A 57,671-nucleotide genomic window follows, 5' to 3' on the forward strand; every position below is an offset into this window, starting at 1 on the left:
AAAGGTAAAGTGAAACAGCAATATGCAGATTTAACCGATGATGATCTACTATATGCAGAGGGAAAAGAAGATGAATTGTTGGGTAAATTGCAACAAAAGACCGGAAAAACCAAAGAAGAGGTAGAAAACTGGCTGGATAAATTGTAATATTTTATCAAGGCCATTTAATTGGCAATTATACGTGTAAAAATGTGCGATCAATTTATTTTGATCGCACATTTTGTTTTTATGTCAATGAAAAATTGGTTTATCTAATTTGATGGCAAGACGATAAACGGCATTCATCAATCCAACGTGACTGTAGGCTTGTGGAAAATTGCCCCATTGGCTGCCATTGTCCTCGGTAACATCCTCACTGAACAGGCCCAGGTGATTGCTGTAGGTCAGCAAACGTTCCAGGATCTCTTTCGCTTCCTCCACACGGCCGACACAGGCTAGCGCTTCCACGTACCAAAATGCACAGACTAAGAAAGTGGATTTGGGTCTGCCGAAGTCATCTTGATGCTTATATCGATAGAAAAGTCCATTTTCACCTTTTAATTCCTTTTCCAGCATTTCGAGATGATGAAGGGCGCGTTCCGATTTTGGGTCAAGGTAATCCATGACGATGAGCTGCAAGGTACTGGCGTCTAAATTCCGGCTATCAATAGCATTCTGATAGACTTTTCGCTCTTCGTCATAACAGGCCTCGATGTAAGCTTCTGCTTTTTTTAAGAGGACATTTGCGCGATCCTCCATATCTTGATAACCATTTTGGCGCGCAATCAACAGGGCTGCTTTACATCCGACCCATTGAAAAAGATTGGAATAGCAATGGTGGTTGGCAAAATTTCTAAACTCCCAGATACCGGCATCTTTTTCCTCAATAGTAGCCTCAATCTTTTCGAGAATGAAATTTACCCAGCCTAATACATTCTTGTTTTCATGGATTTTAAAACGCTGGTCGGTGAAAAGAGGTAACAAGGCAATCATTGCCTGGCCATATACATCATTTTGAATATGTTCAAAAGCTTGATTGCCGATCCGTACTGGACCGCTATCCTGATAGCCTTTTAGGTAAGGTAAAATGTGCTCTGTCAGTTCTGTGGTACCAAGGATACCATATAAAGGTTGAAGTCTTCCAGGGTTGCGATGCGTGATGCCAGCAATATAATTCGCAAAGCTCTCCATTTCTTCAAATTGACCGATGTGCGTCAAGGCTGTTAGGACATAATAACTATCACGTACCCAGCAATAACGGTAGTCCCAGTTTCTTCCCGAGCCTGGATATTCGGGAAGACTAGTGGTTGATGCGGCGATAATTGCTCCGGTATCCTCATATTGATGAAGTTTCAACACCAGAGCAGATCGGATAACTTCTGTTTGATAAATGTTGGGGATACTACACCTTTTAATCCATCGCTGCCAATAACTGAGCGTCTTATGGAGGAAATCCTCACAGGTGCTTACAATGGCCGATTCGAAAGCTGCATCATACGTCAGTATAAGGTATTTATTTTCACTGATAATGGTCCAGCTTTCCTCTTGGAAGAAATGTGAAATAGGCAGATCAGTAGTAAGTCGAATCCGTTCTCCGACCTGATCGTTGCTATAAAGAATATGGTTACTGCCGCGGGTAGGCTTAAGTGCCAAGCGGCCGTAGTCGGCAGTCGGCTGACATCTGATGTTGACGCTAGGAGCACCATGCAGTGGCTCAATCTTGCGTATCAGCATCAACGGTTTAAAATACCGCCCGAATTGTTCAAAACGAGGTGCAAAATCGGTAATACGATACGCATAAGATTCTGTATGGATTTCCGTGCAGAGTACATTGGAGTTTTTGATGTAATACTGCTTGGTTTCCACAACTGCTTCCTCTGAACTAATCTTGAACGTTCCACCTTGATTTTTATCGATCATACTGCCGAATACAAAGCTATCTTCAAAAGATGGCCAGCACAACCATGATATGTTTGTGTCAATGCCAACATGCGCTATGTAGGAACAATTTCCAATGATTCCAGATTGGTAGATATGTCTGTTTTCTGTTGTATTTTCGTTCATTATTTTACGATAAGTTGATTTAAAAACTGAAGAACATCTTCCTGTTCATCTAAATAATATTTTGCTGCAGATTTGTTGCTGCCTACCTTAATACTTATGGTCGATTGAGGTAGATACCTAAATAGATCTTCGTCCGTAATGTCGTCGCCAATAGCCAACATAAAATCTGCTTTTATATGTCCTGCGATTTCCAATGCCGCCTTACCTTTATTAACTTCTGTATTTTTGACCTCAATGACAGCATTTCCATCCAGTAGCTGTAATCCATAGTCGTTAAGCATTGGGTTTAAGGTCTCCTTTAGCTCTGTTGCTTTAAGTTCGCCTAAGCCCAGTTCTACTTTTCTATAATGCCAAGCTAACGAGTAGGGCTTGACCTCAATATAAGCACCCGGAGTTTGATCGGCCAGTTTTTCCATCAGCTTCTTTACTTCAGGCATCCAGTGGAGGGCTAATCCTTTTTTATACGACCAGTTGAAATTTGGGAAATTTGACCAAATGCCATGTTCGGCAACTAAATAGTAAGATCGACCGTCAAACCATGACGATAAGCTCTCTTGTGATCGGCCGCTTATGATGACCAATGTATTGAGTGGATCAGAAATGATATTATCCAAAAGGTTATACAACAGGGTCGTCGGAGTTGCTTTCTGGGCATGGTTCTGGAATTTGACCAAGGTACCGTCATAGTCCAGAAAAAAGAGTCTATTGCTACTTTTGCTATACCTTTCTGAAATACTATTCAACACCTTATCCGAGATTCGCCTTGCCCATTCGTCACGTTGTATGGCTTTGGTTTCAGCCAAACGATTGGTAAAGAGCTGCACCCAATGTTGCACATTAAACTTCTGTATAATCTGAATATTGGCATCGGTACGTTCCTGAATTTCTTCGGGCGGCATTTTAAGCGCTTGGTAAATACTGTCTGCCGTTTCTGTACGATTATAGGGGTTAATAATCAAGGCATCAACGAGTTCCTTGGAGGCGCCTGCAAACTCACTTAAAATCAATACCCCCTTTGATAAAGTCTTACTGGCGATGTATTCTTTACTTACAAGATTCATCCCATCTCGCGTAGATGTAATCATACAGATATCGGATGCAACATATAATCCAACCAGCTCTTCGAATGGAAGCGATTTATAAAAATATAGTACCGGCGTCCAGCTTAGATTGCCATAAATGGAATTGATTTCACTCACCTTCCGGTTAATCTCATCTTTCAGTTTTTTGTATTGCGATACCTTATCCCTGGAGGGCACGATAAGCATATATAGCACAACTTTTGTATGCCATTCGGGGTATTTTTCAAGGAAAGTGAGGAATGCACGTAATCGCTCTAATATCCCTTTGCTATAATCGAGCCTATCGACAGCTATAATAATCTTTTGATCGGGAAAATGGCTCCGGAATTGGCTTGCAATGGACTGGATTTTAGGCTGACTGCTGACTTCGACGAATTTATCAAAATCAATACCCATCGGAAAGGATTCTATAAATATATGACGGTCTTTGTACTTGAGCTGGTTATGTCCAGACGATACATGCAGTATTTTTTTGCAGGCATTTAGAAAGTTCTGACTATCGGCGAAAGTATGAAATCCGATAAGATCTGCTCCCAGTAAACCTTCAACCAATTCTTTACGTTGCGGAATGTTCATAAAGAGTTCTTCCGAAGGAAAGGGGATATGGTGAAAATAACCGATGTTGAGCTCCTGGTTTTCTAAACGCAACAGTTGAGGGAGTAGCATAAGCTGATAATCCTGCACCCAAATAAAATCGGATGGCGCATCGATAGAAAGCGCAGCCTCGCAAAATTTCCTATTTACTATGACATAGGTAGACCAATATTCGCGGTCAAAATGGATGTAGCTCGGCTGATAGTGGCAAATAGGCCAGAGGACCTCATTGGAATAACCTTCGTAGAAATTACGTATTTCATCTTTTGATAAGAAAACAGGAAGTAAGCTCATCGGTTTGAGAAGCTCGACAATCTTTTCTTTTTCCTCTTCATCTTTGGGAACAATTCCCGGCCAGCCAACCCAAAGTATTTCATCCGTATCAAAGGCGGAATTTAAACCGGTTGCCAGTCCGCCCGCACTAGGCTTGATGATTAATTTTTCTTTTTTTCGTTCTATTTGTATCGGCAGTCTATTTGAAATTATTATTTTCTTCTTTTTCTTCATAAGAATATTAGATCGATTTATTTGCAGTGTGGAAGAGTTATATTGAAATAACGATGGGCTTGTAATCCACTTATCTGAACAACCTCGGGAGAGAATAGTTTGAATAAATTCAAATTAGAAAGACAATAGGGAAGCTGTTGAAGAAAGAACAAGGTATTTTGCAAAAAAAAAGACCTCTATTTCTACAGGTCTTTTTTTGCTATTTCATTAGATTCCGATATACTGAAAATTACGATACACTGACCGCTACAGCTTTTTCGTTATCCAGCTTTTTCATGAATTGATCGAGAATATCACCTAATCTCCCTGAAATTTCGCCTAAAATACTTTCCCAATCTTTCACTGTACCATCACAATTGTCTGAAACAATTTTAATACTATGAAAGGTGAGATTTTTTTGAAAACAGAAATTCGCTAAGGCATAAGATTCCATATCAAATGCCAAAGGATTAAAATGTTTGATATCCTGATAAAAAGCAGTATTTACATTGATAAAACGATCCGATGTCAAAAGTGCATCTTCGTAGCGAAATTCATCACGAGATATGGATTCCAATACGCCTTGACCTTTAAAAAACAAGGTGTTTTCCAGGAAAAATCCATCCGTATAAGCATCCCCTTGTGCATAGTATGCCGGATAAAGGACATGGCCTATCGGATGCCTTGTACAACCTACCGTGCCAACATTGAGAAGAACAGGACTGATCCCTAATGCTTTGATGTCCTCGTAAAGCGTAGCTACGGACAGGAGCGCATTTACTTTACCTACACCAATTTCGTATACAAAAGTCGATTCACTTGTCGAATTAAAAGATAGCTCATTTTTATTTGCTACCAAGATAATCGTTTCAATATCTTTATTCAGGATCATTTAATTTTCTTCGATATATGGATACTCAAATTCCAATTCTTCGGCAGTAATTAGATTTAAGAAGTTAACACAAGCCTGTTTTGAGGTGGGAAAATCCATGAATGTGTAGTTTCCGCAGCTAATTGGATTTTGGAAAGGTACTTCGTATCCTTCTGTAAGAACAGTCTCTAATACTTCTTTCATCAATTCCGCCACATTCTGAGGAGTTTTCGCTGTTCCAGCCAATACAACATAAAATCCCGTGCAACAACCCATTGGCCCAACATAAATAACTTCATCACCTAAGATGGTTCTAATTTCTGTTGCAAAACAATGTTCTAAGGTATGCATGACCTCAGGTGATAGCATACGCTCCGGAGAATTCGGTCTGATCATGCGAATGTCGTAAGTTGTGTAACTCTCAACATTGCTGTTATTGGTTGTAGAAGCTTTAGCGTAGATCCCTTGTTTTAACTTGGTATGATCTACCGTAAAACTATTTACTTTTGCTTTTTCTTTTGTGTACATCTTGTTCTGTTCAAAGCTATAACGCTTGTGACGTTATAGGGGTTAAAAGTTGAATATCAAAAATTTCTACAAAGATACTAGATTATTGTAGAAAAGAACGACAAAACTACTATTTTAACACTTCATAATGTTCGACTGTTGGAAATGGATCGTAGTAATGGTGTAAAAGTTTCTCCCATTCCTTAAATAAGGCCGACTCCCTGAAACCAATGGTATGGTCTTCTAAAGTTTCCCATTCAACCAACAAAATGTACTGGTTATCTTTTTCAATACATTTACGTAAGGAATGCGTGATATAACCTTTACTCGCACTAATATACTGGCAAGCTGTTTTATAATCTCTTTCAAAATCGGACTGTTGCCCTTCAATAATTTGTAATACAGCTACTTCTAAAATCATAATTCGTTTTTTTAAATAAAGTTTAGTAAATATATCAAACTTAGATAATTTGTTTTTTATATACAATACAATAACAAGCTTATCCGAACAATTTATTTGGCAATCTTCTGATGCAGGCTTAGCTATTATTGTTTATGCCGGCGGTATCAGGCTTAGCTTTGTTGGTTTGCGAAGCGATGATCTGAACAACTAATGGAATACCGGGATTACGATTTTGGGCATTCCAAACCAAGGAGAGCGTTGTTCGCTGCGGCAAAGTATCCAATTCAAGGAAAGTAACATCAACATGGTAGCCGTTCTTTAAAGAGGAAGGAACAATGGCAACACCCAGTCCTTGCGCTACCATATTAAAAATGGTCAAAGCATTCACTGTCCGTAAAGTAACTTTGGGGATAAACTTATGGTCACTAAAAATACTCATCACGAGATCATAATAAGAATGGCTATAGTTTTTGGAAAATAAGATAAATGATTCATTTTTGAATGCGTCAAGACTTGCACGCGGCGACTTCAATAGGGGATGACCGTTGGGTAAAACGAGACTAAAATGCTCTGTATGTATAGGCAGGCTACATAACCCGGGTGGCGTTTCGGAAAGACGAACAAACCCTAAGTCCAGTTCTTTTTTCTCCAGCAGATCCAGCTGGGTTTCATTCGCTAGTTCGTGAAGTGTTAACTCGATATCAGGCTGCTGCTGTTTTAAATTAACAAGTAGTTCCGGCAGGATTGTTTGAACAGCTGATCCGATAAACCCCAGCTTTAAGGTGCTTATTTTACCGTTGGCAAAACTTTGAAGTTGAGTTTCAATCTGATCCAAGTGCCTAAATAGTTCTTCCACCTCCTGAAAGAGATACAGCCCCGCTTCAGTCATTTGAACATTTCGTTTATTACGCTCAAAAAGTGTTACGCCATAGGATTCCTCCAACTGTTTAATTTGTCTGCTCAAGCCTGGTTGCGCAATAAATAATTTTTCGGCAGCCCTTCTAAAATGCAGCTCTTCCGCCAATACCTTAAAATATAGTAAATGTCTTAGCTCTATTTGATAATTCATGGTTATCAATTGATGATAAAAATGGTATTTCTAATTATCAAATATAGCAACTACATTTGAGTAAAGCAGTTATGATAATGGAAAAATTTTTATATGGCAGTGGGCAGCTAACATGCTCCACTGCTTTAGCGATAGCAAAAGGAACAGTTACCGGGGAAATTTCCCCCGAAGTCAAGGATAAGATTGAGCAAAGCGCCAGTTATGTCAGGAAAATAGTAGAGCGCGGTGAGGTTGTCTATGGGATCAATACAGGTTTCGGTCCATTGTGTACCACACTTATTGATGCAAGTCAAACGCAGCTGTTACAGGAAAATATTCTAAAAAGCCATGCTGTCGGTATGGGAGAACCTATAGCCAACGATTTGGCCAAATTGATGCTTATTCTTAAAGTTCACGCACTTTCTAAGGGATTTTCAGGAGTCAAGTATGCGACGATTGAGCGGATTATTTGGCATATTGAAAATGATGTCATTCCTGTGGTTCCTAAACAAGGTTCTGTGGGCGCATCGGGTGATTTGGCTCCATTGTCACATTTATTTTTACCATTGATTGGCCTAGGAAAAGTCAACGTAGAAGGGGAGATTGTGGAGACAGCAGCCGTTTTGGAAAAACACGGTATGGCACCGGTTCAGTTGGGCGCAAAAGAGGGTCTGGCTTTAATCAATGGAACTCAATTTATGGCGGCACATGGTGTGATGGCTGTTGCCGAGTTAAATCGTGTACTTCAGAACGCTGATATTATTGCTACCTTAATGATTGAAGGCTTAAATGGTTCAATAAAACCATTTTTTACAGAATTACATCAATTACGCCCGCACCCAGGAAACCGCTATGTTGCTGCAAGCATTTTTAACATGCTTCATGGCTCGGCTATTTTGGAAAGCCACAAAGACTGTTCTCGTGTACAAGATCCCTATTCGCTGCGCTGTATCCCTCAGGTCCATGGAGCATCACGCAATGCTTGGTTTCATTTGAAGGATACCATAGAAATCGAAATAAACGCAGTGACCGACAATCCTGTGATCATTAATGATGAACTCACCATTAGTGGCGGTAGCTTTCACGGACAGTCAATCGCTTTGCCTTTGGATTATGCCACACTGGCCGCATCGGAAATTGGCAATATTTCGGACCGAAGGGTCTATTTGTCTTTAGAAGGTCAAACCAACGGTGTCCCAAAATTGTTAATGAAGTCAACCGGTCTCAATTCAGGATTTATGATCTTACAATATAGCACTGCCGCGATTGCAAGTGAGAATAAAGGACTTTGTTTTCCTGCAAGTGCAGATAGTATTCCTACCTCTTTAGGCCAGGAAGATCATGTCAGTATGGGATCTATTGCCGGCCGAAAATTACTGCAGGTCATTGACAATGTCGATAAAATACTAAGTATTGAACTGTTATGTGCGGCACAGGCCAAGGATTACCATCAGCCATTAAAATCGACTGCAGCATTGGAAGCTATCCATGCAAGAATTCGTCAGTCTATTCCGCATATTGAATCCGATCAACCTATGGAAGAGCTGCTGACTGAGGCACAAAGGCTCGTAAAATCAGGCGAACTGATCACATTGCATCGTCAATATGCTACAGGTGAGATGGAAGCGGATTTGAAACAAAGGTTTGAGATGTTTTAAACGAAGAATGATGGAAAAAGAGCTGAAATTAGTTGGACCTTTTAGGCAGGTATTAACGATGTCAAATATGCCCGAAAATGGGGCACTCCACGATAAACAATTGGCTATTATTAAAGAAGGTGGTATTTTAATAGCAGGTAATCATATATTGGAAGTAGGGGATTTTGAGCAACTACAACTGCAATGGGGAAAGGAGGCGGCACTTGTACTTGTAGAAGGAGATCAGGTCGCTCTGCCAGGCTTTATTGATTGCCATACACATATTGCTTTTGCCGGTAATCGAGCGAATGATTTCGCCCTTCGAAATGCGGGCTCAAGCTACCTGGAGATTGCAGCGGCAGGAGGTGGGATCTGGAGCACCGTTTCCCATACGCGGGATTGTAACGCCGAAGAATTGATTGATCTCACCATCCAGCGCGCAAATTTTCTATTAAGGCAAGGAATCACAACAATTGAAGTTAAAAGTGGTTACGGTCTCAATGTTAAAGAAGAACTTAAGATATTACGGGTCATTCAGGAATCGGATCGTCGTACGGCATCAGACCTTATTCCAACTTGTTTGGCGGCACATATGCTCCCACGGGACTTCGACGGATCGGCAAAAGAATATCTTCATCTGATCACAACAGATCTTTTTCCCCTATTGAAATCAGAAGGGTTGTCGAATCGGATTGACGCATTTATCGAAAAAACGGCTTTTCAGGGGGAAGACGTTGTGGCCTATTTACGAAAAGCAAAAGAAATGGGTTTTGATCTGACGATTCATGCCGATCAGTTTACCACTTCGGGAAGTCAGATTGCTGTAGAACTCGGTGCGCATTCTGCGGATCATCTTGAAGCATCAACTGCGGCTGAAATAGAACTCATCGCACACTCAGCTACTGTTGCTGTGGCGCTGCCTGCAGCCTCCATTGGCCTCGGATGTGGTTTTACACCTGCTAGAAAGTTGCTGGATGCAGGGGCATGTTTGGCAATAGGAAGTGACTGGAATCCAGGTTCCGCGCCCATGGGACAGTTACTGACGAGTGCGAGTATTTTGGCAACAGCAGAAAAGTTGACGAATGCTGAGCTGCTTGCAGCACTAACCTACCGTGCTGCAAAAGCCTTAAATCTGTCGGATCGCGGCGTATTGACCAAGGGCATGAAAGCAGACTTCAGTTTATTTAAAACAGATAATTATCAGGATATTACTTACTACCAAGGAAGCTTGCAGCCTACGGCAGTATGGAAAAATGGTCAGGAAGTATTCTCAATATAATAACATGGAAGATACATTTAAGCGCGAGGTTGCGGAAGGTATTCCGACCGTATTACCTCCAAAAGTAGAACGAGATCATACAATAAGTCATGCGCCCAGACGAAAGGATATTCTCACCAAGTCGGAGGAAAAGCTGGCCCTACGGAATGCATTGCGTTATTTCCCGAAACCATGGCATGCCGTTTTAGCGCCTGAGTTTTTAGAGGAGCTTCGTGCCTATGGCCGAATCTACATGTACCGTTTTAGACCCGAATATGCCATGTATGCTCGACCAATAGATGATTATCCAGCAGTGAGTAAGCAGGCGGCGGCTATTATGTTGATGATTCAGAACAACCTCGATCCAGCTGTAGCACAACATCCCCATGAACTGATTACCTATGGCGGGAATGGAGCTGTTTTCCAAAATTGGGCGCAATATCGCCTCACCATGCAGTATCTTTCGCAGATGACAGATGAACAAACGTTACATCTTTACAGTGGTCATCCAATGGGGCTTTTCCCTTCCGCACAGCATGCGCCTCGTGTTGTTGTAACCAATGGCATGATGATTCCAAACTATTCGAAACCGGATGACTGGGAACGTTTTAACGCCTTAGGTGTTACACAATATGGACAGATGACAGCAGGTTCCTATATGTATATTGGTCCGCAGGGTATTGTGCATGGCACCACAATTACTGTCATGAACGCTTTCCGGAAACATTTGGCAAAGGAAGATTCAATTCAAGGCAAGGTATTTTTGACTTCTGGGTTGGGAGGAATGAGTGGTGCACAGCCCAAAGCAGGTAATATTGCCGGCTGTATCACCGTATGTGCCGAAATAAATCCCGCTGCGGCAAGAAAACGCCATGAACAGGGTTGGGTAGACCGATTGGTAGAAAACATCGATGAACTCGTTGAACAGGTGCAGTTGGCGATGGATCAAAAGGAAACAATTTCCTTCGCCTATATCGGTAATATTGTCGAAGTGTGGGAAGCCTTTGATCGCGAAAATATTCACATCACGGTAGGATCTGATCAAACATCATTACATAATCCTTGGTCTGGAGGCTATTATCCGATGGGGTTAACCTTTGCAGAATCCAATGCGTTGTTAGCGACCGATCCTGACCGGTTTAAGCGATGTGTCCAAGAAAGCTTGATACGACATGTCGATGCCATCAATAAGCATGTAGCCAAAGGAACCTATTTCTTTGATTACGGTAACGCGTTTCTGTTGGAGAGCAGTCGTGCTGGTGCAGCGGTTTGGAATGATAAAAAGGATCAATTCTGCTACCCATCTTATGTACAAGATATTCTTGGCCCAATGTGTTTTGACTATGGTTTTGGACCCTTTCGCTGGGTTTGCACGTCTGGAAAGGCTTCGGATCTTCAAAAATCAGACGAAATAGCCATGACAGTTTTAGAAAAGCTTCGAAAAGAAGCCCCTATGGAGATTCAGCAGCAGATGCAAGATAATATTCAATGGATTAAAGAAGCTGGTAAAAATAGACTTGTAGTAGGCTCTCAGGCGCGTATTCTTTATGCAGATTCAAATGGACGTATTGCCATAGCAAAGGCTTTTAATGAAGCCGTAAAAAGTGGCTTATTTGAAGCACCTATTGTTTTGGGAAGAGACCATCATGATGTGAGCGGTACCGATTCACCTTATCGGGAGACCAGTAATATCTACGACGGCAGTCAATTTACAGCAGATATGGCTATTCATAACGTCATTGGCGACAGTTTCCGGGGGGCCACTTGGGTATCTATTCACAATGGCGGCGGAGTCGGTTGGGGTGAAGTCATCAACGGTGGCTTCGGTCTACTGCTAGATGGCTCAGCAGAAGCAGCTTTTAAATTGGAAACGATGCTGTATTTTGATGTGAATAATGGGATTGCCAGGCGCGCCTGGGCTAGAAATAAGGAAGCTAATCAGGCGCTAGATCGTGCAATGGAGAGAAATTCCACATTGCAGGTTACGCGCGCGCAACTTGTAGATGACGATATTATCGAACAATTATTTAATCTGGGCGAATGAACTTATTGTTGAATAATCCGGAAATATATAACAAAGGAGACCAAGCGGTCTGGAAGGGGCGTATCGATGGCCAGGATCGTGAATGGATGCGTTGGCATCAATTAATGGATTGTGTTGATCTTCTCGAGCAGCCCAATTTAAGGCAGTCCATTGCTTTTCTCGGATTCTGTAGCGATGAGGGTGTTGCACGCAATCAAGGTCGTGTAGGGGCCAAAGATGGACCGACAGCACTCCGGAATGTATTAACAAACCTTCCTGTCCATTTTTCTGATAAACTAAAACTTAAAGATTGTGGTGATATACTTTTAAAAGACAATGATTTAGAGTTGTCTCAGCAGGGGCTAGGGGCTGCTTTAAATTGTATTCTCGAACAAGAAGGATTTCCAGTCATCTTAGGTGGTGGCCATGAAGTAGCTTATGGCCATTATTTGGGTGTTAAAGAATTTTTAAAGAGTCGTAATCAAAGTCTTGGCATTATTAATTTGGATGCCCATTTAGACATCCGTCCATTGGAGGATGGCAAAGGAAATTCTGGAACGGGCTTCTTTCAAATCGAGCAGGATCAGTCTAAAGCTGATTTGCCATTTCATTACTTAGCAATTGGTATTCAGGAAATTAGTAACACCAAGGGATTGTTGGACTATGCCAAAGAGAAGGATGTGCAGATTATTGAAAGAGAGAGTTTGATCATTGAAAAGCTTGATTTAATTAGGGAAAAAATTGTTCGTTTCTCCAAATCGGTGGATTATGTGTATTTGACGATTGATCTTGATGCTTTCGCAGCAGCCTATGCGCCGGGAGTAAGTGCATTGGCATTTAACGGTATTGTCCCGGATCAGCTATTTTTTACAATTTATGATATTCTTTTAGATCTACCCAATATAAGATCTGTCGATTTTGCCGAATTAAACCCTTATTTTGACATAGATTCCAGAACAGCCAAATTGGCAGCTGATCTGATATTTAAGTTGACAAACAAAATAGCAACAAAAATTGATTAAGAAATATACTGTAAAGTATATTGTTGTTGATAAAAAAAGGTTAGGTTTTCTTTGAAAAAAGCCTAACCTTTTTCTCATTATTAGGAGAGGTATTAAAAAAGTACATCGGCTAATGTGGGATCCTTATCAAAAACTGATTTTGCAAATGGACATAGTGGCATAATTTTTAAATGTTCTCTGCGGGCATAAGCAACTGCTGCCATTAACATTTGTTTGCCTAGCCCTTTCCCAGCATACTCGGAGCCCACTTCTGTATGATCTATGATGAATTTTGTAGGGCCAGCCCAAGTGTATGTCATTTGTGCAACGGAATTTTCCTGATCGATAACCTCAAAGCTACCATGTTTGTCGTTATTTTTTTGTATTACTTCCATGAGCATGAAGATAATTAAAGGAAATTACAAAATAAACAAAATTCAACAATATATAACATGAACAGTTTTCGCTGGGTGGATCGTAGTTTTGTAATAAATCTGTTGTTTTAATCATTTGGTTAATTATTGTCGTATCTTCAGGTAGCTTCTAAAAATTGCTATTTTCATTATTTGGATTATATAATTGGTTTCCCCGTATTTTGTAAAAGTGCGGGGATTTTTTTTGAATAGCTAATATTTTTAGTATGTTTGCTTTGCGTTATGAGTGTAAATCAAAGCAAAAAACAAGAGTTTGCCATTGTGGACATAGAGACTACAGGCGGCAATGCAAAATCAAGTCGGATTACGGAGGTTGCCATTGTTATTCACGATGGTAATCAAGTGTTGGAACGTTGGGAAACATTGGTTAATCCAGGGAAAGAAATTCCGAATTCGATTTTTGCACTTACTGGCATCGATAATGAGATGGTAAAGGATGCTCCATTATTTGATGAAGTAGCCGAACATATTTATGGAATGCTTGAAGACCGTATTTTTGTTGCACATAATGTAAATTTTGACTATTCATTCATCCGATTTCAACTTCAGGAATCGGGCTTCGAGTGGTCAGCTATAAAATTATGTACGGTACGCTATGCACGAAAAATAAAGCCGGGATTATTATCCTATAGTTTAGGACGTCTATGTGATTATTTAGATATCCCTATTGAAAATAGGCATCGTGCGGGCGGTGACGCCAATGCAACGGCTATTCTTTTTGCTTATTTAAAAGCGCTGGATACCGAGCAGGTCTTTCAGGATATGATTAAACATAAAGCACTAGACCAACGTTTTCCCCCGCATTTAAATCCGTCAGAGTATGAGCAATTGCCTAATGAGGCCGGAGTTTATTATTTTCATGACAAACTTGGAAAAGTTATTTATGTTGGCAAGGCCGTAAATATCAAAAAAAGAGTATTGTCCCATTTTACGGGAAATAATATTCAAGCACAAAGGCAGAATTTTTTAAAAGAAATTCATCATATAAGTTACGAATGCTGTGGCACAGAGCTTATGGCACTTCTTTTGGAATGTGCAGAGATTAAAAGGTTTTGGCCAAAATATAATCGGGCGCTTAAGCGATATGAACCCAAATTCGGTTTGTTCTCTTATGAGGATCAAAATGGCTACCTCCACCTGGCTATTGGGAAGATAATAAAGGGACAAGCGTGTATCCAATTGTTTCAACGTGAATATGATGCGATTCAATTGCTGCAAACATTTATTCGGGAGGGGGATATTAATCCGCAATTTTGTCAGTTTGGTCATGCCAGCTTGACCACGAAATCCATAAAAAAGAATGATTTGCCTGACCGAATCCTGCATAATACGAGAGTTGAACGTTGTATTGAGGAGTGGCTTAGGGAGCGACCGTCTTACGTCCTGATCGATAAAGGACGTAATTCCGATGAAAAAAGCTGTATCGTCATTGAAAATGGTCTTTTTTATGGAATGGGTTATATTGACCAATATTGTCAATGTAACGAGCTTGAAGACATAAAAAGGCAGGTCAATAAATATCAAAGTAATCACTACATGATGGAATTGGTCAAAATGGCCGCAGAAAGGCAGCCTAATAAAGTACATTTCCTAACAAAATCTACGCTCCTCGCTGTTGCAGCAGAACCCAATTTATCTTATGACAAAATGTCTCCGAATAACCTTTTTAACTTTGTCTGAGTGGAGGATTTTTACGTTATATTTTGTTAATGGCTCTGTTTGGTCATTTCAATCTCAGTAATCTGTTAAAGAAATGTGAAATACGTATTAGTGGCATATTTTGGTCCAATAGTTGAAATATTATTTATGTAAAATATAAAAAAAGACTTTTCATAATTTAGGTTAATAATTGGTTAGTTAAAACCTGGGGCTCCCAACCTCAGGTTTTCTTTTTTTTATTACTTCTTAACTGGAATTTGACCGGGAATCCTCCTTACATATTGATTGGCAAAGATAAAATGGATAATTTTTTAAAATTTAAAACTCTTTTAATTTATTGGTTTTAAACATATTATCGTTTGTCCCCCTTTTGTCCCCCTAAGTTTTTTCTCTGTGTAGTTAGTTTAAGCTATTTTAGTGTCAGCATACTGTAATAGCGAAATAGTAAAACAAAGATGGGGCGTTTTCTAAAAGTAGCTGCGGTATATCTTATCCATATCTTTATATATAAAAAGGGCCTTGGCCCTTTTTTTTTTATTCCTATTATTCAGATTGCCTATTTTAAGCCAATGGCACCTTGACCTAGATTTTGATATAGATTTTTTTCTTCCGTAGGCAATATGCGATCAACCAATTCAAAGCGACAAATAGCAGCGCAAAAAGGGCTGAGGATAATCGTTGGTTTTGCCAGCTATCAAACAGGAAATGGTAGGTTAAGTTCCAAAGATTTTGATGTGTATCCCCGATGAGAATAAAAGAACAAATCGTGGGGATTAAGCCGCTAAGACAATAGATAAATAGTGTATTCTTACCGAAATCGTCAAGGACAGTGTAAATTATCCCTTTGATGTTTTGAAATTCGATAAGATAGATTAATATACCGAGAAAAGAGAGTGCAATTCCAGTGCTGAATACGGCGTAGCTGCTGGTCCAGATCTTCTTATTAATAGGAAAAACAAATGACCATAGATAGCCAATCAGGATAAAGGACAGACCTACGATAAATAGGTTCATCAGCTCCCTTTTTCCTGTCAGTTTTTGAATAATGTACTTTCCGGTAATATACCCGAATATTGTTTGACTGATGGCCGGTAAAACGCTCCAGATATCCTCTGGATCAAATGCTGTGCCCTCGCCGTGATAGAGATGGGATGCACCGAAGATTCGAATATCAAGTGCAGTTCCGAACCAACCGTCCAAACTATAAGGATCCGATGGATTACTATAGTAGCAAATCAACCAATAGAACAAGAGAAATGCCGTACCGATGATAATTGCGCCATTATCTTTAAAATAATATACTAACATGGCGCAACTGAAATAACAGATAGCGATACGTTGCAATACGCCGAAATACCTGTATTTGGCAAATGGAATCCATTCCAACTGGTGAAGGCTATTCCATTCAACAAAAGGAAAAACATTTAAAAAGATGCCCAGCATAAAAAGGATGCCTGTTCTTTTCGCAACTTTTTGCCAATAGGCTGATGGAGCCTGTTGATTGATATTTTTTAAAGAAAATGCCATCGAGTTTCCAACAGCAAATAAGAAAAATGGAAATATAAGATCTGTAAACGTACATCCATGCCAGATGGAGTGTTCAAGTTGAGGAAATACATGGTGGTAGTTGCCGGGATTATTGACGAGAATCATCGCCGCGAGTGTAAACCCACGGAAAATATCCAGTGATTTAAAACGAGTCATAATAAAGTATATTCGTAAAAAAGGCTGTTCAAGGAATCAATCTTTTGAACAGCCTAATGCTTGGTCTAATTAATAGCCTGGATTTTGAGTCAGGCTCGGATTTGCCTGCAGTTCCAATAATGGTATTGGAAGGAGCAGGCTATTTTGGTTAAAATTATACTTAATTAACGTAGGGTTGCTCTGTTTGCCGTTATCGCATGTAAATTTTATTTCATTTAATTTATTCATTACATCTACTGTGACACCATAACGATTTAAGTCATCCCAACGTTGACCTTCGAAAGCAAGTTCCAATCGGCGCTCGTTAAGAATGATGGCCTTCAGTGCACTGGAGCTGACACCGGATAAATCGGAGAGCCCTGCGCGACGACGTATGATGTTTATAGTGTTTAGCGCACCAGAAGCATTTTCCAAGGCGTTTTGAGCCTCTGCTTTAAGCAGAATGATGTCCGCAAGCCGCAAAAGGTAAAAATGATCGCCACTTTGGAAGCTGTTGGCATGTTTTTGCTTTACATTAAATGGGATTTCTGTATCGGCATCTCCACAAGGGTTCCAGAACTCATCTGCCCAAGGCACAGAGAAAAACCAGATGTTGGCATTCTTTCGTTCAGTGTCGCCAGCGTTGTCATAAGCTTCGACAAGATCTTTCGAAGGTGTGCCATACCGGCGCCATTCGTTTTCGTTGATTTGGCCATTTTCATCAAGATCCGGGAAAAAGAATGCGCCACCCCAACAGCTTAGATTGGGACTGCCGGCGATATAGGGAATCTCTATGATGGATTCACTGTTATAGTTATGTTTACCGTCAAAAAGATCCGCATAGTTTTGAAGGAGCTGATAGCCACCTTTTCCAGTGATCACTGCATTGGCGTATTGCAATACCTTATTGTAATCCCGATCAGGGCGTTGCGCCCATATCTTTGTCAGCAAGGCATTTGCAGCACCTTTTGTAGCTCTAACCTTGTCAATAGAGGGCTGTCCAAATCCATCGGGAAGATTGTTTGCTGCCACTTGTAGATCCGAATCTATAAAATCATAAACCTCCTCTACAGTTGATCGCTTGATGCGTAATACTTCCGAATCTGTACTGTTGGAGTGTTTTTCCAAGGGGACACCACCGTAAAGTTTGACCAATTGATAATAATGGAAGGCTCTTAAAAATGAAGCTTCTCCAAGAATTTGTTTGCGTCTTTCATCCGAAAAAGTAGGATCTGTGACTTTACCAACATTGTCGATAACGATATTGCATTTTGAGATTGCTCCATATAGTTCTTCCCAATCCCTGCGTACCATTTCATTGGTATTCGTAATCGTATTATAGTCAATTTGTGCAAAGTCTATCTCACCACCGCCGGCCGCATGCGCATTGTCCGAACGGATATCGGTCTGTAAAATCATCTCCCATTGATAATAATTGGCATTGCTTCCTGGGCGGGTACCATTGCCTATAAAAGAATTATAGGCCCCGTTTAATGCTTTCTCAATATTGTCTCCGGTGAGATAGGCATTTTCACTCGTTACCGTGGAGGTAGGCTGAAGATCTAAAAACTTTTTGCAGGAATTTAGAGCAAGAGAAGCCAATAAGGCGATGGCTAATGACGTATATCTATTTGATTTCATTGTTTGTAAGCTAAAAGGTTAAAAAGTTAGGTTTAAACCAACAATAAAGGAGCGTGCCTGCGGCGAAGTACCAAAATCGATGCCCGGCGCCATATTGGAGCTCACGGTTTCCTGGTTAGTTCCCCCATACATGCTTACCTCAGGATCTAGACCTGAGTATTTTGTGAATGTTAACAGATTCTCGCCTGTCACATAAAGACGGACCTTATTGAGCTTCCATCTTTCAAGCACCTGTTTAGGTAGGGTATAGGCCAAGGTCATCGATTTTACCCTGAGGTAGGAACCTTTCTCTACAAAACGGGAAGAAATCTGTGAATTGTAGTTGTCATCTGTATTATTTAGATCCGGACGCGGCATAGTACTATTTTTGTTATTGACTGTCCATCTGTTTAATACGGCAGTACTTTGGTTTCTCGGTTCCCACATACCCTCTGTATAAATACGTGTCGCATTAAGGATATCATTTCCCTGTACACCCTGTAAGAAAAAAGAAAAGCTGAAGTTCTTATAACTAAAATCATTTGTCATGCCATAAGAGAATTTTGGTGTAGCATTACCAATGATAGCCATATCACTCGTTTGAAGACCTGCTTCAGGGTCGGCCATCTGATAGATCATATCTCCGGTCTCTGGATTGACGCCTTTCGCGACGTAACCCCAGAATGATCCCAATGCAACCCCTTCTTTTGCAATCGTACTATTGCCGCGGCCATCAATATTTCCGTCATAGTAGGTTCCGCCATCAATATTCAGTACTTTATTGCGATTGAGCCCAAAGGTGACTGTTGTATTCCATTTGAAATCGTGAACGAAATTTCGGCTACTCAATTCGAATTCGAAACCTTTATTCTGTAGGTCGCCGAGGTTTTTCAGCGCAGTTCTATAACCGGAACTATACGGAACTCTTGAGTTGAGAAGTAGGCCTACAGTCCTTTTTGCATAATAATCTGCACCAAATATCAATCTAGAATTAAAGAAACTGGCATCCACACCAATGTCGGTCTGGTTTGTTGTTTCCCATTTTAGATTGGGGTTGTCCAAGGTAGCAGGTGTATACCCCGGTACAACCTGATCGCCGATATTGTACGATCCCGTGACGTCAACTAAACCAAGATAGGAAAAGGCCGGGATTTGGCTATTTCCAACCTTACCCCAACTAGCGCGGATTTTCAAATCGTTTACCGTGTTTTTCAGCGAACTAAAGAAGTCTTCATTGGATAAACGCCAGCCGGCAGAGAAAGAAGGGAAGTAACCCCAACGGTTATTAGGCCCGAATACAGATGACGCGTCAGCTCTCAGATTGGCTGTAAATAAGTACTTGTCGTTATAATCATAACCGATTTTTGCAATGCCGGAGACAGTGGATACAGCAGCATCTATCGCTGTTGGCATCGCCGTAATCATCGAACCTCCATTAACGGTATGAATTGCTGGATTAGCAAAATTCTGGGTAGCGATATTTGAGATTGTTGTTTGTGTTTTAGTGGTAATATAACCTATTAAACCTGTGAAGTGGTGCTTGTCACTAAAAGTTCTGTCATAGTTTAATGTATTTTCGGACATCCAATACTGATTATCCTGCTGCTGGAGCGTCGCCATCCCTTTATATTTTCTACCCTCTGTCGTGCGGAACGGATCCACAAAAGTGCGGTACTGGTTGTTAAATTTCTCATACCCAAACAGCGATTTGAATTTTAATCCCGGTAGGATATTGGCTTCCACAAAGGCATTTCCTGTAAATCTGTTGTTGATATAGCTGTGCTCGTTGCCTGTTGCCAATGCAACGGGGTTGTCGAGATCCGTATAGAATGGATCTACTGCGAAAGCCCCCTTATCACCGTATATGCCGATGACTGGAGAGCCCAGGTAAGCATTCATGATGACTCCATTTCGGGAGTTCTCGGTAATGTCCACGTCGTACCAACGGTTGTAAGATAAGCTTGTCCCGACTTTAAAGATTTTATTGATCTGATGATCCAAATTAACCTTGAAATTGACCTTGTTAACTGTATTTGTGATGACTGTACCATTATCTTTTTGATAAGATCCAGAGATGTAAAACCCTGTCTTTTCATCTCCACCGCGTACTGAAGCCTGGTATTTTTGGCTGTGGCCGGTGCGGAATAGCTGATCTGGCCAGTTCGTATCAGCGGTATATTTCGACCAATCCAAGGCTTCTCCCATCTCAGTCATTAATTCTCTATATTGTACCGCATTTAGAACGCTAGGCTTTTTTCTGATGGCTGAAAATCCTTGATAGGTTTCGAAATTTACCTGTGTCTTACCGTTTGTTCCTCTTTTGGTCGTAATCAACACCACGCCATTGGCTCCTGACGATCCGTAGACAGCGGCAGAAGCAGCGTCTTTTAAGACCGAAATGCTTTGAATATCTGATGGATTGAGCTCCGATATATTTTCTGTAGGGACACCATCTACAATGTATAATGGGTTGCTACCTGCAGTAATTGTAGAGGTTCCACGAACACGAATGGAGAAGCCAGCTTGCGGTTGTCCGGAGGATTTTACAATTTCTACCCCCGCCATTTTACCTTCCATGGCACTCGCCAATTGGGTCACAGGGCGATCTTCAATATCCTTTGTGCTCATGGTTGCAATGGCTCCCGTGATGTCCTTTTTTTTCTGTGTTCCAAAACCGACCACAACGATCTGCTCCAGTTGGTTGTTGGCAGTTTTCATCTGTATATTGAGGTAACTATTGGAACCTACCGTACTACTGATAGTCTCATAACCTATCGAACTAAAGCTCAGTTGATGTGTAGAGGTTGCTTCAATCGAGAATTCACCTTTACTGTCTGTTTCCGTTTGTTTACCTGTTGTTGTATTGCGGATTGTGACCCCTGTTAATGCTTTACCATCGCTATCGGAAACGCGCCCTTTGACAAGCTGTTGCACAGTGATCGTGTTTCTTAAGGGCATATCATCTGTTTTCCTTTTTAGGACAATGGTGTTGTTGACAATTTTATAAGAATACGATAGCTCTTTCAGGTTGTCATCCAGAATTTCAACAATAGAACCATCTTTATGGTTTATTCGGATTTTTTGGTTATCATTAATCTGTGAGTTATCGTACAGAAACACATAAGAACTCTGACGCTCGATCTCTTTAGCAAACTTTGCCAAAGTGTATTCCTTGTTTTGTAACTTTATTTTAGTTTGGTTTACATTCGCCATCGCCAAATTATTTGCATGGGAAACGCATTGGATAGCGAGTAAAGCAGCAAATAGTTTTGCCTTTTTACCAGCCCCTTGGATGGTTTTAAGTTTATACATAATTAGTTGGGTAAGTTTGTTTTATATTAAATAATTTAGAGTTCAACTTCAATTTTATTGTTTTGCAATCGACATTTAATATCCAGGAAGTTAAGGGTCTCAACCAGTTGCTGGGCCGTTGAATTACGTTTTATTTTTCCTGTCAGTTCACGCTTTTCATTTGTTCCCTTATAGACAATATCTACATTATACCAGCGTTTTATGGCAGCGAGTGCATCTTTTATTGGTGTCGATTCAAAATAGAAAAAGCCATTTTTCCAGGCCATTGCTTCTTCGATATTGGCTTCTGCTACGATAAGATTCCCGCCTGCGGTAAATGCTGCTTGACCAGGTTTCAGCATTTTTGACTTGCCGAATTGCGAGACTTGTACAGAGCCTGCTATAAGTGTGGTTTTATTGTTTTCATTTGGATAGGAGCTTACATTAAAATGTGTTCCGAATACGCGAATGGTTTGTTCATTCGATCGCACATAGAATGGTCGCTTACTATCGTGGCTGACTTCAAAATAGGCTTCACCAGATAATTTTACTTCACGGCTATTTGACGCAAAAGATTCAGGAAATGTCAGCACGGAGCCAGCGTTTAGCCATACCTTACTGCCATCGGCCAAAATGATCGTATACTCTGTTCCAATCGGCGTTTCAATGGTATTGGTACGGCTAGCAGTAGTATTCTTACTGGCCGTAAATTGATATTGCACGGTTCCGGAAGCAGTTGTAACAATTTTCACCTGTTCATCCTGATGGAGAACGCTCTGTTGGTGGGCAGAAAGGTCAATTTTAGTTCCATCAGCTAAAGTTAATACAGCTGCCTTAATACCCGGATGAACTTGCTGTAGCGGCTTCACAGCTACCAGCGGGGTGTCTCCGGTTGTTCTTTTAACAAGGTAAAGGGGTAGTATAAATAACAGTGCTAAAGCAGCAGCTATTCCACTCAATTTCACCCATTTTGGAATTCGCTTGATTTTTGACGCTTGGATTTCCTGCTTGATATGTAAGAATAACAGCTCTTTGAGTTGTTGTTCATCCGTTGCGAGCTCCTCGGGGATAGGGAGAGGTTCGCCATTACTTGTTTCATACCATTGTTGCAGTTCGGCCTCTTCTTCAGGGCTACATGTGCCTTGAAGCCATTTATAAGCCAATTGCTTTATCCGGAATTGATTATGATCAACCATATTTAGAGGTTATTTATATATAGAGTCCCTAAATTGGGCTGACACCCTGACAAGAAGAGAAAAAAAATTACAAAGTAATCAGAAAGCGCTGAATACCAGTGCGTATTTTTTTTAAGGCACGGCTTAATTGGGTTTCGACAGTTTTCACAGAGATGTTCATACTTTCAGCGATCTGCTTATAGGAGAGTCCTTCTTCGCGGGATAATCTGAAAACAAGCTGGCATTTTTCAGGCAGTTCCGAAACAAGCTGATCTAGCCGAACACGAAGCTCTTCAAACTGGAGCCAATTTTCCGTCGAGTTATCAAAATCCACCCATTCCGTATCATGCTTAAAAGCTTCCTGTTTGTATTGTTGTGCGAGATATTTAAATACTTTGTATTTTACGGCCACAGCGAGGTAGGAGGCGAGATTGCTCTCAATTTGGAGTTGATGGCGTCTCAGCCAAAGTGAAGTAAAGATATTTTGTACAATTTCCTGCGCATCTTCCAGTGAATTTGTTTTGCGGGCAGCCTGGTAATAAAGCGTTTTCCAATAGCGATCATACAAAGCTTCGAAAGCTAAGCTATCGTCTTGTTGAATCAACACGATCAACTCTTCATCTGAATGGCCTCCAAAATCTTTCATGCAAGACAATAATTTGTTTTTCTATGGTTATACGACGTGAAATGCTAATTGCGCTATAAATGTAGGGACTAAATTATGAATAATGCAACTTTAATAAATAAAAGCTGGCTTTAAGCAGCTAAACGCATATTTTACAAAGGAAAGCAGCTTCGAATAGACAAAAAAAAGGAGTATCCGAATCAACAGATACTCCTTTTTTTGAAGAAGTGCTTCTTAGAAGTTTGGCTTCAACAAGTATTTATCGTAGAATCGGAAAATATGATCAGCTGCTTCCTCGGCCGTATCCACAATTCGAAATAGTTTTAAATCCTCTTCACTGATATATTTGTTTGAAATCATCGTATTTTGAACCCAATCTATTAACCCTTTCCAATATTCAGAGCCGACCAATACGATTGGAAAACGTGCAATTTTACCGGTTTGAATCAGTGTGATTGCTTCAAACAGTTCGTCCATGGTTCCGAAACCTCCAGGCATAACAATATACCCTTGAGAATACTTCATAAACATGACCTTTCTGACGAAGAAGTATTTAAATTCAAGCAATTTATCGCGGTCAATATATTTGTTGTGAAATTGCTCGAATGGTAATTCAATGTTTAGGCCAACCGACTTACCTCCAGATTCGTAAGCGCCCTTATTGGCTGCCTCCATAATACCCGGTCCACCGCCGGAGATAATACCATAACCGCGTTCCGTCAATAAGCTAGCAATATCTACCGCCATTTGATAATATTTGTGTTCGCGTGGGGTACGTGCTGATCCAAATATTGAAACACAGGGGCCAATTTTTGCCAATTTCTCAAACCCATCCACAAACTCTGACATCACTTTAAAAATCTGCCATGAGTCTTTTACTTTAATTTCCTGCCATGTTTTGTTTTCAAATGCGCGGATAATTTTATCTTCTTTTGTAATATCCATATATAACGTTATACATTTAATTTCTAAAACCTAATTTTTCAAAAAGGAATACAATATAGCTATTTTTTTAATACTAGCTACTTTTTCTGATTATTCTTACATTTGCATTATGAATTTTTCTTCTAAACTTCTTGAGAATGCGGTTGCTGAATTTGGAAAATTACCTGGCGTGGGACAAAAGACGGCATTGAGACTGGTTTTGCATCTGTTGAAGCAATCCGATGCAGATGTAGCGCGTTTTACGGCCTCTATCGATCGCTTAAAAGAAGATATTCAATATTGTCAGGAATGTTTCAATATTTCTGACCACAGTATATGTGAGATATGCGCCTCATTCAAACGCGATAAAAATTTGATCTGTGTGGTGGAAGACACGCGAGACGTGATGGCCATCGAAAATACAAATTCCTATCAAGGTGTATATCATGTATTGGGGGGATTAATTTCGCCTATGGATGGTATTGGCCCCGCTGATCTTAAAATTGAAGGTTTAATTAACCGAATCCAGAGAGGTGAGGTAGAAGAAGTTATTTTGGCCCTTTCAGCAACAATGGAAGGGGATACCACCATTTTTTATTTATACCGTAAATTGCGTGAATTTGATGTGAAAATTACAACGATTGCCCGCGGTATTGCCTTTGGTGGCGAGTTGGAGTATGTCGATGAGCTAACCCTGGGACGCTCCATTGCGACACGGGTGCCTTACGAGCGCAACGTTGGTTAATTGTATTTCAGATAGATTTGTTTCACGCCTTCGTGTACTTTTCTTCCTTTTTCAATTTGTTGTTGTCGCCATAAGCTGTCGGTAACCATACGATTTGCTTTTTTATTTTTTAAGATATTCACATAAGCAATTTTACCGAGTACCGTCTTCTTTAAACCCAATAGTGAACACGAATAGTCGCCCAATAGATAATGATTGTAGTAGAGATGAATTTCGCGCATGAGCTTTCGTCCCCATTTGTTTGTGGGGTAGGCCGCTTTAATGGGCTCTTCCATGAGTGATTTTGCTAAAGCTAAACTATCCTGATCTCCTGATTGTTGTGTCATGGTCCAATGATACAAAGCTTCAATAGCTTGCTCCTCTGTGTCGGGGAGAAGTTGCAATGGAATACCCAGCAATGTTCCGATAAACTTCCAGACATGGAATAAACCTTCTACCTCGTTTTCCAATACATTGAATTTCATGCGTTTTAGCCCTGTTAGGTAAACAAGAGAAAATCCGAGATTGGTTGCAAGCATATCCCACGTATTTAATGGAATACCCCATTTTTCTGTTTGCCACTGACCGTGCTTTAGAATGTTTAATCGCGCATACGAATGGATACATCGGGTAAGTAGAATGGCCTCTATGCCGATATTACCCTTTTTCAGTGCATCATCGCCTGTGATATCCACCCAAAAGGTTACCGTTTCGGTGAGTCGTTTGACAGCCCCTTTTTTTAACGCACTGTCTCGTCCTGAAATATCGATACACAAAAAGAATCGTTATGGAAGAAGGAACAAATTATGTAAAGCGGACTCAGCGTGATTACACTTTAACATTGAAGCTGAATGTCGTTAAAGAGATTGAATCGGGGAAATTGACACTCTCCCAAGCTCAAAAACAGTATGGCATCCAGGGAGATAGCACTATTCGCAAATGGTTAAAAAAATATGGTAACTTTGATTGGGAGAATCAAATACCATCCAATATGGCAAAGTCACCAGAACAGCGCATTTTAGAACTGGAAGCCAAAGTCAGACTGCTGGAGAAGCAAAAGGCTCAACTTGAGCATCAGAATCACATCGCTGATTCCAAAGCGATCATCTTTGACATGATGATCGATATTGCAGAAAAAGAATATAAAATCGACGTAAGAAAAAACTTGAAACCCGCGCAATCAATCGTTTCCGGCAAGAAAAACAAGAAAGCCTAAGTTTTACTTGTGGATTGTTCGGGTTAGACAGGCAGGTGTATTATCGAAGGATCAAACGTATAGCCAGGAGCCAGGGTATAGCCGGGAAAATTGTGGACTTAGTTCATGAAATACGCACTACCCAGCCAAGAATAGGCACACGGAAACTTTACCATATATTGGCAAGGGAGCTACAGGCATTAAAAGTGGGCAGAGACAAATTCTTTGATATTTTACGCGCCAACCATTTGTTAATTACACCTAAAAGAAGCTATCATACGACCACTATGTCACATCATAGATTTAGAAAATATCCGAATATTATTAAAGAAGTGACTGTTTGCCGTCCCAATCAGGTTTGGGTAAGTGATATCACTTACATAGGGAAGCGAGAAAGCCCCTGTTACCTGAGTTTGGTTACAGATGCCTATTCGAAAAAAATTGTTGGCTTTGAGGTCTCGCGGACCATGTGCACACCGCATGTTGTAAAAGCACTAAAAATGGCACAAAAACAAAGAAAAACAAACGAGCCGTTAATCCATCATTCCGACAGAGGGGTACAATATTGTGCAGAAGAATACCAATATTACCTAAACAAGTATCAGCTCAGGTGCAGTATGACAGAAAACTCTGATCCTTATGAAAATGCCATCGCTGAACGAATCAATGGTATACTCAAACAAGAGTTCATGATTGATACCTATCATTTAGATCTACATTTGATGAAGCAGATCGTAGCTGAAGCAATCGATATCTATAATAATGACAGACCACATTGGTCTAATCATATGCTAACTCCAAATCAGATGCACATGAAATCAAACATGAACTTCAGAACTTATAAAACAAAAAACAGTAGCAACCTATCGGCTACTACTGTTTAAATTATTTATTTTTAATCACTGAAAACCTGTATCGATTTTTCAGGACTAGTCACACCTGTAAAGATTAAGGGTTTATTGATCGCACTGGATTCATAGCCCCCCATGAGGACATAATCCCGTAATACAATAAGTCCTGATAAACCAGAACGTTGACTGAGCCCAATGCCTTGTTCTATTTTATTCCAATCTAACCAAGAAGGGCTGAGATCTAATGTATTTAAAAAATTCAGCAATACATGTTCGTATGCTGCATCAATAGGCTTGCCTGCAAGTGCATCTTTAAGCAGTTGTTGACCTTGATGGAAACCAATTTTTAGGTGTAGCTGCTCGACAAATTGGTCGCAGCTATTGTCAAATTGATAGAGTAAAGGAGTAAATTGATCGGCAGCAGCGATGGAAAGTTTCTTCGGCAATTTGCGAAGCAATTCGACACCAAGCCCCTTCGACCAATAAAAAGAAAATGAACTTGTATTAACTTGATAACGTTCGGGTACTCGCATATCTTTTATTGAATTGTCCAAACGGTATAACTTCCAGTTAGTGTGATACTATCATTTGATTTATTAAACTTAAAGTCTATATAATCCATTTGACACGATGAGAGATCACTGCAGCAAAATTGACGATCAATTTTAAAATGAAGTCTAAATGAACCTTCGGTACTGTTTGTATAAAAAGTTAATCCACTTATGCTAAAGTTACTTAAATGCGGTGCGCCATCTTTATCTTCCAATTGCTCGATAACGTAATCATTGATTTCTTGCTGATGTTTGGCGATGAATGGTATAAGATCTTGATTGCTGAATGGTATGATTAAATCGTCTTTTTTTAGTTGGATTCTGATGTTAATTTCTGTCATCTTATTATGCTGTACTAATAAAGATCTCTCCAGTTTGGAATATATAAACTGAAAATTGCTTCTGTTTCTTTTCGCGTCTTATGAGCAAATTTACAGAAAGCCTTTAGAATAATTAGATTGATGTATTCTTTTTCGAAATCAATGAGTCGATTTGAAAAATGAAATCCACCTTCAACGATTCTAAAATCGTTTTTGGATAATTTATGGATGGTTACTGTAGCTACATCATATATATCCAACTGTTCTTCCCAATAAGCAATCTGCTTGATTATTTCATGGTAGAGTAATTCCTGACTCCATTTGTACAGTAATTTCAATGTATTCGTGCTCTTCTTTTGATATACACATATACTTGTAGCTGTCAGTTCAAAGGTTGCTAGCGTTGTGGAAGGATAGATTTTGACCAAATAAGGTTTTCCAAATAGGTAGTAGGGATTTTCGAGGTAGGAATAGGATGTACCTTCCGATTTACTTTCTGGCGGGTTTAACTTGATGTACTCTTTAAGGAAAGCAACATCGCAATGTGCCGGAGCATGTACACGATAGGGTGATGAATTACCCGAAATTTGGATATAATCTTTATTCCAGGGAACTATTTCATAAAATATACGACCGATTTCGATTTGCATTTCTCGATTTTAATTAGATATGGGGCGTCGGCATTCAATATCGCTTGATACCCTTGCAACTGCGTTAAAGTAACATTTTTTTATATTAAATAATAGTTATAATCGTAACAATTTTCTTTTATACAGGGAGTTCAAACAATAAGAGTTTCGTTTGAACAAGCTATGGACTACGAGTAATCAACTTCGGACTGTAAGTAGTATGTCTGTACGATGAAGCCATAGTGAATACACGTTTAAAAGGTGGACTCAACGTGGACTTACTGTGGACTCACTGTGCTTACAGTACGAAGCTGGTCATAAGTTAGTCGTAATTTTTAGCATTGTTACCAGCTCTCTCTAGCTTTTGTTTTTTGTTTTAAAATTTAGATACTATCTTTGGAATACTGTTTATGTATCAACCCAACGACCATTTCCCAATATTAGACCTGCAGAAATTTCAGGAAGGGATTATCGCTGACCGCGATTTACTTTTTCATGAGCTCATTGGCCCTAGAGAAATTAGTGAACCGCACAAACACGATTTTTTTATCCTTTTATTGTTCCAGGAGTCTGTAGGCACACATACAATAGATTTTGACCGTTTTGTACTAGGTGCAAATCAGTTACATCTGGTTTTTCCTGGACAGGTACATCAATGGCAGATGGGCGATCCTACCTATGCACTGCAGCTCATGATTAGCAGACATTGGTTCGAAAGCTTATTACCTGCGTTGCGATTTCCTATTTCTTATTATTTTAAGCATTTGGTCATTGATCTTTCAACGGCCAATTTTCAGTCGTTATTGACAGAATTCAAGGCAATTGCAGATGATTTACAGAATGGTGAGATCCTATGGGAATTGATTTACGCACGGGTCAAAGTAATTACGCTTCTGATCAGCAAGATCGTTCAGGATAATTTTGATGATTATGAACAATATCAGGCTAATCCAATTATGGCAAAATTTGTGCAGCTTATCGATGAATGGTATAAAAGTGAAAAATCAGTCGCTTTTTATGCCGAGAAGCTAAATATTTCGGCAAATTATCTGAATGTGTTAAGTAATCGGGTTTTACAGAAATCAGCTTCATTTTTGATTCAGGAACGTGTGTTACTGGAAGCAAAGCGATTGCTTAAAATTTCGGATAAAACGATCAAAGCTATTGTCTTTGATTTGGGGTTTTACGATAATGCAAGCTTCAGCAAGTTTTTTAAAAGCCATACGAATATGACGCCAAGTCAGTTTAAAGCGCAGCCATAATATCTACACAATCTGTAATAATTCGTACAAAGATCATTGGCTCAAATCACTTAGCTTTGGTGAAAAATGATATAGGCATGAATGAAATCAATCAAAATCAAGATACTTATTTGTTGAAGAATGTATTGCTAGAAACTGGCTTTCTTTATGAGAAGGAAGAAATTGTTGCTACGAAAACGGCATTATTTGATATTCAAATTGAGGCCAATAAAATAAAAAGTATTGAGCCAGCGCAATCGGCGGGGGGCGGAAAGGCCTTTGATGCGAAAGGTAAATTGGCATTGCCGCCATTCCGTGACATGCATATTCATTTGGATAAAACCTTATATGGCCTGCCCTGGAAGGCGGTATTTCCAAAAAATAGGACTGTAAAAGATATGATTGCCAAGGAACAGGTGATTATCCCCGAGTTGTTGAAAACCTCTGTCGAACGGGCCGAAAAGTTAATCGCGCTTTTACAGGGCTACGGAACAAATTTTGCACGGACGCATTTTAATGTAGAGCCTACATCGGGAACAAAGTCATTGGAGCATTTGTTAAAGGCGCTGGAACATTTAAAATATTCATTTGCTGCAGAACTGGTTGCATTCCCTCAGCACGGTCTATTCTACACAGCATCAGCGAAGCTGATGGAGGAAGTCGCTAAATGGGAGCAGGTGGATTTTATTGGTGGTTTGGATCCCTTTAGTATTGACGGCAGTATTGAGAAGCCGATGGACCTGACAGTTCAACTTGCATTGGATAATAACAAAGGAATCGATATCCACTTACATGAGGGTGGGGAATCAGGTGTTAAGACCATACATTATTTGATTGATAAAGCATTGGAAAATCCGGCATTGCAGGGACGTACATTTATCAGTCATGCTTTCGCCTTAGGTTACATGCCGAAAAAGGACTTAGCACATACGGCCGAACGATTGGCAGAAGCGAAAGTTGGTATATGCAGTTCGGTTCCTTTTCGCAATATGTTGATGCCATTTCGGGAATTGAAAAAAGCGGGAGTGGAAGTTTTTGTAGGAAACGACAATGTTCAGGACCATTGGGGTACTTTCGGTAGCGGTAATATGCTTCAAAAAGCCAATCTAGCTGCGGAATTATATGGTTATGAAACTGAATTCGAGTTATCCCGTTGCCTTCGTTATGCGACCAATGGCAAAATTCCGCTTGATGATCAAGGGAATTCCGTATGGCCGAAAGTTGGAGATGATGCTAACCTCCTTTTTGTCGATGCGAGTTGTTCTGCAGAAGCAGTTTCTCGGATCTCAACCGTCTATGGGCTTATCCATCAGGGAAATGTTGTTAAATGGAACAATAGCTCCCAAGCTTAATTGAAAATAGCAAACAATCATAAATTGAAAATGCCAATTTATCGTCTAGAAAATTGGCATTTTCAATGCTAGGGGGAACGATTAGTGTAGGAAAGTCGTCTTGCAGTAATCAATTTTATAAGAACCTTGCTCATTGACCAATTGAACTTCATTTTTGGTTCGGATGTCATTACCGTAATCAATAAATACGATAAATTTGCTTTCAGTTACTTTGTCGATTTTGACATCCTTGATATCCAATGCGTCGTCATTACCTCTTCCAAATAACCAGGTTTCCTCCGTATATAGAGGGTAGATTTTCTCCCATTTGGCCCTGTAAGCTGCCTCAGCTTTGGGTAGTTCTTCATCTGTGAGGTTGGAGGGTCCGTAAATTTCATTCGCATCTTTTAAAAAGGCTTGGAATCGCTTGGTACATAATGCGTCCTCTTTATCCAGATAGTAACAATATTTTCCAGATGCGGAACCTGCACATTGAAAAATTCCTTTCAACCAAGCTTCTGCTTGCTGATGCTGACCCACTGCCGTGTCTTGCTTCGCTGTCCTTGTGCTGTCTTTGAATGGTATTTGCTTTGCGGGATGATTTGCAGTAGCGCTTTTATGGTCTTGCGCTGAATTTGTACAGCTTGCTAGCATGCAAAACAGCCCTATTGTTGCATATAAACTTTTCATTTTTTGATATCGTCTTAAAACTGGAATAAAATTAGGATATAAATTGGATAACATGATCACGGATTACCACTATATTCAACAGAATATTCATCAAAAAATCTAATTTTCCATTCTTTTTGAAATAATGCAGCGGGCCGTAAGTCTACCGTGTCGAGTAAAGACGCAATGAATCTGCGTAGTTCAGGACTTTTAATTTTTGTTGATACCAATTATTTATTTTTTATTGTCTGTATATCAGTATTTTATATTTTTTTTATAAATTTTCTTATTTCTTTTTATTGTTACGCAACCTCCCTGCGTATTAAGCCGACGATATTTGTAATGTCAACAGTGACAAACGTTCTTTGATGGAAATTATAGCGAAAAGCTTTAAGATATATACTTCATTATGAAGTATAAAAGAGCCTTTCTTCTTCAGATGGCATCCTGGTCACCTGTTTCAGTATAGCAGGTTAGTATTGTTCTCGATGAGGTTCAATATACTGATAAAACGAGAAGTTGAAAGGAAAGTGCTTGTGTTAGAGGTTCGAATCCTCTCCTGTAAAAAAGGTAGCTCAAGGGTAGAGCAAAGCAGTTAGTTGTGGGTCGTAGGTTCGATTCCTACTCCTGAGCAATCAGGATAGTTCAGTCTGGTTAGAATAACAACACAATCGTGTGGGTTCGAATCCCACTTCCATTTTCGGATGGAATAGCATAAGGGTATTGCATCGAACTGTCCATTCGGACATTCAAAGTTAAGACTTTCTTCAAAAAGGTCATTTGGTAGAAGCTTGCTATCTTTTATCCTGCTTATGCGCTGTTTTTCATGCGATTGAGCAATTGATTGATGGCCTGAGATTCTTAAGTGAGGTATCTGCATTTATACTAAAAAGTCATAACGATAAGATGGGGTATTTGTTCATCGACTTTTGATTTAAAAAAAAGGTACCAGGACTTTCGAATCCCGCTTGAGGTCAAGGGATAAAAAATAGCAGGTTTTATAATAGAAATGAGGAAAATTTAAAAGAATATACAATGAAAAGAGTACAGCTAACTACAGACGAAATCGGATTGGTTGTTAAGAACAATGCGGTGATCCGTGTTTTGAAATCCGGTAACTACTGGTTGGGATTTGGTGAAAAACTGGAGAAGTACACGACGACTCATCCATTTCCTTCCGGTCGCAATGTCGATGTACTGTTGCAGTTGACAGGTTTTCGCGAATTGGTCGATATCGTTGAAGTGGGTGATACGGAGATCTGTCTTGTTTTTTTGAATGGTAATTTTGAAAAGACGTTAGCGTCTGGCAGACATGTTTTTTGGAAGGAATTGCGCGAACGCAGATTTCAATTGGAAGACATTACGGAGATTGAGATCCCTGCATCTGTTAATCGTCAATTGCTGGAGAAGCAGAGCTTAGGCTATTATGTACGTCAATATAAGATTGAACCAAATGAGAAAGCGCTGCTTTTTGTAGACGGTGTGTTTGTAGATATTTTGAAGTCGGGAACGTATTGTTGGTGGAAGAATGCAAAAACCATAACGATTTCAAAAGCTGATATGAGAGTCTTGACGTTGGAGGTGGTAGGACAGGAGATCTTGTCCAAAGATAAGGCACAGATCAGAATCAATTTCACGCTGCAATATCAGATTGTGGATATTGTCAAAGCGCTATTGGATAATAAAGAATATGAAAAGCAATTGTATTCGTTGATGCAGTTGACCTTACGGTCCTATATTGGCCAGATGACTTTGGACGAGTTGATGGAGCGAAAGACTGAAATACAAGGCTATGTCTTAGAAAACACATTGCCACAAGTCGCAGGCTTGGGTATAACACTGTTGACCTGCGGCGTTAAAGATGTTATTTTACCAGGAGATGTGCGGGACATCATGAACCAGGTGTTGATTGCAGAGAAGAGGGCACAGGCAAATAGTATCATGCGTCGTGAAGAGACTGCTTCGACACGGAGTTTGTTGAATACAGCGAAGCTGATGGAAGAAAACAGTATGTTGTTTAAATTGAAGGAAATGGAATATGTCGAAAAGATTGCTGAAAAGATCAATACGATTTCGGTTTCCGGAAATGGACAAATTGTTGACCAACTCAAGCAATTGTTTGTGAAATAAAAGATTAATAAGTTGAAAGAGGTGCAGGTAGCAACGTAAAGAGATGTTGTTACCTGCTTTGGAGAAGTTGTATGGCTGCTCCATCAAAAAAGAAAGTAAAAAATGGAAAATAAGAGAATAAATGGCAATGATTTAATTGCATTAGGGTATAAAGAGAATCATACTTTGGGTGTTGCATTGAAAATCAACAGTAAAAGACACGGTTTTACGCGGGTAGAAATGCTCGAAAAGTTCAAGTCTGTCCTGGAAGATCCGGCCAGCTATTCAGAAGATGCTGTTTTCGGAATTTTGGCCCATGCTATACTTGGGCAAGAGGCTGTTGATAAATCGTTAATTGCATTGAACGAGGCTCCTGCGGAATATACGATTTATGGTGCATCTGAAATCGAAACAGGGGCGAAAGCACAAATGAGTGTTGCCATGAAATTACCTGTTTCAGTTGCCGGAGCGTTGATGCCAGATGCGCATCAAGGATATGGGTTGCCAATTGGTGGCGTACTGGCGACTAATAATGCGGTGATTCCTTATGGGGTCGGTGTTGATATTGGCTGTCGTATGGCTTTGTCGATCTTTGATTTGCCAGCTTCATTTTTGGAAGACAATTTAATGACCTTGAAAGACATTATTCTGCGTAATAGTAAGTTTGGTGCTGGCAATGGATATTTGAGACATGAACGTGTAGATCATGCTGTATTGGATAACGAGTTGTTCACTGAGAACAGCTTCCTTTCCGCATTGAAGGATAAAGCCTGGACGCAATTGGGATCTTCAGGTGGGGGGAATCATTTTGTGGAGTTTGGTATAGTCGAATTTGAAGAAAGAGATGAGGTTTTGAACATTGATAGCGGAGCCTATTTAGGCTTACTGACCCATTCAGGTTCAAGAGGAATGGGCTCTACCATTGCGGCACATTATACCAAGTTGGCTAAATCCTTGTGTAAGTTGCCTTACCAGGCTGAAAATCTGGCCTATTTAGACTTAGATACTCATGAAGGGCAAGAATATTGGCTAGCGATGAATCTCGCCGGCGACTATGCGTCAGCTTGCCATGAAGTGATCCATGAAAAGATTACGGTGGCTTTAGGGGCCGAATTGTTGGCGAAGGTTGAAAATCACCACAATTTTGCATGGAAGGAAACGTGGAATGGTCAAGAGGTTATTGTCCATCGAAAAGGTGCTACGCCAGCTGCAAAAGGAGTTATGGGGATTATTCCAGGCTCCATGGCTACACCAGGATTTTTGGTTCGTGGAAAAGGGGAGTCGAATGCGATACAATCGGCATCTCATGGGGCAGGTCGACTGATGAGCCGTACACAAGCGATTAAAACGCTATCTTCCCATGATCTCCATTCGATGCTTAAAGATAAAGGTATTATGTTGCTTGGGGCAGGGATGGATGAAGCGCCGATGGCCTATAAAGACATCCATACCGTAATGGCTTCACAAAGAGATCTTGTTGATGTCGTGGCAAAATTTTCGCCCAAGATAGTCCGTATGGCAGATGATGGAAGCAGGGAAGATTAAATCATGAAAAAAGCGCCTCAAATGTATTTAAGGCGCTTTTTTATTGTAATTTGATCATGTTTTGTTGATCAATGAGTGCGATTAAAGTGGTTTGGCTGCCGCCACTTCCTTATAGGTGTATACATTATAAGGATATAGTTTTTTTGCCAGCGCTTTCGCAATAAAACTACTGATGAGTAGCGGTGCTAGTAATAAATAGCCTGAAGGAACAAGGCTTGCAATAATAAAGATTGCCGTAAATGGTGCGTGTATAGCCGCAGAAAGCATTGCTGCAGCACCAAAAAGAGCAAAATTTATAACCACCAATTGTGTGCCGAGGTAATGATTACAAAGCTGTGCAAACAAAACGCCTAACAATGCACCGGTAACAATACTTGGGGCAAAAACGCCACCATCACCACCTGCACCTAACGTCAAAGAGGCTACAAAAGGTTTTAAGAGAACAAGCAGGATCAGCGGAAGAAAGTATAGTAAATTGACTGAATCATGCAGACTGCTTTTTAGAATTTCTCCAAGACCATGATAGCTGTCGCCATACAGTGCCGGCAAGAAAAAGATTAACGTCCCTACAGTGATTGCGCCCAAATTGACACGGATAAAATTACTTTTTATGCCTGCAAAATAGGACTTTGCATAAATAACAATTTTAGTAAAATATAACGCTAAGATCCCGCCAATCAGTCCTAAAATAGCGACAAAAGGGATCGCCTGCCATCGCCATGCTTTTGCCTCAAATGTAAATAAAGGACTTGCGTCAAGGTAATAAACGAATACGGATGCCACAGCCATTGAAGTTAGTCCGCTAATGAGTAAAGTCTTATTATATCTCCGTGCAATAACCTCAAAAGCAAAAAGAAAACCACCCAATGCGCTTCCGAACAACAGTGTGACTCCAGCAATTACGCCTGCGCAGATCAACTCGGTTTTGTAGGCCCAAGCCGGATGTAATCTCTTATACGCTTGGTTACCTACTGTGGCTGTGGCAACAACTGTGGAGACTTCAACACCGGTTGAACCACCAAAAATTACAGTTAGAAAACCATTGATATAATGTGATGGAATCTTAAAAAAAGGCAAATGGTCTTTTCTTGTTTCCAATGTTGTATAGATTTCTTTGATCCCTTTGTTTTTTCTGTTTTGAAAAGCGTATTTCCGTAAGAAATAAATAGCTGTAATACCTATGCTGGGTAGAATAATAAACAGTTTAGGATTCCAGGAAGATACTCTTTCAAACAATTCTTCCTGTACATAACCTGTGCTATGCTTGAGACTGTATGCCAATAAGCAGCAAATGATACTGACAAGAACTGAACTTCCAATTAATTTTAAATAGCTATATCGAACAACTTTTTTTCTGTATGTCGTATTGCCTTGCATAATGTTTTTCTTTAAATCGGCTCAAAGGTAAGTGTTATTTAGTTTAAAATATATGATGAATACCTTAAGACATACTTTTTGTTACGGAATACCCCCTAATGGATACCGATGTATATATCCACTTTTGCATCTTGTGGATTTTGGGCTTTTTCGCCATATATTTCAAAGTCTGCGGCATACGTTCTTGGTAAATCTGAGCTCCATATCTTTTGCCAAGTTTCATAAACGATGCCATCTTCCAAACTTCCTTCTGCAGTAAAGTGTTGGTAACGATTTTCAGCGATATGAATACCGTCCAAGTCTTCGGGTACTTCTTCAAGATTGCTCACTTTACAGCCCAAGAAAGTGGTATAAGGTAAGGTGTGATCCTTTTCATATTCGGTATAGATACAGTAGAGTTCGCTGGATATCTTGTTGGGAATACGGCTTAATACATCTTCTTTAAAAAAGCGGGCCCAAAGTTCCGGAATGTCCTTAGCTGCCTGTCCATCTTGGTTGCTCGTACGGATGGCGAGGCCAATTATACTGAATGAAGGGATTGTTTGATTTTTCATGTCTTTTTGTTTTCCCCAAAGTTAGCGCTGTAAATGACAGCCGTATGTCACGAACAAACAGCTAATGTTGTTTTTTCCAGATTTTATCTACTTGGGACAGGTATTCTGCTAAAGCAGCTGAACCATACCAAGGGTAAAATGAAGCTTCTAAGAGACCATTCTTTATCGCTGGATCGTTTTCTAAAATATGCTTTGCGGCATCAATAGAAGCCATGTTATTTAAGATAAAAAGGCCCCGGAAGTTACTGTCATTTTTCCCAAACGGGCCAGCAACAATCAGTTGCCCATTTTTTACGAGAAGATTGATATTTTCCATGTGACCTTTGAAACATGCATTAATAAATTGTTTGTCTGTTGTTTTATTCTCGCCAGTTTTCAGGAGGACAAAGATGTAGGATTTCATTCCATAATCATCGGCCCCTAATTTTTTTGCGAGTTCCTGATCGTAATTTGGGTTCGCTACGGTCGGTGTGGGTACGATTTTCGTCGCATAAAAAGATCTGACTTTTCCTGATTTTCCTTCCACTGCAATATAAAGTCGGTTTGTCGTAACGGGCGTATATCGAATGTAATTAGGGAAATCATGGGCCTCATTGACAAAAGAATAGGTACTATCCTGATAATTTAGCTCAAAATTGACTTCTTTCCCATTGTTTTGTCCAATAACCAGTGCTGTATATATGATTTTATCCTTTATTTTGGTCAATTTTAGGTATTCACTGACTATCTTTTGGCCATTTTTCAACGTATAGGAAAGGCCTTTTAATTCATGTTCGTTTATACGATCCCATTGTTCATATTCCTCTTTATTGTCAACCTTCCACGTCCCTTCTAAGAAAGAAGGAAAAGGTACTTGTGAAAAAAGAGGTTGAGCGGCTCCCAAGCAAAAGAGTAGGGTAGCGATTAAAATTGTTTTCATATAGGTGTTATATTACGATGCTTAAGTGCTTTTATTTAAAGAAAAAGTATGGTACGAAAGCCTCGTGCCGCATAATAGGAGATCGCACCATTATGATAGATGAAAACTTGGTTGTAACGTCTGTCACCGAATAAGGCGCCACCAAGCTTACGAATATCCGCTGGAGTTTGTATCCAGCTGGAAGTTTTTAAATCAAATTCACCTAACATTTGGAGTTGGCGATAGTGTTGTTCAGAAAGCAGCTCCGTTCCCATTTTTTTAGCTTCTTCGACAGCGCTTCCAATAGGCTTGTTTTCCTTCCTTTCATCTAAGGCTTTTTGGTCAAAACAGAGGCTTCTCCTTCCTTTGGGACTTTCTTCTGTACAATCCACAAAAGCATACTGCTTTTTGTTTGGATCAATAATAACAAGGTCGGGCTCGCCAGCGCTCTTTTCCATTTGGAACAAGCTCCATAATTTTTGGGGGCTTTCAAGCAATTTATGCACTACCTCGTCCCAGCTGATCTGTGGGTGTCGTTTGGGGAATTTTTGAAACCTTTCTTTCAGCGTTTCAAGTAGCATTGACTGTTCCTCTTGTGTAAGTGAATTTTTCATAATGGTTGTCCTTGTGGTACTAAAATTACGTATTTAATTCAAATGTAATGTAGCTTGATATTGCAAATGGATTAAATTCCTTATTTCAAAATTGAATTAAATTTATATTTTTACGTTCAATCTTTATATAACTATGGCTTCAGGAATATTTGCAATTCTAGATGATATTGCAGCGTTGATGGATGATGTGGCAGTAGCGAGTAAAATCGCAACAAAAAAAACTGCTGGAATCTTAGGTGACGATTTAGCGGTTAATGCCGAAAAAGCGACTGGCTTTTTAGCTTCGCGCGAGCTCCCGGTTTTATGGGCAATTACAAAGGGCTCACTGCTCAATAAGTTGATAATTGTACCAATAGCATTATTACTGAATGTCTTTTTTCCAATTGCCATCAAATATATTTTAATCTTAGGAGGTTTCTATCTTGCTTTTGAAGGTGTTGAGAAGATTATTGAATACCTGTTCCATCGCAAACATCCTACGGAGGAAACAAAAGTGGAGACTGTCGTTGCTGAAAACTCAGTTGCCGCTGAAAAAGCGAAGGTAAAATCGGCTATTACGACAGACTTTATTCTTTCTGTGGAAATCGTCATTATTGCTTTGGGAACGGTTCTGGGAAAAAGCTTGTCCTTACAAATTATTACGGTTTCGGTTGTTGCTTTTCTGGCCACAGTTGGGGTCTATGGTATTGTAGCTCTTATCGTTCGCATGGACGATGCTGGTTATAAATTAATTAAAACCTCACGTGAAAAAGGTCCTGTTGCGAGCCTAGGTCGGTTTTTAGTCCGTGCGCTTCCCTTTGTTATCAAATTATTGGCTGTTGTAGGTACATTTGCTTTAATTCTGGTTTCAGGCGGAATATTTGCGCATTATATTGATTTCTTACACCATGCGCTACCAGCTCTGCCAGGAATGATAAAAGAGCTGTTATTTGGCCTAGGGGGAGGTCTTATCGTGGTGGTTTTATTTACGATCGGCAAAGGGCTGTTTAAAAAGAAAAAATAAACTCCTATTGATCTTTGATGATCGGCAACCCTATAACAAAAAAAGGCAGCAGATATATCTGCTGCCTTTTTTTGTTTTCTGGCTCTTAAATTGTGTCTGTTGCTTCTGCCGCGGCATCGATTTCTACACGTTCACCTTTTGTATTAATCAAAATTACATCGTCCGAATCCGCTAATGAGACAGAAGCTACACCATCACTGAAAGAGGTAGCCCCGCTGTAGATAAATGGTATGGCCACTTTTCCCTGACCATCTAAATAACCATATTTTCCATCTTTACTAGCAAGAAAAAGATTAGGTTCTTCTGTAACTGAAATCAAATCGTAGTCGGGAGCAACGATTTTATTGGTCTTTATTTCAGTAAGATTATACCTGTCGTTTTCGATACTGATGAAATGCGTTGAATTATTTTCAGAAATATAGCTATACGTCGCCGGAACAATTATTTTGCCCGCCTGATTCAATATACCATATTTATTTTTCTGCTGAAATACGGCATAACCACCGTTAATAAACGATATCATATCATAATTTGGGGAAATTAAAATTTTGCCGGATTTATCCATGACCCCATATTTTTCGTTTAGTCCAAAAACCAGTTGTCCAAGGTGATCATCGTAACCTAAATAATCGTATTGAAAGGGGATGATTGGTTTACCAGCCAGATTAATGGCGCCATATTTTTCATTTTTATATTGAACTATACTAAGATCGCCAACAAATGGTGCGATATAGAGGTATTGTGCTGGTACAATTGTTTTTTCTTCGCTGTCTTGTACCCCTAGGAGATTAGTTGCAGCATCTTCAAATAAATACAGATTTTCAGCAATCTGGTTGTTTTCTTCCGAATCTTCCTCGGCGTCATAAATGGATGCTACTTGCTCATAATCCTCAGGTACGATAAAATCTTTATCGTCTAATTGGCTATCGGCGATGTTCTGGGTAATCATATCCATTCCGAGGGGTGTTGTTAGCTGTAGCACAGCCCCGGGGATTTTTTTGAATAGATCAAATCCCTCCCAATAGGTGGCTGGCAATTTATCGCTATACCAGATCGATAAGGTGCTGTTTTCGTCATTATCTTCTGAAATAGGAATTTCGACCTGAGCTAGTTTGCAGGGATAACCGGCAATCATTTTCGTCTGGTTTGGGACGAATTTGATCGTATGTGGGCTGAGCGCATTTTCTTTAACGACGTATTTTGCCAGTCCTGGGTACAATATAATTGATTGTTCTTCATTTTTTTTAATGAGAAAGATTGACTCTTCGCCGTCTCCGGAAGCCGATATAACTTTTATTTTATCATTGTTAACATACGCTTCGTAAACAGAAACTGGAGCTGCTTGTGCTTCTTCGCTGGGATCGACAGCATACGTAATGGCATAGTTGATCTTGAATGCTTTATTGATCTGTGCAAACGACATTGTGCTGGCCGCTAAGATAGCTGCGAATGATAGGGATATTTTTTTCATTTTCTTAAACTTTGAATGACAAATATCCTGATTCAAAGTGGGGAGTTTTATCCCTGAAATCCGTTATTTAACGATAAATCAACATGGTTCAATGGAATACATTGATTTTGGAGTTAGTTGAACGGCCTTTCCCATATTTAATCAATAACCAGTTGATATTTAAGTAGTAGACCAGGTAATTGTTCCGGACCAAATTTACTTTTTTTCATACGATTGACCTCAGGATCTAGCTGGATATTGATCGAAGACCGAAAATCGCAGCCCTCGAGATTGCATTGTACAAAGCGGGCATTTAGCAAATTCGTTTTTTTAAACAGCACCTGTTGAAGGTTGGCCCGTTCAAAATCCACATGTTGCAAAGAGCATTGTTCAAACTGGAACTTCTTTATATTTCTTTCAAAAAAAGAGGAGTAATCCAGAACCGAGTTGCTGAAATTGGCATGAAAGGAAAATGAACTACATTCATTAAAGTGTATGCCTAGCATTTTGCAGTCATTAAAAACAACATGATCTAGTTGTGTGCCCTTTAGACTGACATTGGAAAGATTACATGATTTAAATTCACAGTTTGTGAATAGGAGATCTACGAGTTCTGCGTTCTGGAAATCACATTGTTCAAAGGTGCATTTGTAGAATTCCTGAACTTGCTTTAGTTCAGCTGTAAATGTTTGTTTAGTGATTGTTTGTTCGACAAGTTCTTCCATTCTGTATCGTGTTGGCATTGATTTTAGCGAAAATAAGGAATTCTGCCGAATGATTTTACTTTAAAATAAAGTCAAAGGCGTTATTTCCGCTTGCGACCAAAATACCTGATTTCAGGGATAAAAAGAGGGATTTTTTATGGCTATTTTTGGCGTAGCCATAAAATATAATTCTTGGGGTGCTGGGGTCAAGACTGAAGTATTGTAGAACTCTGGTAGGTTTTTATATAGTTTGTTAAAGGGCACTGATCAGTGCCCTTTACTTTTTTAGATATTCCGATTCTCTATTTGCACAATGTTAGTTGTTCTTTAAATACTGACGCAGCACATATTGTAGAATACCGTCATTCTTAAAATACTCTATTTCAATGGCTGAATCGAGTCTTGCTTTCACTTGAAAATTGGTTACCGTTCCATTGTCATGTACCGCCGTTACCGAGAGAAGTTTATGGGGTGTTAAATCGGTCTCAAGCCCCGAGATGCTATAAACTTCTGTTCCATCTAGTCCTAATTTCTCTGCGTTTTCGTCATTGATAAAGACAAGAGGTGCTACGCCCATACCGACAAGATTACTTCGGTGAATACGCTCGAAACTTTCAGCAATAACCGCGCGTACGCCAAGAAGGAATGTGCCCTTTGCTGCCCAATCTCTGGAGGAACCCGAACCATACTCTTTTCCGGCCAGTACGATGAGCGCTGTGTTGTTTTTGCGATATTCCATTGCGGTTTCATACACCGTCTTCACCTCATTGGTGGGGAAGTAACGGCTAAATCCACCCTCACGATCGGTAATTTTGTTTTTAATACGCACATTGGCAAATGTTCCGCGCATCATGACCTCGTGGTTCCCACGTCTAGATCCGTAAGAATTGAAATCTTCTTTACTTACCTGATGTGATCTGAGGTATTGTCCAGCTGCAGTTTCTTCTTTGAATGAACCAGCGGGTGAGATATGATCCGTAGTCACCGAGTCACCTAGATAAAGTAATACCCTTGCATTCTGAATATCCTGTATTGGATTAGGAACGGCTTGTAGATTTTCAAAAAATGGCGATTCTTTGATGTAGGTAGACGTGTTGTCCCACTGGTAATTTTGATCAAGATTCACTTCAAGTTCTTGCCAGTCTGTCGATCCGTCGAAGATGACATCATAGACTTCTTGGAAATCCGATTGTTTGACGCAAGCATGGACGGTTTCCATAATATCCTCGCGGCTTGGCCAAATATCTTTCAGATATACGGGCTGACCGTTAGGGTCGTAATCCAATGGTTCCTCCAAGAGATTAATATCCACTCTTCCGACCAGTGCATAGGCCACAACAAGCATCGGCGACATTAAGAAGTTCATTTTGACTTGTGGATGCACACGGGCCTCAAAATTTCGGTTACCAGATAATACCGAGGCAACAATCAATTCACCTTTTTCCACCGCTTCTGCTATTTGTGGTGGAAGAGGACCGGAGTTTCCAATACAGGAGGTACAACCGTAACCTACGGTATGAAAACGCAGGGCATCAAGATCAGCACTAAGTCCTGATCTTTCAAGGTATTGCGTAACGACTTTTGAGCCAGGGGCTAAAGAGGTCTTTACCCAGGATTTGGTGCGAAGTCCGCGCTCGATGGCGTTACGGGCCAATAATCCTGCACCGATCATGACCGTAGGGTTCGAGGTGTTGGTACAGCTTGTTATAGCTGCGATCGCAATACTGCCATCACTGACAATATACTCCTTATGATTGTGTTTGATGCGAACGGCATGAATAGACTCTTGAATAACTTCATGCGGTGAATCATGTTCGACAGGTACCTTACCAAAGGTAAACTCTGTTCCTGAACCGCCGTCAGCAAGCCAGGCAGATTCCGATCGCTGCAAAACAGGGACATATTGTCGATGGTGTTCGCTGTCCAAAAGTTGTGAAAATGTGGTTTTTAAATCCTTCACTAGAATTTTATCCTGAGGCCTTTTGGGCCCAGATACAGTTGGTTCAAGGCTTGATAAATCGAATTCAACGACCGACGAATATTGAATTTCTTCCTTGCCAGTGCGCCAGAGTAAATTGCTTTTACAATAATCTTCAACAATTTTAATCTGCTCTGCACTTCGATTGGTGCTATGCATGTATTCAAGGGTTCGGTCATCAATCGGAAAATAGGTAACTGTACAGCCAAATTCTGGGGACATATTGGAAATTGTCGCACGATCTGTAACTGAAAGGCTGTCCAATCCATCGCCAAATACTTCAACAAATTTGCCCACAACACCTTTATCGCGAAGTATTTTTGTTATCGAAAGAACCATGTCTGTGGCGGTGCATGTCGCCGGTATTTTGCCGATAAGTTTAAGGCCGATAACTTCAGGACAGGTGAAAAAGATCGGTTGTCCAAGCATGGCTGCTTCAGCCTCAATACCACCAACTCCCCAACCCAGTACACCAATACCATTGACCATTGGTGTATGCGAATCCGTCCCTACTAAGGTATCCGGAAAAAGCCAATTGTCGCGTTCAATTACTCCTTTGGCAAGATATTCTAAATTGACCTGATGGCAGATACCCATACCCGGCGGAACAACGGTGAAATTTTTTAATCCTTTCTGTGCCCATTTAAGGAGTTCATAACGCTCGCGGTTGCGTTCATATTCCAACTCGACATTCTTGTCATACGAGTAGTCTGTGCCAAAGTAATCGACCTGAACGGAATGATCAATAACTAGATCCACAGGGATAGCGGGATTTATTTTTTGTCCATCCTTGCCATGCCGGATAAATTCGGCACGAAGCGATGCCATATCGACTACAGCAGGTACTCCGGTAAAGTCCTGCATTAAAATTCTGGCTGGTTTGAAGGGTATATCCTTGTCAACAGGTTGTGGAGTCCAATGAATCAGGGTATTGACATGCTCGTCCGTGATACTGAATCCATCATGGTTACGCAATACATTTTCCAGTAGGATGCGGATACTAAATGGCAGGTGTGTGATATTACCTTCAGGAAGATCTTTAATAGCACTATACTGGTAAACTTTTCCGTTAATTTCAATTTCTCGTATTGATTTCTCTTTGCTCATATTCATTTACTTATTTTCATACTATATAATACACATATCCCCAAATTTGTTTGTAATATCTTTTACACATATCTTTCCGCTTTTGTATTCCAAAACGGAATTTATGCCTATATCGGCGCTAAAAAATGAATTAAAAAATAGGATAAAAAAAAGATTGCTTTTTCTGATTTAGAGACAATCAAATTAGGATGCAAACGTTATGTTAATGCTTAGAAACAGTGTTGTATGAGAAAAAGAGTAAATTATAGTGTCCTTTTCTTGGTTAGTTTGTTGTTTTGCATCCCATTTCCGGGTAAAGCAAATACGCATTCTGTTGCCGAAGGGGAGGGTAATGGCTGGACCGAAGGGTATGATCTTAGCTTTAGGGACAGTAAAAACAATGTGTTGAGCCTAAATCAACTCAAGGGGAAAGTTGTGGTTATTAATTTATGGGCGACATGGTGCCCACCTTGTCTTGCTGAGATGCCTTCATTGGATCAACTCTATCAGGATTTTAAAGGCAACGATAGTATTATTATTTTGTCTGTCGATATTGATGGAAATCTTAGCGCTTCGAGGAAATTTATGGCGAAAAGAAAATATAGTCTACCTGTCTATCAGTTAAATTCGGCGTTACCGAATGAATTGAGTACCACAAGCATACCCACAACAATTATTTTGGACAAGGCTGGTAAGTTGGTCATTAAGCATGTAGGTGGAATGAATTTTGGGTCGCAGAAATTTAGAAAATCCCTATTAGATTTAAGTAAGGAATAGATTTTGATGTTGGAGATTATATTAATATAATGGAAGATAATTTATGTTTCATTTAGCATTTATGGCATTTTCTTGCTAATTTTGAATGCTAATTGTATAAGGAGAAATTATCTATGCCGGTCAAACTTCCTAATAACCTTCCTGCCATTGAGCTGTTGAAAAAGGAGAATATATTTGTCATGAGTGATTTAAGAGCAAATGAGCAGGACATTAGACCGCTTCGCGTTTTAGTACTGAACTTGATGCCGCTTAAAATTACGACAGAGACAGATTTTATTCGTTTGCTGTCGAATAATCCTTTGCAGGTGGAAATGGAATTTTTGCGACTTGAAACGCATGTTTCAAAGAACACCCCCGAAGAGCATTTGGAGATGTTTTATAAGAGCTTGACTGAGGTTAAGGAGAATTTCTACGACGGAATGATTATTACGGGAGCTCCAGTTGAAATGGTTGCTTTCGAGGAAGTGACCTACTGGACAGAAATTCAGACCATCTTCGATTGGGCACGAACCCATGTAACATCAAGTTTGTATATCTGTTGGGCGTCTCAAGCTGCATTGTATCATTTCTATGGTGTAGAGAAAAAGCCATTAGGGGAAAAGCTTTTTGGTGTATTTAAGCATACTACGTTAAACAAAAGACATCCGCTATTCCGTGGATTTGATGATGAGTTCTTTATACCGCACAGCCGCCATACGACCATTGAGAAGGATGATCTCCTGGTGAAAGAGGGTTTGGAAATTCTTTCGGAATCGCCGGAAGCAGGTATTGCTATTGTTTCTTCTCGAGGTGGACGAGAATTTTATTTGACGGGACATTCAGAATATGCTCCTTTTACATTGGACGAAGAGTATAAAAGAGACTTGGAAAAAGGGCAGGAGATTGCTATGCCTGCAAATTATTATGTCGATGACAATCCCGAAAATCGTCCTTTAGTGCGCTGGACAAGCCATGCAAACCTGCTTTTCAATAACTGGTTGAATTACTTCGTGTATCAAGAAACTCCTTTTGATCTGAAAGATGTGGTTTACTTAGGCGAAATCAAACAAGGGTAATTTAATTCATTTCAAACAAAAACGGCTAAAAAAGCATTCTATTCATGTTAAGTGATTAAATATGAAAAAGACTGCTTTACTAGTTGGTTCTGTTCTTTCATTTTTTTTATTGAAAGCACAGGTTACGCTAGAAGAAAATCAAAAACTGAAAGAAGCGAATGGTACTTTATGGTATGCTAATCCGTGGGTCTGGATCGCTGGTATCGCCTTATTCTTCCTTATTTTTATCCTTGTACTACGCAAATCAACCCGTAATAAAGCATAGACCCAGCTATGCTTCTTAATTTTGGTTGTCATTAGAACCATATTTGTTGCATCAACAATAGAAGAACTTTTCTTAAGTTTGTGTATAGCGATAAACAAACTAAATTTTTATATGAAGAAAAATCTACTTTTAGCAGCCTTGTTAGCCTGCGGCTCGTTGGCAAGCCATGCGCAAAACAATGCAATAAATGTGAGTTACATGGATAAGACTGTTCGTCCGCAAGATGACTTTTATAATTTTGTGAACGGGCAATGGATGAAAACGGTCAAAATACCTTCCGATAAAGCACGGTGGGGTTTTTTTGACGAATTGCGTGAAAATACCGATATTGCTACTTTGAAGGTTTTGCAAGAATCATTATCTGGACAGTTCCAAAAGGGTACAGACAATCAGAAGATAGGTGATTTGTATAAATCATTTGTGGATATGAAAACACGTAATAAACTTGGTTTAGCGCCTGTTAAACCTTATCTCACTAAAATTGCAGCCATTAAGAATTTCGATGATTTATATAAATATCTTGTTGAGGTAGCACCCATTGGTGGAAATCCTTTTTTTAGTGGCTATGTATATGCGCATCTTAAGAATTCCGATGTCAATACGGTATACCTTGGTGGCGGAAGTCTAGGTTTAGGACGTTCATATTATCAAGTAAAAGACAAGAAGAACGAAGAAACCTTAACTGACTATTCAAATTATATTTCTGCACTTTATGCTAAATCTGGCCAAGTTACGAAGGATTTAAAAGGTCCAAAAATTGTTGCTTTTGAAAAGCAAATGGCCGCAAACCTTAAAACTGTTGAGCAATCACGTGATGCTAATGGTCGATATAATCCGATCGCTGTAGCAGATCTAAAAAAGATGGTTAAAAACGTGGATATTGCAAAGTACCTAAAGGATGTCGGTTTTAAGGCTGATACTGTGATTGTGCCGGAAATAAAGTATTATGAGAATTTGGATCGAGTTTTCAATCCAGAAAATCTACCGCTAATCAAAGAGATATTGACATTTCATATTTTAAATAATGCAGCGTCATATACTACACAGGAGCTTAATGATCTGTATTTTGACTTCTGGGGTCGTAAGTTAAAAGGACAAAAGGAGCAGCGTGCTTTAGATAAGCGTGGTGTGGAATTTGTCAATTCGATCGCAGGAGAATTATTAGGGAAATTATATGTGAAAGAAAACTTCCCTCCGAAGGCCAAAGCTGAAGCTGAAGAACTTGTAAGCTATCTTGTTAAATCTTTCGGGCAGCATATCAAGGGATTAACTTGGATGTCGGATGAAACGAAAGTAAAGGCATTGGACAAACTGGCTAAGTTTAAAGTTAAAATTGGCTATCCGGATAAATGGAAAGATTATAGCAAACTTGATGTTGGTACATCGTTGTATGAAAATGTATTGGCTTCGAGTAAATGGGCATTTTACCAAAATTTGGCGAAACAAGATAAGCCAGTAGACAAGTCTGAATGGGGGATGACTCCGCAGACTGTAAACGCTTATTATAGCCCATTGTTTAACGAGATTGTCTTTCCGGCAGCGATTCTCCAGCCGCCATTTTATGATTATAAGGCTGATGCTGCAGTTAATTTTGGTGGTATCGGTGCGGTAATTGGTCATGAACTTTCGCATGGATTTGACGACCAGGGTGCGAAATACGATGGAAACGGAAACCTGAACAACTGGTGGAGCGACAGTGATAAGGCAAAATTTGAAGCAGCGGCTGATGCTTTGGTACGTCAATTTGAATCCTATGAACCTGTACCGGGCGTTTTTGTGAACGGTCGCTTTACATTGGGGGAGAATATAGGAGATTTGGGAGGCTCATCAGTTGCTTTTGATGCATTGCAACTCTATCTGAAAGATAAAGGAAATCCTGGATTAATAGATGGTTTTACGCAGGACCAGCGCTTTTTCCTTTCCTGGGCTACCATATGGAGAACGAAGACAACAGACGAGTTTGTGGTCAATCAAGTGAAAACTGATCCACATTCTCCGGCTCAGTACCGTGCTTTTGCGCCGATCATTAACCTGGATGCTTTCCATAAAGCTTGGGATACAAAGGACGGCGACAAAATGTTTGTTCCGGTCGATAAGCGTATCAAAATTTGGTAGTTATCAATCATTTTACAAAAGGCGGGTGCATTTAATTTTAAATACACCCGCTTTTTGTTTATTTAGTTTATACTATTTCATCCATTTCAGAACTAAATAGAACCCGATTGCCGTTGCAGATAAAGTCAATGCAGTTGCCCACCATAGTGTTGTGAAACCAAAGGAGTCAACTATGCTTGTCCCTAAAAGTGGTGAAAATATATTTGCAGCTGAAAAAGCAAGGGAATTGAAGCCCATGTATGCTCCTTGTGTTTTGGGTGTCGAGCGGTTAACAGAAACCGTTGCCATAAAGGGTAATGTCAGCATTTCGCCGAGACCAAATATAAAAAATGTGAAATATAACCAACTCAGCCCGCCTGTAAAATTTAGCATGGCATAAGAGCTGGCACATAAAAATGTTCCAAAGACGAGCGTGCTAATTAACGAGAATCTTTTTTCAGCGATATGGACGATAAACATCTCCAGCAATACGATAACGAAACCACTCCAACCGAGTAGAAATCCGATTTGGTGTTCGTTCAAATGATGAACCTCACGGTAGAAAAGGGGTAAAGTCGTAATCAGCTGAAAGAAACAAAATGAGAAAATACAACAAAAGATATTGAATAAGACAAAAGGCACGTCTGTATAAGGATTTCGTCCTTTTTGAGGCAATCCGTTTTCAGGAATAATCTCTTTTTTTGATTTGATATCGCTTCTTTTTTCTCGCTTATGAAAAAAGACAAAGAAAATCACTGCAGCGCAAAGGACGGCAAAAGAATTTCCATAAAAGATCCAATTGAATGAGATGGTGGCCAAAAAGCCAGCAACCGCTGGGCCGATTGAAAACCCCAAATTTATGGCTAGGCGATTCAATGAAAAAGCGCGCGTGATATTTTCTGGTTTAGCGTAACTCGCCACTGACACCGAGTTTGCAGGTCTAAAGGCATCAAAGATTAAGCTTAACGTAAAAATCATGATGGATAACGACTGCACCTCTTTGAAATGTGGAATCAGTAAGAATAAAGGAGCGGCCAATACGAGACTTCCGAACTGAACCTTGAAACTACCAATCCGATCAGTCAGCCAGCCACCTATATAGGAACCACAAACGGAGCCGAATCCATAACTCATCAATACCACACCGACCTGTTTAATGTCAAAATGTAGAACCTGGGTCATGTAGAGACCAAGAAAGGGAATCACCATACTTCCCATTCTATTGATGAGCATAACTATGGCAAGTAGCCATGCGGCTTGAGACAGTCCCTTAAAGGAGTCGAGGTATATCGATAAAATTCTTTTCATTGAATGATGAATCAGCTTGTATAGATCGTATAAGGTTTTTAATTCATACGTCTTCTTGTAGTATTGGTAAAAAAAATGCCAAATTGATTAGTCAACTTGGCATTTATTAGAATTAGATCATATTATGCCAACATGGACTCTGGAATTGAAGGATTGACCTGATAGGTACTTGCGACCATTTGTTTCTTCTCAGACCCCGGTTCCATAATAAAGTCAATACGTCCCAGATTAATCCCGGCAAAACCGACTTGATTCACAACGGTCTTCGTTCCTTTTAAATTAGTAACCAGTGTTGGTTCATTTAAGAAGGTGTGGGTATGGCCGCCGATAATTAGGTCAATATCTGAGGTTTTAGCGGCAAGGATCAGATCGGACACTTTATCGTTTTCATATTGATAACCCAAATGCGATAAACAGATGACCAAATCACATTTGTGTTTTTCCTTCAATATGCGGACCACCTTGTTGGATACTTCAATAGGATCCAAATATTTCATTCCTTTGAAGTTATTGGGGTCAACCAATCCTTCAATATCTACTCCTAGTCCAAACACGCCTATTTTTATTCCGCCTTTATGGAATATGGTATAATCCTGGGTTTTCCCCTCCAATACAGTTCCTTTGAAGTCGTAATTGGCCGTTAAGAACGGAAATTTAGCGTGATCCAGGTATTTTACAAGACCGTTAAGACCATTGTCAAATTCATGATTTCCGAATGTCCCGGCATCATAACCCAGCTTTGTCATGAGATCAAGTTCAAGTTTTCCTCCAAAAAGATTAAAATAGGGGGTACCTTGAAACATGTCGCCTGCATCCAGTAATAGAAGATGTTCTTCTTCTTTGCGGATTTTATTGATAAGCGTACTTCGGCGCGCAACACCAGCCAATCCCTGATATTTACCGCCGTCCATCGGAAACGGTTCAATACGGCTATGAACATCGTTGGTATGTAAAATTGTAAGTTTTACCTTCTTACTCTTCGCGTCGACTTGAAAAGGAAGTGATCCCAAAGCAACTGCAGCAGAAAATCCACCAACTTGCTTGATAAACGATCTTCGGTTAATTGATTTTAATTCTTCCATCTAATTCTGCATTTACTTTTTTGCCTTCTTTCGTTAATTCACTCACATATTCAATCAAACCTTCACGCATACGTTGCGGATAGTCTGCCCGCGATACAGGTTGTGTCAACAGGGTAAGGTTGTCACCACCATTGGCAAGATAATCATAGGTCACTAGTTTATATAACTTATCGTCTTCAATAGCTTGACCTTTGATCTTGATGTCCTGAACTTTGTTGCCTGTAATTGTCAAAGTCATTCCAGCAATAGGTTGACCATGTGTTGTTGCAATATAGTCAGCAAGCTGACGAATCTGACTACCCTTGAGTTCGAGTATTGTCAATGTGTTCTCAAAGGGCATAACCTCGAAAATATGTCCTACGGTAATATCTCCTGCTTTAAGGTCATTTCGAATCCCACCCTTTGTTGCGAACGCTAAATCCGCAGGGTTATGGGCATTATGTTCACTCATCCACAACAAGGCTTCACAAAAAAAGTTGCCCATTAATGTTTCCGCTGTTTTCTCTTTTGTCAATGCTTTGTCCGCATGTCCAATCACACGGTTCATTTCCGCTTCCATTTTGTGCTTGAAGGGCTCGTAGATTGATACGACTGCAGGATCAGCTTGCATATCGCTATTGATATGATATTGTTGGAAATCTTTTTGCGTTGGATGGAGCTGTTTTGTACAACCTGTAACCATCAAAAGCGAAGCGACACCAAGGCTACCAATAAAGGCAATTTGCTTCGATATATTCATTCTCTTTAATTTAACCAAATACTTTGCAAAGTTAGCCAATTATATATGAACAAATCTTATCCAATGTTAGCTAATTTTTAAAAACAACAAAAGCTTAACATTGTTACACATTAAGCTTTGTCCATATAATTAGAAAAATAACAACCTAGTGAACTAATTCCGTGTCAGGAATGGTATTGGCATCCATTTGGCGATCCGCTGTTTTCAAGTTCTCCAGCTTATTACCTTGTTGGATGATCTTTTTCCTTTTGCTGCGCGACGACAGTTTGGTGCGATACGCTTTCCAGTTCATTAACAAGACTGAAAATAGAATAACGGCTAAACCGACAATTTGCAGGGAGGTTACCACGTGCGAAGTGAAAAAATGACTTAATATAAGTGCAATAATTGGGTTCACATACGCATAGGTACTTACTTCCATTGCTGGACGCACCTGCAATAACCAAATATAAGAGCTAAAAGCAAGAATTGAGCCAAATGTAATTAAATACCCCAAATTGAACCAGTCAACAGGTGCCACACTACGCAGTGTAAATGATGCATATTCGCCGGTAAAAAGCGCTGTGATATTAAAGAGGACACCTGCGGTAACCATTTGCCAAGCGGTCTTCACCATAACATGCAGATCCTCTTTTTCTTCTTTGTCAGATTTTTTAAAATACTTGGAAATCAATGAACCTACAGTCCAAGCAATAGAACCCAATACTAAAATCGATAAGGCAATCACCTTAAGGGTACCATCTGTATTGTCATTGGTCGCCATGATCTGTTCAGCAAATAGCATCACAACACCACAGAAACCTAATGCTACGCCTGCAACTGTGCTAATGCTGCTAAAGTTTTCTTTCCATTTTGGTTTGTCCAATAATATAAACCAGATTGCAGCAGCGGCAGCAATAATAGCGGCAACACCACCAGATACATATTGCTCAGCCCAGATAACCCCTGCCATATCGACGAAGAGCAATAAAAAACCTACGATTGCGGCCTCCTGAATAGAACGCTTGTTAAATAATTTATATCCTTTTATGGCGCAATATGTCATTAGGATTGCACTGGCTGCAACAAATCGAAACGAACCCAAAATAAATGGCGGGAAACTATGCAATGCTTTTTCTATAAAGAAAAAGGTAGAGCCCCATACCACATAAATAATGAAATAAGCAACAACAACCATGAATGGGCTAGCTGCCTTTTTTTGTCCTTGCAACATAATTAAACCTCCTTTCTATTACTCAGGTATCACAACCTGCTGATCTTCCTTGACTGTCTGAAGTACAATTGTTGTCCGCGTTGAAATAATACCTTCAACTTTACTTAAGGTATTTCGCATGAGATCCACTAAACCTGTAGAATCTGCAGTTCTTACTTTAATAAGATAACCATCATCACCTGCAATGTCATGTACTTCTTGAACTTCAGGGATTTCGGCAAGTGCCAACCCTACACCCTGTTCGCCAATAATATCATTGGCTTTGATAAAAATAAACGATAAAAGTTTTTGATCGACCGCGGCAGGATTGATCTTAGCACTATATTTTAAAATCACATCTTTTTGCTCAAGCTTCTTTACACGCTCGAGGATTGCTGATGGTGCCATACCTAATTCTCTTGCGATATCAGCATTGTTGATCCGTCCATTATCCTGCATTAAGCGCAAGATTTTATAGTCGACTTGGTCTAAATTATATTCTACTTTTGTCATTTCGACTGCAAAGGTAGCTAAAAAAGTATAATATTCAAAATTATTTATGCTATCCTGAATATTATTCTGATTAAACGGAGTGGTATGTGAATTTTATTCGAATTTACTGTAAAGAAATCTTAACCATTTGGGCTATGGTGCTGAAAGTAAGTATATTGCTTTTTAGGTCGCCCAAAGGTATAATTCAACAATTATACCTTTTTCTTAATTTCAGAATAATATTTCTTGTAGACAGGATGACCCCCAATCCAATCAGACAACCTAAACAGACACAACCAAAGCGATCCAAGGCGGCGAAGTAGGAGCGGCTTTGCTGTTCATGAAGGTAGACGATAATTAGGGCGACCATAGATGTTCGCGCCACAGCCATGATGTTGAGTAGCTTACAAGTAATCAATGACGCGACAATGCCGATAATCATGGCGTACAGTTGTGAAATAGGTACAAAATATAAACTAAGCCCAATTGCCGAGCCTATAAAATTGGATTTAGCGCGATCGATAGCTATTTTTTTTGATTCATTCTCTTGTGGCGAAATGACCAGTATAATCGATATGAGTGTCCAAGAAACAGAGTACTGGGGAAAGGATACAAAGAGTGGGTAACCTATAAGGAAGCCAATCAATACCCGGATGGTGTATATAATAAAATCAGAATGAAGCGTATAGCGAAGGAATAGATTACGCATATAAGGAAGATATCAATCGTTAACTAAATGATGTAGCGCCACAAAAATACACGCATTGTTTGAAGGAACGAAATAAAATTGACTTTTGTGGTAAATTACCCTGTTTTGCGTTTTTATGCGTTTTTTGTTTTTGATTTGTGCATTTCTTGCATTCATCTCTTTTTCCGATGCATAAATTTGACTAAATTTGTTTCATACATTAAATGCAGATTAAGTGAAAGATCAAAATCAATTAGCCTTATTAGCGTCTCAACTCAAAGGGGAGCTCTTTTATACCAATGAAACCAAGGATCAAACGATGTTGCTTGCCTATTCGACCGATGCGTCCGTTTATCAGGAAAAGCCGTTGGCTGTGGCAATACCAGCTGATATTGATGACATTAAAAAATTAATTGATTTTGCACAGCAGCATAGGATGACAATAATACCACGTACTGCCGGTACCTCTTTGGCGGGACAGGTTGTAGGCCATGGTATTATTATGGATATTTCGCGTCATTTTAACGGTATTATTGAACTTAATATCGAAGAGCAGTGGGTTCGGGTGCAACCAGGCGTGATCCGTGACGACTTAAATAGTTATCTTAAACCATTCGGACTGATGTTTGGGCCTGAAACTTCGACGGCAAGCCGTGCCATGGTTGGTGGAATGATTGGCAATAACTCTTCGGGTTTGCATTCAATTGTCTGGGGAGATACACGGCACAATTTGATTTCGGCCAACGTACTTTTGGACGACTGTTCTGAAGTGACTTTTGAGGCGCTTGATGAAGCAGCATATTTTAAGAAATTATTATTAGCTGGTCGTGAGGGGGATATCTACCGTAATATGAATGAATTATTGACAGATCCACAACATTTAAGTGCCATAGAAGCGGGCTACCCCAAACGATCCATCACAAGAAGAAATACCGGTTATGCATTGGATATTCTTGCTGATCGTTCGGCCCCTTTCAATATGTGTAATTTATTAGCAGGGTCCGAAGGAACTTTGGCTATCGTTACAGAGGCGAAACTCAAATTGATGTCCTTACCACCTCAGGAGTTAGGTTTACTCTGTGTTCATTTTGCAGATATGGTAGAGTGTATGCATGGCAACGTGATTGCCTTGGAACATAAACCAGAAGCATCTGAATTGGTAGACAAATACATCATGGATTTCACGGTTGGGCATCCAACCTATAAGTATAATCGTTTTTTTATTGAGGGGGATCCCCAAGCTTTATTAATTGTTGAGTTTAGGGGCTTACAGCTGCCGAAACAGAGGCGAAAGCGATGGCCTTGAAAGAAGATCTAATTGCTCGTGGCTTAGGATATGCCTATCCTTATATTACCGGTATTGAACAGACGAATTTAGTTTGGGATGTACGCAAAGCGGGCCTTGGTTTAATCCGTAATTTGCCTGGGGACAGTCAGCCTGTAAATTTGATTGAAGATTGTGCTGTTTCCCCTGAGGACCTACCTGCTTACGTGCGGGATATTCAAAAGCTTTTGATAGAAGAGGGTGTACACGCATCTTATTATGCGCATGCAGGAGCGGGAGAGCTGCATATCGAACCCTTTGTAAATCTGAAAACAGCAGCCGGTAAACGTACTTTTCGTTCAATCCTCGAGAAGACGAGTGATCTTGTGTTAAAATATAACGGTTCGCTGAGTGGTGAGCACGGTGATGGTCGTCTGCGCGGAGAGTTTATTGGCAAAGTGCTTGGCGAAAAAGTTTATAAATTACTTGAGGAAGTCAAATTCATCTTTGACCCACAGGGAGTTTTTAATGCAAATAAGATTGTTAACACACCGCCGATGGATTCTCATTTGCGCTATGACAACGATAACAACCGAACTGAAATAAAGACCTACTTCGATTTCTCCAAAGATGAATCTATCCTTCGGTTGGCGGAGAAGTGTTCCGGTTCGGGAGATTGCCGAAAGACTGAAATTACCGGTGGAACAATGTGTCCGTCGTTTATGGCTACACGTGATGAAAAAGATACAACACGGGCACGGGCAAATATGCTACGTCAGTTTTTGACGAATTCCACAAAGAAAAACCGTTTCGATCATGAAGAAATCAAAGAGGTCATGGATCTCTGTTTAAGCTGCAAAGGCTGTAAAACGGAGTGCCCTTCCAGCGTTGATGTTGCTAAAATGAAAGCAGAATTTTTACAACACTATTATGATGAGCATGGCGCGGGGTTTAGAACAAAATTAATTGCTAATTTCACCCAGTCTCAGAAACTCGGATCGTGGGTTGCACCTCTTTATAATTTTGTGGTCAAAAATGATTTCTTGTCAGGAATGGTCAAAAAAACAGTAGGATTTGCGCCAAAGCGTTCCTTGCCAACCGTCAATGGAACGACCTTAACCCAATGGGTAAAAAAACAAGCAGTGGTAAGTGATGCCAAGCGTCGTGTTTATCTTTTTTCGGATGAGTTTACGGAATATAATGATGCAGAGATCGGTATTACAGCATACAAATTGTTAACGGCATTGGGGTATGAAGTAGTCATTCCAAAACATGTGCAAAGTGGGCGGACTTATCTTTCCAAAGGATTTGTGAAAGAAGCAAAGAAGATTGCGAATCAAAATATCCATTTCTTAAAGGGATTAATTACGGATGATACGCCACTTTTAGGCGTTGAACCATCAGGAATAATTACATTTAGAGACGAGTATTTGAGTTTAGTAGACGATGATTTACGTGTTGACGCACAAAAAGTAGCCAAAAATGCGTTGATGATTGACGAATTTCTGTTGACTGAAATGAA

At 39.9% G+C, this 57,671-nt stretch carries 51 protein-coding genes and 1 tRNA gene (2 of these 52 only partly in view); 21 read left to right on the forward strand and 31 right to left on the reverse strand.

Going from position 1 to position 57,671, the window contains the following annotated elements; all coding sequences use genetic code 11:
• On the forward strand, nucleotides 1-147 hold the 3' portion of the coding sequence (locus OK025_RS19700) for a CsbD family protein (RefSeq protein WP_075992699.1). Its footprint begins 39 nt before the window's first position; the window shows 147 of its 186 coding nt (coding positions 40-186); its start codon lies beyond the left edge, outside the window; its stop codon occupies nucleotides 145-147.
• A gap of 84 nt (nucleotides 148-231) precedes the next feature.
• On the opposite strand, the gene OK025_RS19705 is transcribed toward OK025_RS19700, so the two are convergent.
• The 6 genes from OK025_RS19705 to OK025_RS19730 all read right to left on the reverse strand — a co-directional run bounded on the left by OK025_RS19705 (nucleotide 232) and on the right by OK025_RS19730 (nucleotide 7,055).
• A complete protein-coding gene (locus tag OK025_RS19705; RefSeq protein ID WP_317666358.1) occupies nucleotides 232-2,043 on the reverse strand; it encodes a glycoside hydrolase family 15 protein in 1,812 nt (603 codons plus the stop codon).
• On the reverse strand, nucleotides 2,043-4,226 hold the full coding sequence (locus OK025_RS19710; RefSeq protein ID WP_317666360.1) for a bifunctional alpha,alpha-trehalose-phosphate synthase (UDP-forming)/trehalose-phosphatase: 2,184 nt from the start codon (nucleotides 4,224-4,226) through the stop codon (nucleotides 2,043-2,045). The genes OK025_RS19705 and OK025_RS19710 overlap by 1 nt, the downstream gene beginning before the upstream one ends.
• Nucleotides 4,227-4,455: 229 nt before the next feature.
• Nucleotides 4,456-5,097 carry a hypothetical protein gene (locus OK025_RS19715; protein ID WP_317666362.1) on the reverse strand — a complete coding sequence of 214 codons (642 nt, stop codon included), beginning with the start codon at nucleotides 5,095-5,097 and terminating at the stop codon, nucleotides 4,456-4,458.
• A complete protein-coding gene (locus OK025_RS19720) occupies nucleotides 5,098-5,604 on the reverse strand; it encodes an S-ribosylhomocysteine lyase (protein ID WP_075992695.1) in 507 nt (168 codons plus the stop codon).
• Between the two features lie 109 nt (nucleotides 5,605-5,713).
• On the reverse strand, nucleotides 5,714-6,004 hold the full coding sequence (locus OK025_RS19725; protein WP_088161631.1) for an antibiotic biosynthesis monooxygenase family protein: 291 nt from the start codon (nucleotides 6,002-6,004) through the stop codon (nucleotides 5,714-5,716).
• A 118-nt stretch (nucleotides 6,005-6,122) separates the two neighbouring features.
• Nucleotides 6,123-7,055, reverse strand: coding sequence for a LysR family transcriptional regulator (locus OK025_RS19730; RefSeq protein ID WP_317666364.1), 933 nt, complete (start codon nucleotides 7,053-7,055; stop codon nucleotides 6,123-6,125).
• A 77-nt stretch (nucleotides 7,056-7,132) separates the two neighbouring features.
• On the opposite strand from OK025_RS19730, the gene hutH reads away from it, so the two are divergent.
• Genes hutH through hutG form a run of 4 tightly spaced genes read left to right on the forward strand, consistent with a single transcriptional unit; the run spans nucleotide 7,133 to nucleotide 12,974 of the window.
• Nucleotides 7,133-8,692, forward strand: coding sequence for a histidine ammonia-lyase (hutH, locus tag OK025_RS19735; RefSeq protein WP_317666366.1), 1,560 nt, complete (start codon nucleotides 7,133-7,135; stop codon nucleotides 8,690-8,692).
• A 7-nt stretch (nucleotides 8,693-8,699) separates the two neighbouring features.
• Nucleotides 8,700-9,950, forward strand: coding sequence for an imidazolonepropionase (gene hutI, locus OK025_RS19740; RefSeq protein ID WP_317666368.1), 1,251 nt, complete (start codon nucleotides 8,700-8,702; stop codon nucleotides 9,948-9,950).
• Between the two features lie 4 nt (nucleotides 9,951-9,954).
• A complete protein-coding gene (locus OK025_RS19745; protein WP_317666370.1) occupies nucleotides 9,955-11,973 on the forward strand; it encodes a urocanate hydratase in 2,019 nt (672 codons plus the stop codon).
• The gene (hutG, locus tag OK025_RS19750; protein ID WP_317666372.1) at nucleotides 11,970-12,974 is read left to right on the forward strand and encodes a formimidoylglutamase; all 1,005 of its coding nucleotides are present in this window, start codon (nucleotides 11,970-11,972) and stop codon (nucleotides 12,972-12,974) included. The genes OK025_RS19745 and hutG overlap by 4 nt, the downstream gene beginning before the upstream one ends.
• A gap of 92 nt (nucleotides 12,975-13,066) precedes the next feature.
• Here the strand turns inward: hutG and OK025_RS19755 are convergent, their stop codons facing one another.
• Nucleotides 13,067-13,348: a GNAT family N-acetyltransferase gene (locus tag OK025_RS19755; protein WP_317666373.1), complete on the reverse strand. Its 282-nt coding sequence runs from the start codon at nucleotides 13,346-13,348 to the stop codon at nucleotides 13,067-13,069.
• Nucleotides 13,349-13,609: 261 nt separating this feature from the next.
• On the opposite strand from OK025_RS19755, the gene OK025_RS19760 reads away from it, so the two are divergent.
• Nucleotides 13,610-15,067: an exonuclease domain-containing protein gene (locus OK025_RS19760; RefSeq protein ID WP_317666374.1), complete on the forward strand. Its 1,458-nt coding sequence runs from the start codon at nucleotides 13,610-13,612 to the stop codon at nucleotides 15,065-15,067.
• 561 nt (nucleotides 15,068-15,628) lie between these two features.
• On the opposite strand, the gene OK025_RS19765 is transcribed toward OK025_RS19760, so the two are convergent.
• The 6 genes from OK025_RS19765 to OK025_RS19790 all read right to left on the reverse strand — a co-directional run bounded on the left by OK025_RS19765 (nucleotide 15,629) and on the right by OK025_RS19790 (nucleotide 24,379).
• A complete protein-coding gene (locus OK025_RS19765) occupies nucleotides 15,629-16,750 on the reverse strand; it encodes a DUF5009 domain-containing protein (protein WP_317666376.1) in 1,122 nt (373 codons plus the stop codon).
• 69 nt (nucleotides 16,751-16,819) lie between these two features.
• On the reverse strand, nucleotides 16,820-18,370 hold the full coding sequence (locus OK025_RS19770; RefSeq protein WP_317666378.1) for a RagB/SusD family nutrient uptake outer membrane protein: 1,551 nt from the start codon (nucleotides 18,368-18,370) through the stop codon (nucleotides 16,820-16,822).
• A gap of 18 nt (nucleotides 18,371-18,388) precedes the next feature.
• Nucleotides 18,389-21,661 (reverse strand): TonB-dependent receptor, encoded by a 3,273-nt coding sequence (locus tag OK025_RS19775; protein WP_317666380.1) that lies wholly within the window; start codon nucleotides 21,659-21,661, stop codon nucleotides 18,389-18,391.
• Between the two features lie 35 nt (nucleotides 21,662-21,696).
• Complete coding sequence (locus OK025_RS19780; RefSeq protein WP_317666382.1) at nucleotides 21,697-22,836, reverse strand: FecR family protein; 1,140 nt, start codon at nucleotides 22,834-22,836, stop codon at nucleotides 21,697-21,699.
• A gap of 67 nt (nucleotides 22,837-22,903) precedes the next feature.
• Nucleotides 22,904-23,461, reverse strand: a complete 558-nt coding sequence (locus tag OK025_RS19785; protein ID WP_317666384.1) for an RNA polymerase sigma-70 factor — start codon at nucleotides 23,459-23,461, stop codon at nucleotides 22,904-22,906.
• A gap of 213 nt (nucleotides 23,462-23,674) precedes the next feature.
• On the reverse strand, nucleotides 23,675-24,379 hold the full coding sequence (locus tag OK025_RS19790) for a TIGR00730 family Rossman fold protein (protein WP_075994812.1): 705 nt from the start codon (nucleotides 24,377-24,379) through the stop codon (nucleotides 23,675-23,677).
• 115 nt (nucleotides 24,380-24,494) lie between these two features.
• On the opposite strand from OK025_RS19790, the gene recR reads away from it, so the two are divergent.
• Complete coding sequence (recR, locus tag OK025_RS19795; RefSeq protein ID WP_120334345.1) at nucleotides 24,495-25,109, forward strand: recombination mediator RecR; 615 nt, start codon at nucleotides 24,495-24,497, stop codon at nucleotides 25,107-25,109.
• Here the strand turns inward: recR and OK025_RS19800 are convergent.
• The gene (locus OK025_RS19800; RefSeq protein ID WP_317666385.1) at nucleotides 25,106-25,864 is read right to left on the reverse strand and encodes an oxygenase MpaB family protein; all 759 of its coding nucleotides are present in this window, start codon (nucleotides 25,862-25,864) and stop codon (nucleotides 25,106-25,108) included. The genes recR and OK025_RS19800 overlap by 4 nt on opposite strands.
• An 11-nt stretch (nucleotides 25,865-25,875) precedes the next feature.
• On the opposite strand from OK025_RS19800, the gene OK025_RS19805 reads away from it, so the two are divergent.
• Together OK025_RS19805 and OK025_RS19810 are read left to right on the forward strand one after the other, a co-directional pair.
• Nucleotides 25,876-26,304, forward strand: a complete 429-nt coding sequence (locus tag OK025_RS19805) for a helix-turn-helix domain-containing protein (RefSeq protein WP_317664289.1) — start codon at nucleotides 25,876-25,878, stop codon at nucleotides 26,302-26,304.
• A 14-nt stretch (nucleotides 26,305-26,318) separates the two neighbouring features.
• Nucleotides 26,319-27,167 (forward strand): IS3 family transposase, encoded by an 849-nt coding sequence (locus tag OK025_RS19810; protein WP_317664290.1) that lies wholly within the window; start codon nucleotides 26,319-26,321, stop codon nucleotides 27,165-27,167.
• Between the two features lie 11 nt (nucleotides 27,168-27,178).
• Here OK025_RS19810 and OK025_RS19815 read toward each other — a convergent pair whose 3' ends face one another.
• From OK025_RS19815 to OK025_RS19825, 3 genes are read right to left on the reverse strand one after another with little or no spacing between them, the layout of a single operon-like run.
• Nucleotides 27,179-27,667, reverse strand: a complete 489-nt coding sequence (locus OK025_RS19815; protein WP_317666386.1) for a hypothetical protein — start codon at nucleotides 27,665-27,667, stop codon at nucleotides 27,179-27,181.
• A gap of 5 nt (nucleotides 27,668-27,672) precedes the next feature.
• Complete coding sequence (locus OK025_RS19820; protein WP_317666387.1) at nucleotides 27,673-28,026, reverse strand: hypothetical protein; 354 nt, start codon at nucleotides 28,024-28,026, stop codon at nucleotides 27,673-27,675.
• 14 nt (nucleotides 28,027-28,040) lie between these two features.
• A complete protein-coding gene (locus OK025_RS19825; RefSeq protein ID WP_317666389.1) occupies nucleotides 28,041-28,655 on the reverse strand; it encodes a hypothetical protein in 615 nt (204 codons plus the stop codon).
• Between the two features lie 389 nt (nucleotides 28,656-29,044).
• Between OK025_RS19825 and OK025_RS19830 the strand changes: the two genes are divergently transcribed.
• Nucleotides 29,045-29,896, forward strand: coding sequence for a helix-turn-helix transcriptional regulator (locus OK025_RS19830; RefSeq protein ID WP_317666391.1), 852 nt, complete (start codon nucleotides 29,045-29,047; stop codon nucleotides 29,894-29,896).
• A gap of 77 nt (nucleotides 29,897-29,973) precedes the next feature.
• Nucleotides 29,974-31,227, forward strand: coding sequence for an amidohydrolase (locus tag OK025_RS19835; protein ID WP_317666393.1), 1,254 nt, complete (start codon nucleotides 29,974-29,976; stop codon nucleotides 31,225-31,227).
• Between the two features lie 81 nt (nucleotides 31,228-31,308).
• Here OK025_RS19835 and OK025_RS19840 read toward each other — a convergent pair whose 3' ends face one another.
• Nucleotides 31,309-31,896 (reverse strand): hypothetical protein, encoded by a 588-nt coding sequence (locus OK025_RS19840; protein WP_317666395.1) that lies wholly within the window; start codon nucleotides 31,894-31,896, stop codon nucleotides 31,309-31,311.
• A 548-nt stretch (nucleotides 31,897-32,444) separates the two neighbouring features.
• On the opposite strand from OK025_RS19840, the gene OK025_RS19845 reads away from it, so the two are divergent.
• The 3 genes from OK025_RS19845 to OK025_RS19855 all read left to right on the forward strand — a co-directional run bounded on the left by OK025_RS19845 (nucleotide 32,445) and on the right by OK025_RS19855 (nucleotide 35,529).
• Nucleotides 32,445-32,506 (forward strand) — tRNA-OTHER (locus OK025_RS19845).
• Nucleotides 32,507-32,910: 404 nt separating this feature from the next.
• Nucleotides 32,911-34,005 (forward strand): slipin family protein, encoded by a 1,095-nt coding sequence (locus OK025_RS19850; RefSeq protein WP_317666397.1) that lies wholly within the window; start codon nucleotides 32,911-32,913, stop codon nucleotides 34,003-34,005.
• Nucleotides 34,006-34,107: 102 nt separating this feature from the next.
• Nucleotides 34,108-35,529, forward strand: a complete 1,422-nt coding sequence (locus tag OK025_RS19855; protein ID WP_317666398.1) for an RtcB family protein — start codon at nucleotides 34,108-34,110, stop codon at nucleotides 35,527-35,529.
• Between the two features lie 81 nt (nucleotides 35,530-35,610).
• Here the strand turns inward: OK025_RS19855 and OK025_RS19860 are convergent, their stop codons facing one another.
• From OK025_RS19860 to OK025_RS19875, 4 genes are all read right to left on the reverse strand, one after another.
• Entirely contained in the window at nucleotides 35,611-36,906 is a 1,296-nt protein-coding gene (locus OK025_RS19860; RefSeq protein ID WP_317666400.1) for a chloride channel protein, read from the reverse strand.
• 95 nt (nucleotides 36,907-37,001) lie between these two features.
• On the reverse strand, nucleotides 37,002-37,460 hold the full coding sequence (locus OK025_RS19865) for a GyrI-like domain-containing protein (protein ID WP_317666402.1): 459 nt from the start codon (nucleotides 37,458-37,460) through the stop codon (nucleotides 37,002-37,004).
• Nucleotides 37,461-37,521: 61 nt separating this feature from the next.
• Nucleotides 37,522-38,379 carry a YciI family protein gene (locus OK025_RS19870; RefSeq protein WP_317666403.1) on the reverse strand — a complete coding sequence of 286 codons (858 nt, stop codon included), beginning with the start codon at nucleotides 38,377-38,379 and terminating at the stop codon, nucleotides 37,522-37,524.
• 35 nt (nucleotides 38,380-38,414) lie between these two features.
• Nucleotides 38,415-38,972, reverse strand: coding sequence for a DUF4256 domain-containing protein (locus tag OK025_RS19875; RefSeq protein ID WP_317666405.1), 558 nt, complete (start codon nucleotides 38,970-38,972; stop codon nucleotides 38,415-38,417).
• Nucleotides 38,973-39,105: 133 nt separating this feature from the next.
• Between OK025_RS19875 and OK025_RS19880 the strand changes: the two genes are divergently transcribed.
• Nucleotides 39,106-39,975 (forward strand): DUF808 domain-containing protein, encoded by an 870-nt coding sequence (locus tag OK025_RS19880; RefSeq protein ID WP_313188385.1) that lies wholly within the window; start codon nucleotides 39,106-39,108, stop codon nucleotides 39,973-39,975.
• An 85-nt stretch (nucleotides 39,976-40,060) separates the two neighbouring features.
• Here the strand turns inward: OK025_RS19880 and OK025_RS19885 are convergent, their stop codons facing one another.
• The 3 genes from OK025_RS19885 to acnA all read right to left on the reverse strand — a co-directional run bounded on the left by OK025_RS19885 (nucleotide 40,061) and on the right by acnA (nucleotide 45,214).
• The gene (locus OK025_RS19885; protein WP_317666408.1) at nucleotides 40,061-41,446 is read right to left on the reverse strand and encodes a WG repeat-containing protein; all 1,386 of its coding nucleotides are present in this window, start codon (nucleotides 41,444-41,446) and stop codon (nucleotides 40,061-40,063) included.
• 137 nt (nucleotides 41,447-41,583) lie between these two features.
• The gene (locus OK025_RS19890; RefSeq protein WP_182981626.1) at nucleotides 41,584-42,168 is read right to left on the reverse strand and encodes a pentapeptide repeat-containing protein; all 585 of its coding nucleotides are present in this window, start codon (nucleotides 42,166-42,168) and stop codon (nucleotides 41,584-41,586) included.
• Between the two features lie 277 nt (nucleotides 42,169-42,445).
• Nucleotides 42,446-45,214 carry an aconitate hydratase AcnA gene (acnA, locus tag OK025_RS19895; protein ID WP_317666411.1) on the reverse strand — a complete coding sequence of 923 codons (2,769 nt, stop codon included), beginning with the start codon at nucleotides 45,212-45,214 and terminating at the stop codon, nucleotides 42,446-42,448.
• Nucleotides 45,215-45,439: 225 nt separating this feature from the next.
• Between acnA and OK025_RS19900 the strand changes: the two genes are divergently transcribed.
• From OK025_RS19900 to OK025_RS19915, 4 genes are all read left to right on the forward strand, one after another.
• A complete protein-coding gene (locus OK025_RS19900; protein WP_317666413.1) occupies nucleotides 45,440-45,970 on the forward strand; it encodes a TlpA disulfide reductase family protein in 531 nt (176 codons plus the stop codon).
• 113 nt (nucleotides 45,971-46,083) lie between these two features.
• Nucleotides 46,084-47,025 (forward strand): homoserine O-acetyltransferase MetA, encoded by a 942-nt coding sequence (metA, locus tag OK025_RS19905; protein WP_317666415.1) that lies wholly within the window; start codon nucleotides 46,084-46,086, stop codon nucleotides 47,023-47,025.
• Nucleotides 47,026-47,086: 61 nt separating this feature from the next.
• Nucleotides 47,087-47,290, forward strand: a complete 204-nt coding sequence (locus OK025_RS19910) for a hypothetical protein (protein WP_317666416.1) — start codon at nucleotides 47,087-47,089, stop codon at nucleotides 47,288-47,290.
• A gap of 111 nt (nucleotides 47,291-47,401) precedes the next feature.
• Nucleotides 47,402-49,405 (forward strand): M13 family metallopeptidase, encoded by a 2,004-nt coding sequence (locus tag OK025_RS19915; RefSeq protein ID WP_317666418.1) that lies wholly within the window; start codon nucleotides 47,402-47,404, stop codon nucleotides 49,403-49,405.
• A 72-nt stretch (nucleotides 49,406-49,477) separates the two neighbouring features.
• On the opposite strand, the gene OK025_RS19920 is transcribed toward OK025_RS19915, so the two are convergent.
• The 6 genes from OK025_RS19920 to OK025_RS19945 all read right to left on the reverse strand — a co-directional run bounded on the left by OK025_RS19920 (nucleotide 49,478) and on the right by OK025_RS19945 (nucleotide 54,906).
• On the reverse strand, nucleotides 49,478-50,692 hold the full coding sequence (locus OK025_RS19920) for an MFS transporter (RefSeq protein WP_317666419.1): 1,215 nt from the start codon (nucleotides 50,690-50,692) through the stop codon (nucleotides 49,478-49,480).
• A 122-nt stretch (nucleotides 50,693-50,814) separates the two neighbouring features.
• Nucleotides 50,815-51,774, reverse strand: a complete 960-nt coding sequence (locus tag OK025_RS19925) for a bifunctional metallophosphatase/5'-nucleotidase (protein WP_120334364.1) — start codon at nucleotides 51,772-51,774, stop codon at nucleotides 50,815-50,817.
• On the reverse strand, nucleotides 51,752-52,513 hold the full coding sequence (locus OK025_RS19930) for a 5'-nucleotidase C-terminal domain-containing protein (RefSeq protein ID WP_232475530.1): 762 nt from the start codon (nucleotides 52,511-52,513) through the stop codon (nucleotides 51,752-51,754). The genes OK025_RS19925 and OK025_RS19930 overlap by 23 nt, the downstream gene beginning before the upstream one ends.
• 145 nt (nucleotides 52,514-52,658) lie before the next feature.
• Nucleotides 52,659-53,726, reverse strand: a complete 1,068-nt coding sequence (locus OK025_RS19935) for an EamA family transporter (protein WP_317666423.1) — start codon at nucleotides 53,724-53,726, stop codon at nucleotides 52,659-52,661.
• A gap of 18 nt (nucleotides 53,727-53,744) precedes the next feature.
• Complete coding sequence (locus OK025_RS19940; RefSeq protein ID WP_046673335.1) at nucleotides 53,745-54,218, reverse strand: Lrp/AsnC family transcriptional regulator; 474 nt, start codon at nucleotides 54,216-54,218, stop codon at nucleotides 53,745-53,747.
• Nucleotides 54,219-54,402: 184 nt separating this feature from the next.
• The gene (locus tag OK025_RS19945) at nucleotides 54,403-54,906 is read right to left on the reverse strand and encodes an FUSC family protein (protein ID WP_075992664.1); all 504 of its coding nucleotides are present in this window, start codon (nucleotides 54,904-54,906) and stop codon (nucleotides 54,403-54,405) included.
• Between the two features lie 214 nt (nucleotides 54,907-55,120).
• Between OK025_RS19945 and OK025_RS19950 the strand changes: the two genes are divergently transcribed.
• Complete coding sequence (locus OK025_RS19950) at nucleotides 55,121-56,191, forward strand: FAD-binding oxidoreductase (RefSeq protein WP_317666426.1); 1,071 nt, start codon at nucleotides 55,121-55,123, stop codon at nucleotides 56,189-56,191.
• On the forward strand, nucleotides 56,182-57,671 hold the 5' portion of the coding sequence (locus OK025_RS19955) for an FAD-binding and (Fe-S)-binding domain-containing protein (RefSeq protein ID WP_317666428.1). The gene runs 370 nt beyond the window's last position; only the first 1,490 of its 1,860 coding nucleotides appear in the window; its start codon is at nucleotides 56,182-56,184; its stop codon lies beyond the right edge, outside the window. The genes OK025_RS19950 and OK025_RS19955 overlap by 10 nt, the downstream gene beginning before the upstream one ends.

This window comes from Sphingobacterium sp. UGAL515B_05 (assembly GCF_033097525.1).
Taxonomy (GTDB): domain Bacteria; phylum Bacteroidota; class Bacteroidia; order Sphingobacteriales; family Sphingobacteriaceae; genus Sphingobacterium.

What these genes read in the sequence shown, in the direction of transcription:
- OK025_RS19705 (WP_317666358.1), bottom strand. Translation starts at nt 2,043, where the DNA reads ATGAACGAAAATACAACAGAAAACAGACATATCTACCAATCTGGAATC.
- OK025_RS19710 (WP_317666360.1), bottom strand. Translation starts at nt 4,226, where the DNA reads ATGAAGAAAAAGAAGAAAATAATAATTTCAAATAGACTGCCGATACAA.
- OK025_RS19715 (WP_317666362.1), bottom strand. Translation starts at nt 5,097, where the DNA reads ATGATCCTGAATAAAGATATTGAAACGATTATCTTGGTAGCAAATAAA.
- OK025_RS19720 (WP_075992695.1), bottom strand. Translation starts at nt 5,604, where the DNA reads ATGTACACAAAAGAAAAAGCAAAAGTAAATAGTTTTACGGTAGATCAT.
- OK025_RS19725 (WP_088161631.1), bottom strand. Translation starts at nt 6,004, where the DNA reads ATGATTTTAGAAGTAGCTGTATTACAAATTATTGAAGGGCAACAGTCC.
- OK025_RS19730 (WP_317666364.1), bottom strand. Translation starts at nt 7,055, where the DNA reads ATGAATTATCAAATAGAGCTAAGACATTTACTATATTTTAAGGTATTG.
- hutH (WP_317666366.1), top strand. Translation starts at nt 7,133, where the DNA reads ATGGAAAAATTTTTATATGGCAGTGGGCAGCTAACATGCTCCACTGCT.
- hutI (WP_317666368.1), top strand. Translation starts at nt 8,700, where the DNA reads ATGATGGAAAAAGAGCTGAAATTAGTTGGACCTTTTAGGCAGGTATTA.
- OK025_RS19745 (WP_317666370.1), top strand. Translation starts at nt 9,955, where the DNA reads ATGGAAGATACATTTAAGCGCGAGGTTGCGGAAGGTATTCCGACCGTA.
- hutG (WP_317666372.1), top strand. Translation starts at nt 11,970, where the DNA reads ATGAACTTATTGTTGAATAATCCGGAAATATATAACAAAGGAGACCAA.
- OK025_RS19755 (WP_317666373.1), bottom strand. Translation starts at nt 13,348, where the DNA reads ATGGAAGTAATACAAAAAAATAACGACAAACATGGTAGCTTTGAGGTT.
- OK025_RS19760 (WP_317666374.1), top strand. Translation starts at nt 13,610, where the DNA reads ATGAGTGTAAATCAAAGCAAAAAACAAGAGTTTGCCATTGTGGACATA.
- OK025_RS19765 (WP_317666376.1), bottom strand. Translation starts at nt 16,750, where the DNA reads ATGACTCGTTTTAAATCACTGGATATTTTCCGTGGGTTTACACTCGCG.
- OK025_RS19770 (WP_317666378.1), bottom strand. Translation starts at nt 18,370, where the DNA reads ATGAAATCAAATAGATATACGTCATTAGCCATCGCCTTATTGGCTTCT.
- OK025_RS19775 (WP_317666380.1), bottom strand. Translation starts at nt 21,661, where the DNA reads ATGTATAAACTTAAAACCATCCAAGGGGCTGGTAAAAAGGCAAAACTA.
- OK025_RS19780 (WP_317666382.1), bottom strand. Translation starts at nt 22,836, where the DNA reads ATGGTTGATCATAATCAATTCCGGATAAAGCAATTGGCTTATAAATGG.
- OK025_RS19785 (WP_317666384.1), bottom strand. Translation starts at nt 23,461, where the DNA reads ATGAAAGATTTTGGAGGCCATTCAGATGAAGAGTTGATCGTGTTGATT.
- recR (WP_120334345.1), top strand. Translation starts at nt 24,495, where the DNA reads ATGAATTTTTCTTCTAAACTTCTTGAGAATGCGGTTGCTGAATTTGGA.
- OK025_RS19805 (WP_317664289.1), top strand. Translation starts at nt 25,876, where the DNA reads ATGGAAGAAGGAACAAATTATGTAAAGCGGACTCAGCGTGATTACACT.
- OK025_RS19815 (WP_317666386.1), bottom strand. Translation starts at nt 27,667, where the DNA reads ATGCGAGTACCCGAACGTTATCAAGTTAATACAAGTTCATTTTCTTTT.
- OK025_RS19820 (WP_317666387.1), bottom strand. Translation starts at nt 28,026, where the DNA reads ATGACAGAAATTAACATCAGAATCCAACTAAAAAAAGACGATTTAATC.
- OK025_RS19825 (WP_317666389.1), bottom strand. Translation starts at nt 28,655, where the DNA reads ATGCAAATCGAAATCGGTCGTATATTTTATGAAATAGTTCCCTGGAAT.
- OK025_RS19830 (WP_317666391.1), top strand. Translation starts at nt 29,045, where the DNA reads ATGTATCAACCCAACGACCATTTCCCAATATTAGACCTGCAGAAATTT.
- OK025_RS19835 (WP_317666393.1), top strand. Translation starts at nt 29,974, where the DNA reads ATGAATGAAATCAATCAAAATCAAGATACTTATTTGTTGAAGAATGTA.
- OK025_RS19840 (WP_317666395.1), bottom strand. Translation starts at nt 31,896, where the DNA reads ATGAAAAGTTTATATGCAACAATAGGGCTGTTTTGCATGCTAGCAAGC.
- OK025_RS19850 (WP_317666397.1), top strand. Translation starts at nt 32,911, where the DNA reads ATGAAAAGAGTACAGCTAACTACAGACGAAATCGGATTGGTTGTTAAG.
- OK025_RS19855 (WP_317666398.1), top strand. Translation starts at nt 34,108, where the DNA reads ATGGAAAATAAGAGAATAAATGGCAATGATTTAATTGCATTAGGGTAT.
- OK025_RS19860 (WP_317666400.1), bottom strand. Translation starts at nt 36,906, where the DNA reads ATGCAAGGCAATACGACATACAGAAAAAAAGTTGTTCGATATAGCTAT.
- OK025_RS19865 (WP_317666402.1), bottom strand. Translation starts at nt 37,460, where the DNA reads ATGAAAAATCAAACAATCCCTTCATTCAGTATAATTGGCCTCGCCATC.
- OK025_RS19870 (WP_317666403.1), bottom strand. Translation starts at nt 38,379, where the DNA reads ATGAAAACAATTTTAATCGCTACCCTACTCTTTTGCTTGGGAGCCGCT.
- OK025_RS19875 (WP_317666405.1), bottom strand. Translation starts at nt 38,972, where the DNA reads ATGAAAAATTCACTTACACAAGAGGAACAGTCAATGCTACTTGAAACG.
- OK025_RS19880 (WP_313188385.1), top strand. Translation starts at nt 39,106, where the DNA reads ATGGCTTCAGGAATATTTGCAATTCTAGATGATATTGCAGCGTTGATG.
- OK025_RS19885 (WP_317666408.1), bottom strand. Translation starts at nt 41,446, where the DNA reads ATGAAAAAAATATCCCTATCATTCGCAGCTATCTTAGCGGCCAGCACA.
- OK025_RS19890 (WP_182981626.1), bottom strand. Translation starts at nt 42,168, where the DNA reads ATGCCAACACGATACAGAATGGAAGAACTTGTCGAACAAACAATCACT.
- acnA (WP_317666411.1), bottom strand. Translation starts at nt 45,214, where the DNA reads ATGAGCAAAGAGAAATCAATACGAGAAATTGAAATTAACGGAAAAGTT.
- OK025_RS19900 (WP_317666413.1), top strand. Translation starts at nt 45,440, where the DNA reads ATGAGAAAAAGAGTAAATTATAGTGTCCTTTTCTTGGTTAGTTTGTTG.
- metA (WP_317666415.1), top strand. Translation starts at nt 46,084, where the DNA reads ATGCCGGTCAAACTTCCTAATAACCTTCCTGCCATTGAGCTGTTGAAA.
- OK025_RS19910 (WP_317666416.1), top strand. Translation starts at nt 47,087, where the DNA reads ATGAAAAAGACTGCTTTACTAGTTGGTTCTGTTCTTTCATTTTTTTTA.
- OK025_RS19915 (WP_317666418.1), top strand. Translation starts at nt 47,402, where the DNA reads ATGAAGAAAAATCTACTTTTAGCAGCCTTGTTAGCCTGCGGCTCGTTG.
- OK025_RS19920 (WP_317666419.1), bottom strand. Translation starts at nt 50,692, where the DNA reads ATGAAAAGAATTTTATCGATATACCTCGACTCCTTTAAGGGACTGTCT.
- OK025_RS19925 (WP_120334364.1), bottom strand. Translation starts at nt 51,774, where the DNA reads ATGGAAGAATTAAAATCAATTAACCGAAGATCGTTTATCAAGCAAGTT.
- OK025_RS19930 (WP_232475530.1), bottom strand. Translation starts at nt 52,513, where the DNA reads ATGAATATATCGAAGCAAATTGCCTTTATTGGTAGCCTTGGTGTCGCT.
- OK025_RS19935 (WP_317666423.1), bottom strand. Translation starts at nt 53,726, where the DNA reads ATGTTGCAAGGACAAAAAAAGGCAGCTAGCCCATTCATGGTTGTTGTT.
- OK025_RS19940 (WP_046673335.1), bottom strand. Translation starts at nt 54,218, where the DNA reads ATGACAAAAGTAGAATATAATTTAGACCAAGTCGACTATAAAATCTTG.
- OK025_RS19945 (WP_075992664.1), bottom strand. Translation starts at nt 54,906, where the DNA reads ATGCGTAATCTATTCCTTCGCTATACGCTTCATTCTGATTTTATTATA.